This window comes from Salinivibrio sharmensis, from assembly GCF_001995985.1.
GTDB classification, from domain to species: domain Bacteria; phylum Pseudomonadota; class Gammaproteobacteria; order Enterobacterales; family Vibrionaceae; genus Salinivibrio; species Salinivibrio sharmensis.
In genome coordinates, this window is the sequence record NZ_MUFC01000018.1 from 1 (window position 1) to 48,923 (window position 48,923).

Annotated in this window: 44 protein-coding genes and 1 riboswitch; of the genes, 15 read left to right on the plus strand and 29 right to left on the minus strand. The window is 51.5% G+C overall.

What is annotated here, in order from left to right; translation table 11 throughout:
• The first annotated feature begins 770 nt into the window (after window positions 1-770).
• Window positions 771-1,253, plus strand: coding sequence for an RNA recognition motif domain-containing protein (locus BZG74_RS13300; RefSeq protein WP_077773042.1), 483 nt, complete (start codon window positions 771-773; stop codon window positions 1,251-1,253).
• Here BZG74_RS13300 and murI read toward each other — a convergent pair.
• On the minus strand, window positions 1,207-2,028 hold the full coding sequence (murI, locus tag BZG74_RS13305; protein ID WP_077773043.1) for a glutamate racemase: 822 nt from the start codon (window positions 2,026-2,028) through the stop codon (window positions 1,207-1,209). The genes BZG74_RS13300 and murI overlap by 47 nt on opposite strands.
• A 78-nt stretch (window positions 2,029-2,106) precedes the next feature.
• Complete coding sequence (locus BZG74_RS13310; protein ID WP_077773044.1) at window positions 2,107-3,903, minus strand: TonB-dependent receptor domain-containing protein; 1,797 nt, start codon at window positions 3,901-3,903, stop codon at window positions 2,107-2,109.
• Window positions 3,904-3,936: 33 nt separating this feature from the next.
• Window positions 3,937-4,169, minus strand: a riboswitch (cobalamin riboswitch).
• Window positions 4,170-4,291: 122 nt separating this feature from the next.
• Here BZG74_RS13310 and trmA point away from each other — a divergent pair.
• Window positions 4,292-5,395 carry a tRNA (uridine(54)-C5)-methyltransferase TrmA gene (gene trmA / locus BZG74_RS13315; protein WP_077773045.1) on the plus strand — a complete coding sequence of 368 codons (1,104 nt, stop codon included), beginning with the start codon at window positions 4,292-4,294 and terminating at the stop codon, window positions 5,393-5,395.
• A gap of 87 nt (window positions 5,396-5,482) precedes the next feature.
• Here trmA and BZG74_RS13320 read toward each other — a convergent pair whose 3' ends face one another.
• Window positions 5,483-5,866, minus strand: a complete 384-nt coding sequence (locus tag BZG74_RS13320; protein ID WP_046074424.1) for a YijD family membrane protein — start codon at window positions 5,864-5,866, stop codon at window positions 5,483-5,485.
• A 13-nt stretch (window positions 5,867-5,879) separates the two neighbouring features.
• The gene (gene fabR, locus BZG74_RS13325; protein WP_046074425.1) at window positions 5,880-6,515 is read right to left on the minus strand and encodes an HTH-type transcriptional repressor FabR; all 636 of its coding nucleotides are present in this window, start codon (window positions 6,513-6,515) and stop codon (window positions 5,880-5,882) included.
• Window positions 6,516-6,710: 195 nt separating this feature from the next.
• On the opposite strand from fabR, the gene sthA reads away from it, so the two are divergent.
• Entirely contained in the window at window positions 6,711-8,129 is a 1,419-nt protein-coding gene (sthA, locus tag BZG74_RS13330; RefSeq protein ID WP_077773046.1) for a Si-specific NAD(P)(+) transhydrogenase, read from the plus strand.
• 41 nt (window positions 8,130-8,170) lie between these two features.
• Here the strand turns inward: sthA and cysQ are convergent, their stop codons facing one another.
• The 14 genes from cysQ to gspC are packed head-to-tail and all read right to left on the minus strand — an operon-like array spanning window position 8,171 to window position 20,797.
• Entirely contained in the window at window positions 8,171-8,983 is an 813-nt protein-coding gene (gene cysQ, locus BZG74_RS13335) for a 3'(2'),5'-bisphosphate nucleotidase CysQ (protein ID WP_077773047.1), read from the minus strand.
• Window positions 8,984-8,986: 3 nt separating this feature from the next.
• Window positions 8,987-9,541, minus strand: coding sequence for an ADP compounds hydrolase NudE (nudE, locus tag BZG74_RS13340; RefSeq protein WP_077773048.1), 555 nt, complete (start codon window positions 9,539-9,541; stop codon window positions 8,987-8,989).
• A gap of 42 nt (window positions 9,542-9,583) precedes the next feature.
• Window positions 9,584-10,330: a type II secretion system protein N gene (locus tag BZG74_RS13345; protein ID WP_077773049.1), complete on the minus strand. Its 747-nt coding sequence runs from the start codon at window positions 10,328-10,330 to the stop codon at window positions 9,584-9,586.
• 3 nt (window positions 10,331-10,333) lie between these two features.
• Window positions 10,334-10,828, minus strand: coding sequence for a type II secretion system protein GspM (gene gspM, locus BZG74_RS13350; protein ID WP_077773050.1), 495 nt, complete (start codon window positions 10,826-10,828; stop codon window positions 10,334-10,336).
• Complete coding sequence (gene gspL, locus BZG74_RS13355; protein WP_158020661.1) at window positions 10,825-12,069, minus strand: type II secretion system protein GspL; 1,245 nt, start codon at window positions 12,067-12,069, stop codon at window positions 10,825-10,827. Before gspL ends, gspM begins: the two co-directional genes overlap by 4 nt.
• On the minus strand, window positions 12,038-13,042 hold the full coding sequence (gene gspK / locus BZG74_RS13360) for a type II secretion system minor pseudopilin GspK (protein WP_077773052.1): 1,005 nt from the start codon (window positions 13,040-13,042) through the stop codon (window positions 12,038-12,040). Before gspK ends, gspL begins: the two co-directional genes overlap by 32 nt.
• Window positions 13,039-13,677 carry a type II secretion system minor pseudopilin GspJ gene (gene gspJ / locus BZG74_RS13365; protein ID WP_077773053.1) on the minus strand — a complete coding sequence of 213 codons (639 nt, stop codon included), beginning with the start codon at window positions 13,675-13,677 and terminating at the stop codon, window positions 13,039-13,041. Before gspJ ends, gspK begins: the two co-directional genes overlap by 4 nt.
• Entirely contained in the window at window positions 13,661-14,038 is a 378-nt protein-coding gene (gspI, locus tag BZG74_RS13370; protein ID WP_235605765.1) for a type II secretion system minor pseudopilin GspI, read from the minus strand. Before gspI ends, gspJ begins: the two co-directional genes overlap by 17 nt.
• The gene (gspH, locus tag BZG74_RS13375; protein ID WP_158020662.1) at window positions 14,019-14,585 is read right to left on the minus strand and encodes a type II secretion system minor pseudopilin GspH; all 567 of its coding nucleotides are present in this window, start codon (window positions 14,583-14,585) and stop codon (window positions 14,019-14,021) included. The genes gspI and gspH overlap by 20 nt, the downstream gene beginning before the upstream one ends.
• A gap of 1 nt (window position 14,586) precedes the next feature.
• A complete protein-coding gene (gene gspG, locus BZG74_RS13380; protein ID WP_077457367.1) occupies window positions 14,587-15,021 on the minus strand; it encodes a type II secretion system major pseudopilin GspG in 435 nt (144 codons plus the stop codon).
• Window positions 15,022-15,049: 28 nt separating this feature from the next.
• On the minus strand, window positions 15,050-16,285 hold the full coding sequence (gene gspF, locus BZG74_RS13385; protein ID WP_077773055.1) for a type II secretion system inner membrane protein GspF: 1,236 nt from the start codon (window positions 16,283-16,285) through the stop codon (window positions 15,050-15,052).
• Window positions 16,285-17,820 (minus strand): type II secretion system ATPase GspE, encoded by a 1,536-nt coding sequence (gene gspE, locus BZG74_RS13390; protein ID WP_077773056.1) that lies wholly within the window; start codon window positions 17,818-17,820, stop codon window positions 16,285-16,287. The genes gspF and gspE overlap by 1 nt, the downstream gene beginning before the upstream one ends.
• Entirely contained in the window at window positions 17,817-19,814 is a 1,998-nt protein-coding gene (gene gspD, locus BZG74_RS13395; RefSeq protein WP_201247389.1) for a type II secretion system secretin GspD, read from the minus strand. The genes gspE and gspD overlap by 4 nt, the downstream gene beginning before the upstream one ends.
• Before the next feature lie 56 nt (window positions 19,815-19,870).
• Window positions 19,871-20,797, minus strand: a complete 927-nt coding sequence (gene gspC / locus BZG74_RS13400; RefSeq protein WP_077773058.1) for a type II secretion system protein GspC — start codon at window positions 20,795-20,797, stop codon at window positions 19,871-19,873.
• 226 nt (window positions 20,798-21,023) lie between these two features.
• Here gspC and hslR point away from each other — a divergent pair, with 226 nt between their 5' ends.
• The 4 genes from hslR (at window position 21,024) to BZG74_RS13420 (ending at window position 26,260) form a co-directional block, all read left to right on the plus strand.
• Complete coding sequence (gene hslR / locus BZG74_RS13405; protein WP_392397597.1) at window positions 21,024-21,428, plus strand: ribosome-associated heat shock protein Hsp15; 405 nt, start codon at window positions 21,024-21,026, stop codon at window positions 21,426-21,428.
• 34 nt (window positions 21,429-21,462) lie between these two features.
• On the plus strand, window positions 21,463-22,338 hold the full coding sequence (hslO, locus tag BZG74_RS13410; RefSeq protein WP_077773060.1) for an Hsp33 family molecular chaperone HslO: 876 nt from the start codon (window positions 21,463-21,465) through the stop codon (window positions 22,336-22,338).
• A gap of 322 nt (window positions 22,339-22,660) precedes the next feature.
• The gene (gene pckA, locus BZG74_RS13415; RefSeq protein WP_077773061.1) at window positions 22,661-24,289 is read left to right on the plus strand and encodes a phosphoenolpyruvate carboxykinase (ATP); all 1,629 of its coding nucleotides are present in this window, start codon (window positions 22,661-22,663) and stop codon (window positions 24,287-24,289) included.
• Window positions 24,290-24,418: 129 nt separating this feature from the next.
• Entirely contained in the window at window positions 24,419-26,260 is a 1,842-nt protein-coding gene (locus BZG74_RS13420; protein ID WP_077773062.1) for an AsmA family protein, read from the plus strand.
• Here BZG74_RS13420 and BZG74_RS13425 read toward each other — a convergent pair.
• The 3 genes from BZG74_RS13425 to BZG74_RS13435 are packed head-to-tail and all read right to left on the minus strand — an operon-like array spanning window position 26,257 to window position 28,603.
• Window positions 26,257-27,201 carry a bifunctional GNAT family N-acetyltransferase/hotdog fold thioesterase gene (locus BZG74_RS13425; RefSeq protein ID WP_077773063.1) on the minus strand — a complete coding sequence of 315 codons (945 nt, stop codon included), beginning with the start codon at window positions 27,199-27,201 and terminating at the stop codon, window positions 26,257-26,259. The two genes, BZG74_RS13420 and BZG74_RS13425, sit on opposite strands and share 4 nt — an antisense overlap.
• 27 nt (window positions 27,202-27,228) lie before the next feature.
• Window positions 27,229-27,663, minus strand: a complete 435-nt coding sequence (gene dtd / locus BZG74_RS13430) for a D-aminoacyl-tRNA deacylase (RefSeq protein WP_077773064.1) — start codon at window positions 27,661-27,663, stop codon at window positions 27,229-27,231.
• Window positions 27,635-28,603, minus strand: a complete 969-nt coding sequence (locus BZG74_RS13435) for a virulence factor BrkB family protein (protein ID WP_077773065.1) — start codon at window positions 28,601-28,603, stop codon at window positions 27,635-27,637. The genes dtd and BZG74_RS13435 overlap by 29 nt, the downstream gene beginning before the upstream one ends.
• Window positions 28,604-28,673: 70 nt before the next feature.
• On the opposite strand from BZG74_RS13435, the gene BZG74_RS13440 reads away from it, so the two are divergent.
• Window positions 28,674-29,309, plus strand: coding sequence for a DUF2959 domain-containing protein (locus BZG74_RS13440; protein ID WP_392397598.1), 636 nt, complete (start codon window positions 28,674-28,676; stop codon window positions 29,307-29,309).
• Between the two features lie 72 nt (window positions 29,310-29,381).
• Here the strand turns inward: BZG74_RS13440 and typA are convergent, their stop codons facing one another.
• A complete protein-coding gene (typA, locus tag BZG74_RS13445; RefSeq protein WP_077668108.1) occupies window positions 29,382-31,208 on the minus strand; it encodes a translational GTPase TypA in 1,827 nt (608 codons plus the stop codon).
• Between the two features lie 516 nt (window positions 31,209-31,724).
• Here typA and glnA point away from each other — a divergent pair.
• The 6 genes from glnA to add all read left to right on the plus strand — a co-directional run bounded on the left by glnA (window position 31,725) and on the right by add (window position 40,109).
• Window positions 31,725-33,134 (plus strand): glutamate--ammonia ligase, encoded by a 1,410-nt coding sequence (gene glnA / locus BZG74_RS13450; RefSeq protein ID WP_077773067.1) that lies wholly within the window; start codon window positions 31,725-31,727, stop codon window positions 33,132-33,134.
• A gap of 109 nt (window positions 33,135-33,243) precedes the next feature.
• Window positions 33,244-33,783 (plus strand): DUF4124 domain-containing protein, encoded by a 540-nt coding sequence (locus tag BZG74_RS13455; protein ID WP_077773068.1) that lies wholly within the window; start codon window positions 33,244-33,246, stop codon window positions 33,781-33,783.
• 109 nt (window positions 33,784-33,892) lie between these two features.
• Window positions 33,893-34,957, plus strand: coding sequence for a nitrogen regulation protein NR(II) (gene glnL / locus BZG74_RS13460; protein ID WP_077773080.1), 1,065 nt, complete (start codon window positions 33,893-33,895; stop codon window positions 34,955-34,957).
• Complete coding sequence (glnG, locus tag BZG74_RS13465; RefSeq protein WP_077773069.1) at window positions 34,950-36,359, plus strand: nitrogen regulation protein NR(I); 1,410 nt, start codon at window positions 34,950-34,952, stop codon at window positions 36,357-36,359. Before glnL ends, glnG begins: the two co-directional genes overlap by 8 nt.
• A gap of 110 nt (window positions 36,360-36,469) precedes the next feature.
• Window positions 36,470-39,022 (plus strand): bifunctional diguanylate cyclase/phosphodiesterase, encoded by a 2,553-nt coding sequence (locus tag BZG74_RS13470; protein ID WP_131825640.1) that lies wholly within the window; start codon window positions 36,470-36,472, stop codon window positions 39,020-39,022.
• Window positions 39,023-39,107: 85 nt separating this feature from the next.
• On the plus strand, window positions 39,108-40,109 hold the full coding sequence (add, locus tag BZG74_RS13475) for an adenosine deaminase (protein WP_077773071.1): 1,002 nt from the start codon (window positions 39,108-39,110) through the stop codon (window positions 40,107-40,109).
• A 73-nt stretch (window positions 40,110-40,182) separates the two neighbouring features.
• Here the strand turns inward: add and hemN are convergent, their stop codons facing one another.
• From hemN to BZG74_RS13500, 5 genes are all read right to left on the minus strand, one after another.
• Window positions 40,183-41,556: an oxygen-independent coproporphyrinogen III oxidase gene (hemN, locus tag BZG74_RS13480; protein ID WP_077773072.1), complete on the minus strand. Its 1,374-nt coding sequence runs from the start codon at window positions 41,554-41,556 to the stop codon at window positions 40,183-40,185.
• 201 nt (window positions 41,557-41,757) lie between these two features.
• Window positions 41,758-42,252: a DUF2489 domain-containing protein gene (locus BZG74_RS13485; RefSeq protein ID WP_077773073.1), complete on the minus strand. Its 495-nt coding sequence runs from the start codon at window positions 42,250-42,252 to the stop codon at window positions 41,758-41,760.
• 10 nt (window positions 42,253-42,262) lie between these two features.
• Window positions 42,263-42,751, minus strand: coding sequence for a Der GTPase-activating protein YihI (gene yihI / locus BZG74_RS13490; protein WP_077773074.1), 489 nt, complete (start codon window positions 42,749-42,751; stop codon window positions 42,263-42,265).
• Window positions 42,748-43,389, minus strand: coding sequence for a class I SAM-dependent methyltransferase (locus BZG74_RS13495; protein WP_077773075.1), 642 nt, complete (start codon window positions 43,387-43,389; stop codon window positions 42,748-42,750). The genes yihI and BZG74_RS13495 overlap by 4 nt, the downstream gene beginning before the upstream one ends.
• 672 nt (window positions 43,390-44,061) lie before the next feature.
• On the minus strand, window positions 44,062-44,679 hold the full coding sequence (locus BZG74_RS13500) for a c-type cytochrome (RefSeq protein WP_077773076.1): 618 nt from the start codon (window positions 44,677-44,679) through the stop codon (window positions 44,062-44,064).
• 149 nt (window positions 44,680-44,828) lie between these two features.
• Between BZG74_RS13500 and yihA the strand changes: the two genes are divergently transcribed.
• Entirely contained in the window at window positions 44,829-45,473 is a 645-nt protein-coding gene (gene yihA / locus BZG74_RS13505; protein ID WP_077773077.1) for a ribosome biogenesis GTP-binding protein YihA/YsxC, read from the plus strand.
• Between the two features lie 304 nt (window positions 45,474-45,777).
• Here the strand turns inward: yihA and BZG74_RS16000 are convergent, their stop codons facing one another.
• Window positions 45,778-45,825, minus strand: a complete 48-nt coding sequence (locus BZG74_RS16000) for a hypothetical protein (protein ID WP_438616993.1) — start codon at window positions 45,823-45,825, stop codon at window positions 45,778-45,780.
• Between the two features lie 198 nt (window positions 45,826-46,023).
• Window positions 46,024-48,774 (minus strand): DNA polymerase I, encoded by a 2,751-nt coding sequence (gene polA, locus BZG74_RS13510; protein WP_077773078.1) that lies wholly within the window; start codon window positions 48,772-48,774, stop codon window positions 46,024-46,026.
• Window positions 48,775-48,923: the final 149 nt, after the last annotated feature.

Below are 48,923 nucleotides of genomic sequence, written 5' to 3' on the forward strand. Positions count from 1 at the left end.
TCCAGCAAATCCACCGAAGCTTCAATGCTGCCGTTTCCGCTCGACTTGCATGTGTTAGGCCTGCCGCCAGCGTTCAATCTGAGCCATGATCAAACTCTTCAATTTAAGTTTGGTGTTTCCGTAGAAACTGCTCAATGAATACTGATTACTGTTTATCTCCGAAGAGACAAACGAATTGACTGTGCCGAAYAACTAAAAAGTTRTCGTTTGGTCACTCAGTTCATCGAATAAATCTTTTTGTCTATTCTCAACGAGTGYCCACACAGATTGCATAGGTCAAATTGTTAAAGAGCGTTGACTGTGCGAAGCTGYGCTTCGCTCGGTCAGGGCTGCGTATCTTACGCGCCTTGCCGTTAAAGTCAAGAAGAAATTTTATCTTTTATTTTCAACCCTACCGGCTGAAACAAAACCTCTTTTTGACTTCCCTAACGCGTGGCGTTAAGTAGGCCGGCAATGTTAATCATTTAAAAACTGACGTCAAGCGTTTATTTTTATTTGATTTTTACCTCGACATGCTCGCTAAGCGCTTGCCGTGTCGATGTGGGGCGTAGTATAGCGACGCGGATCACACTGACAAGGGATTTTTACGTTTTTTATTTCGACTGAGCAATAATCCACCTAAAATGATGAATAACCAGCGGTTTGAAACATTATTGATACGAGACCTTTACCGCAAGGTAACGCTGGCTTGTTTTCTTGGTCTTTTTCACGACATGCATTGCCGAACTGTTGTCATGTCATCACTTTAATTGTTCTATTTAATGACGCTTATGAAATCACCAGTTAATTTTGCTTTAGTCATCTGCATCGCTGTCCTTGGCGCGATTATCGTCAGCCTCATGGACGTCAGCTCACCCGCTCTTTCGTTTGCTATGGGTGCAATACTTAGTGGTCTAGCTTGCCTATATCTTCCTTTACCTAACTTTATTCAGCCAGAGCAAGGACCCTCTACATCGACTCCGTCGAGTGAAAAAGAAGAAGAGTCTCCGCAAAGCAAAACGCTATACGTCGGAAACTTACCTTATCGTGCAAATGAAAATGATGTGCGCACGCTGTTTAGCGAACATGGAGAAGTGTTTGCCGTTCGTCTAATGAAAGACAAACGGACGGGGAAACGCCGAGGGTTTGGTTTTGTGGTGATGGCCGCAGGACATGCCGACGATGCTATCAATGCGCTCAATAATAATGTTTATGGCGAGCGGACACTTAAAGTCCGTGAAGCGAATGAGCCAAAAAAGCAGGCGAATAGCTGACATCCGTAAAACCTATCGATCGGATAAAGTCCGCCAAAGCATCAGCTTTAATAGGGGTTGCCGTCGCATAAGCATAATGCTTTGACGTCGCAACGGTAGCCCTTGCGTCACTATGTAGACTGACCAGCGAAACCACGCGGCGCGCAATCGCATCTCCCGAATCAATTAAACGGACTGAGTCACCCATCACTGATTGGATGTCATCACGCAGTAAAGGAAAGTGAGTGCAACCCAGTACGAGGGTATCGACGGTTCCTTTAAACGGACGCAATATGGCCGCGAGATCTTGCTGGTTCACCGCCTCACCACGGAGTTTGCGTTCTGCCATATGCACGAGTGCCGTGGTACCGACTGAGACTACCTGACAATCTTTGGCAAAGTCAGCCACCAATTGTTCGGTATACGGACGAGCCACCGTGGCGGGTGTTGCTAGTAAGCCAATCGCCTTTTGCTGACTCATTGCGGCCGCAGGCTTGATCGCGGGTACAACTCCCACGACCGGAAGCGCCAACTGCTGACGGAGCGTGGGTAATACCAGCGTCGAGGCTGTATTGCATGCAATGACGACGATATCAATATCATGATGCGCGCACACCGCTTGTATTTGAGCGGTCACCCGTGTGACCAAGCGCGTGTCATCTAACTCGCCGTATGGAAAAGCTTCGTTATCGAATAAATAGGTGTAGTTAGCGTCAGGAAGCTGCTCTCGCACCGACTGATAAATCGATAAGCCACCCACACCAGAGTCAAAGATCAGAATGTTAGGCTGCGCCATGAGTCACCCATACAATAAAAACGCCCTTATCATAACGATAAGGGCGTGAGAAAAGCTAGTTTCGCCGAGAAGCTATCACTAGTACTGATAGTCCAACGTCATAAAGTAGGCGCGTTCGGCCGCAGGATAACCACCCGCTGTCTCGTACTCTTTATCAAACACATTATCGACTTTGCCTTTCACGGTTAGGTGATCGGTCGCCTGATAAGAGGCAGTGACCGCCCATAAACTATAACTACCTAAACGGCCATTCGGATCAATTCGCTCGCTTTGATATTGCCACTGTGTGCCCAGCAGTATGCGCTCCCATTGGTACGATGCCTGCCATTTCGCCACCCGTTCGGCGCGACGCAGGAGCTGTTCACCGGTGTTATCCTTTTTGGGATCTTTATACTCCAATGAAAGCTGGTTATGGAGTGATGCCACATCAAAGCTCGCAATGAGCTCAATGCCCTTAATCGTTACATCTTCAATATTGCGATATTTCCACGTCTCCGTGTCAAAACCAACCATATTATCAATATGGTTAATGTAGCCGGTAAGCGACCAATCGATATCTGCAGTTAAGCCATGCAGAGCAAGCTCGGTATTTGCGGATTCATCTGGATTTAAGTTTTCATCTCCATACTGACCATAAAGCTCAGTAAAAAGCGGTGCTTTGAAGGCGGTGCTATAACTGGCGACCAATTGATATCCTTCCACTATCGCAAGACCCGCGCTTGTCTGCCACGTCGTATGCTGGCCGTATTGTTCGTTATCATCCAAGCGCACGCTTGCTTCAATAGATAGTGGCTCTACTGGGCTAAATTGCGTTAAAAGGTAAGTGCCAAGGTTATCGCGCGGGTTAATAGCAATTTCATCAATATCTACCCACCCTTTATTGTAGGTATCTTGTCGATAATCCACACCGCCACCAAGCAGCCAGTCATCCGTGGCTTGATACTGGAGTCCCAACGAGGTAGAGACTTGTTCCACATCTGAGGTTTTATTCTCCTTGCGCACGGTACCAGGAAAATAGTCATACTTATCTCGCTGAGAAAATTCCCCGCTCAAGGTTGCACTCCAGCCCCCTGAGCGATAATTCAGATTGCCAGCCAGTGCTTGGCTTTCCAACCAACTGTGCTTTATTTGGTTAGAGTAGTCGTAATCGTATTCATTCTGGTACCAGCGCCCCGTCACATCGGCCGACCAAGATGTATTCCAGCGATGACTGTATCCAAGTTGTGCATTGCGGCCGGTAAAACCATGCTGATCTCCCCGGTTGCTCGCCGATGGATGAACATTGTATCCATCATTGGACTCATACCCAGCGATACCAGAGAAGTGACCCTTATCGCCCAACGTTGTTGACCACGTACCACTAACAGCATGATGATCCAAACTGCCTACGGTCGCGGAAACATTGGCTCGCTCTGTATTGCTTTTGGTGATGATATTGATCACCCCACCAATCGCGCTCGACCCATAAAGTGTGGCGCGTGCGCCGCGAATAATCTCAATCCGCTCGATACTGTTTACTGGGATCTGATTAAAATCCACCGAGCCTGTGATAGACGAGGCCATACGCACCCCATCAATCAAGACTAAAGAGTGGTCTGATTCCGTGCCGCGCATAAAAATAGAGGCAACTTGTCCACGACCACCGCTTTGAGCAATCTCGATGCTCGGCACCGTGCGCAATACATCGACAAGGCTTCGCGCCTGCAAACGCGCAATGTCTTGACGCGTTAAGATAGTTGCCGATTGCAACACTGAAGCATCGGACTGCTCAAACCGACTAGCAGTCACCACCACCGTTTCGGTGTTTTGCTCGGCCCACGTGCTCACAGGGAAAAATGACGCCGCCATCAGGCTCGCCACTATTTGTTTGTTCATTGGTTGTTCCTTCCTATCGCGAGAATGTGCAGCGACGTGCTGCGTCTGTGGGCTGTATTCGGACTTAAGAGCATGGCTTTCGCCGCCTACTGCTAACGACTTCCCATCGCATACTGTTTATCAGCATTGGCGACAGTGTCTGACCTTGGGCCGGGTTAGGGTCGTTCTCTTACACCGCTGCGCGTCAGTTGCGGACTCTCACCGCATTCCTGTGATCCGTCCTCTTGGGTATAGACAGAGCACTGACCCACGCAGGGATATTAGCCGTCTAGATGGATATTGTCCATTGATAACCTTATCGAATAAGGGAGAATCGTGAGCAAGGGTGGACATAGCTGGGGATTTGTCTAAAATCTGCGCTCATTTTCCAATCGCTGAGGCAGCCATCATGACCAAGGCTCACACCGCCGTTGACTACGACACACAGCTTGCTGAGAAAGTCCAACGACTCAATGCACAACTCGCGCCGTTTCACGCACCTGAGCTAGAAATCTTTCGTTCACCGGAAACCCACTATCGGATGCGCGCAGAGTTTCGGGTATGGCATGAAGGTGACGACCTGTATTACATCATGTTTGACCCTGCAACCAAGCAGAAGTACCGCGTCGATACCTTTCCCGCTGCGAGCCGCCTGATCAATGATTTGATGCCACTGTTGATGGAGGCCATCAAGCCCAACGACGCGTTGCGACGTAAGCTATTCCAAGTTGATTTCCTATCTACCTTGAGCGGTGAGATCTTGGTGTCTTTGCTTTATCATCGTCAGTTAGATGAAGAGTGGGAAAAGGCCGCGCAAGCGCTTAAACAACGTTTGAACGATGAGGGCTTTAACCTCAACCTGATTGGCCGTGCGCGCAAGCAAAAGAAAGTGCTAGACCGCGACTACGTTTTGGAAAAGCTCAATGCCGATGGTCAGACGCTAATCTACCAGCAAATTGAAAACAGCTTTACCCAACCTAACGGGCCGATGGCGGAGAAAATGCTGGAATGGGCCATCGATTGCACCCGCGATAGCCAAGGCGATTTGCTGGAGCTGTATTGCGGGAATGGCAACTTCTCACTGGCATTAGCGAAAAACTTTCGCCGCGTCCTCGCCACCGAGTTGGCGAAACCCTCGGTGCAATCGGCGCAATACAATATTGCCGCCAACAATATCGACAATGTGCAGATTATTCGTATGTCTGCCGAAGAGTTCACTCAAGCGATCAATGGCGAGCGCGAGTTTCGCCGCTTAAAAGATCAAGGGGTGACACTGAGTGACTATCAGTGCAATACCATTTTTGTCGATCCACCCCGTTCGGGCATGGATGATGACACCTGCAAAATGGTGCAAGGTTACGATCGGGTTTTATATATCTCCTGTAATCCAGAAACCTTGGTCGAGAACCTAGAACGCTTGAGCCAAACTCACCGCATTAGTCGCTGTGCGCTGTTCGATCAATTCCCGTTCACCCACCATACCGAAGCGGGTGTGTGGTTAGAGCGAAAGTAGTCATACTAAGCGAGTTCGTCACAACGTAAAAAGGCGTCTCTCGACGCCTTTTTTGTTTGTTTTGGAGTGCGATTCGTCGTGCGAGGCTTAAACGTCAGACGCAGTATCGTTTTTCGCTTTACGGCTGAAAAAGCCCAGCTTGTGGCCGACCCAGAACGCTAATGCCATGGCAACCAAAATCGAGAAGAAGTTACCGCCCAGCTCTGGCATTTGCATACGGATAAATGCTGAATAGCCAAAGGCCCCCACCAAGAAACAGGCAAACGCAATCAGCGGCGTACCTTCAGTCAGCGGCTGGCGTTCATGAAGTTGGTAGCAAGCATGCACGGCCAGTACAAACGCGAGAATGGGAAAAATAGAAAATGCCACACCACTGACGAACAGTGTCGCGAGAGTTGCACTTCCACAAATGCCGGTAACCAGTGCCAGCAGCAAAAATTTACGTTCTGATTTCACTTGCTCGTGTTCCATGTCTTCACCTGTTTTATGACAGTTTTTCCTGTAAGGCTCGCCGCTCCCGGTCTTTTCGGTACCAGTAAGCTCCCTTGGCTATCATGCGTAATTGTAACACCATTCGCTCGGCCAATTCTGCGCGGGCGTGAGGATCGAGATCAAGCGCTTCCGCGCCCATATTAAAGACCAAGATCACACATGCTTCCGACTGATTGTACGCTTCTTCATAGGTGAGCTGCGTGCGAGATTGTAAATACTCGGTCAACTCAGCAACAAAATGTTGGATTTCTCGAGCCACGGCAGCACGGAAGGCCGAAGAGGTGCCTGACCGCTCGCGCAACAGCAACCGAAACACATTTGGGCTGCTCTCGATAAACTCCATAAAGGTTTCTACCGAGGTGCGTACCACACTGCCTTCCGCGGCGATCCGCTGACGCGCCTGACGCATCAGTTGTCGGAGCAATAGTCCGCCCTCGTCGACCATGGTCAACCCCAGCTCATCCATATCTTTAAAGTGACGATAGAAAGAGGTAGGCGCTATTCCCGCCTCGCGTGCGACTTCGCGCAGGCTGAGACTGGAAAAACTGCGTTCAGCACTGAGCTGGCTGAACGCCGCATCAATGACAGAACGGCGCGTTTTTTCTTTTTGTTGTGCTCGAATACCCATCGCACTCTACTCATGGTCACCATGCTGTCACTATACGCAATTTTAGTGTTTAAATCAGCCAATCCAGGCAGTGCTTCCCATCGCTATCACGCGGATTTGAACACAGATTTGGCTGCGAAAGTTAACCTTACGGATAATAAGCGTTAAACTGGTCATAAACAGATGTTGCAATAATGAAAATAAGGTCTGACCCCTATGAGCAAGTCGAGCCCTCGCCCGCAAGATCATTTTGACGCCATCGTGATAGGCAGTGGCCCCGGAGGAGAAGGGGCCGCCATGGGCTTATCCAAAGCCGGTAAGCGGGTGGCCGTGATTGAGCGAGAAAGCACCGTCGGAGGTGGCTGTACCCATTGGGGCACCATCCCGTCTAAAGCACTGCGCCACACCGTTAGCCGGATCATTGAATTTAATCAAAGCCCTATCTACACCCAAAACAGCAAGAGTATCCACAGTACCTTTTCTCAAATACTCAGCCATGCTGAATCGGTAATCGGTAAACAAACCCGCATGCGCCAGGGCTTCTATGACCGCAACCAATGTACCTTACTCCATGGCAACGCCGAGTTTGTCGATGCGCATACCCTAACGGTGCATCATAGTGACGGCAGTGCTGATACCTACACCGCCGATCACTTTGTGATTGCCACCGGCTCTCGCCCTTATCAGCCTGCCGATGTGGATTTTTCTCACCCTCGGATTTATGACAGTGACTCCATTTTATCGTTAGCCCATGACCCGCGGCATGTGATCATTTATGGAGCCGGCGTGATAGGTAGCGAGTATGCTTCTATTTTTCGTGGGCTCGGGGTCAAAGTGGATTTAATCAATACCCGCGATCGCTTGCTGTCATTTTTGGATAATGAAATCTCTGATGCTTTGTCTTATCACTTTGGCAGTAGCGGTGTCATGATCCGCAATGATGAGACCTATGAGCGCATTGAGGGCACTGATGATGGCGTGATTGTGCATCTGGAGTCAGGCAAAAAAATGAAAGCAGATTGTCTGCTGTATGCCAATGGTCGCGCAGGCAATACCGACAAACTCAATTTGTCCTCGGTCGGCCTTACGCCAAATTCACGTGGGCAGCTCGACGTTGATAGCGAAAGCTACGCAACAGAAGTGGGCCATATTTATGCCGTCGGTGATGTGATTGGCTACCCAAGCCTTGCCAGCGCTGCGTATGATCAAGGCCGCGTGGTGGCCGAAGCCATTTGCCAAGGCAATACTAACGTACGTTTGATTGAGCACATCCCCACCGGCATTTATACCATTCCTGAAATCAGTTCAGTGGGCAAAACGGAGCAGGAGCTCACCGCGGAAAAAGTGCCCTATGAGGTCGGACGGTCTTTGTTCAAACATCTCGCACGGGCACAAATTGCAGGCATGGATGTCGGCAGTTTGAAGATCCTTTTCCACCGCGAAACCCGCGAGATATTAGGTATTCACTGCTTTGGTGAACGCGCATCGGAAATCATTCATATCGGCCAAGCGATCTTTGAGCAAAAAGGCGACGGCAACACCATCGATTACTTTGTGAATACCACCTTCAACTACCCGACCATGGCCGAAGCGTACCGGGTCGCGGCGCTCAATGGCTTAAACCGTCTGTTCTAAATAGCCGAAAAGAAAACGGCACCGTCAGGTGCCGTCAACTGTTATGATGCCTGCAGTATTGAAGACCACGCGAGTGACTCATCCCCTAACACAATAAAATTGGGGTTTTGTAGCGAGTCCCGCTCATTGTATGACAAGGCATTGAGCGCGGTACTCAGTATGCGCCCACCGGCTTGCTCAACAATGCACTGCGTCGCCGCCGTATCCCATTCACCCGTGGGGCCTAAGCGTAGATAGCAGTCCACGGCACCCTCGGCCACCAAGCAAGCTTTCAGCGCCGCCGAGCCTAATGGCACCAAATCGTAGTTGATTTCAGGTGCCAGCTTTTCGGTGACCGCATGAATGTCTTGGCGACGACTAATCGCAATTGAGAGTGATGTGATCGCCTCTTCTCGCTTCATTGTCGAAATGCGATGCATTTCGCCATCTGGGGTGATTTTCCACGCCCCTTTATCCTGACAAGCATAATAAGTCACCCCCGATACAGGCGCATAGACTACCCCCATCACCGGGTGGTTATCCTCCACCAGCGCGATAATGGTGGCGAAATCACCACTGCCCGCAATAAATTCTTGAGTACCGTCGAGCGGGTCAATCAACCAATAGCGCTGCCATTGCTGACGGTCGCTTAATGGCACACCACAGTCTTCTTCCGATAACACGGGGATGTCTGGCGTCAACGCGGTGAGCTTTTCCGTGATCAGCTTATGTGCCGCCAAATCAGCACTGGTCACTGGCGTTTGGTCACTTTTAGTGATCTCTTCAAAATCACCGTCTTGGTAAATATCTAGGATAACCTGACCCGCAGAGCGAGTTATCTCAATCACCTCGGGCAACAACTCAGGCAATGCCATGCCTCACCTCTCAGATTGTAAATACTTCAGCGCCATCATCAGTGCGGTAATACTGCGCGCTTCACAGAAATCACCGTGGGTGAGTAACTCTTCCGCTTGGGCTAGTGGCCAGCGAATGATCTCAAGCGGTTCGGGCTCATCCCCCTCCAAGCTTTCTGGATACAAATCACGTGCCAACATCAGTGTCATCCGGCTGGAAAAGTAAGAGGGCGCCAACACAACCTCTTTCAATGGCACTAACTCGCGCGCGCCTTGACCGATTTCTTCTTTTAACTCTCTTACCGCGGCTTGCTCCGGTGCCTCACCGGGGTCAATTAATCCTTTGGGAAAGCCCAGCTCATAACGCTCTGTGCCTGCGGCATATTCGCGTACCAGTAAGAGGTCTCCTGATTCGGTCACCGGCACCATCATCACGGCATTACGTCCCGACGGTTTCATCCGCTCATAGGTACGCTCGACGCCATTGCTAAAAATCAGCTCTAGCGACTCCACTTTAAACAAGCGAGAAGCGGCGACGACCTGTTTAGACTGAATGTGAGGAAGTTTACGCTGCGTCATATCGTGATTTGCCACCCTTTTTGATAAGCCTATCAGGCCTTGTTAGCCGCGAAAAGAAAAGCGATAGCGTCCTTGGTTATCCGGCGACCCCAGCCAAGACAGTGGTGCTTTCATCGACTCAGGGTAGGCCGGCCCCGGCTTCAGCCATCCTGACACAGAGTATCGCCCAGATGGCGTGATTGACAATGAAAACTTATTGCTCAAAGAGGGCGCCTCACCTTGGCCCTGCGCGGTGACGCCTTGACCGTCACAAGCGAGAGAGGCGTGCAATGGAATAGCGTTGAGCTGCCCCGAGGGAAGCGTAAGCCCCGCCTGCTGCCATTGGAACTGCCCGGCTAATCGCTGACATCCTGACTCCGCCAATACTGCCTCGCGGACAATCACATCAAGCCGCCCTTCAATCGCCACACTCGGCGGTAACGCCACCGAGCGGGTAAGCAAGCTTGCGGGAGCCGAAATCAAGGTGCGAGAAAGCTGCAGCTCAGTGCCATTAAAGCCCACCACACCCTTTCCGCTGATGCCTTGCGGGCCTTTTATCTTTATCGCCGCTTCCAGCGTGGCGCTGGTCAATAACCGGTGCCAATGAAGATCCCATTGTATTGGGCCGACAGCCTGGTCTTGCCAACGCAGTTGCCTGACTTGCCCCTGCCACACAGTGCCGTTGACCCCGCTCAGCTTTAACTCTGTTGGCAAAGGCGCGAGGTGCAATAATGTTGCTGGGGCATGCACAATGACACTGACGGCAAATACCAGCGCGCATCCAAGCCCAATCAGCGCTTTTCTCCCCATCTGCTATCGCTCCAGCTCTAGTCGATTGACCTTCACCACACCCGCGGTCTCAGTCGCTTCGGTACTCAGCCGAGCGGCTTGAATCCCGTGCAACTGTGCCAGTTGCTCTAGCCATCGCAACAATTGGTTAAAAGGGAGAGGCTCAAGGCCCAGCTGTACACTGTCCTCTCCTGGCTGTAACCGTGTGATAGTGACATTGAATTCGCCAGCACTAGCGGCAATGACTTGATTAAGCGGCTGATTTCGACTCGCCAACGCATGGCGAGTGCCCCCTGATTGGGCACGCAGTTGCATGATTTGGGTGCGTTTATTTTGTAGCTCATTGAAAACGCGTCGCTCACTGATCACGGCAGTACGTGCCTGCTCTGCTTGTGTCTGAATCGGCACCACGATGCCCCAATAAAGAAAACTTATCAGCAGCACACCGCCGGCGACCCCGATAAGGCGCTGTTCGCGAGCGCTTATTGATTGCCATTGGGCCTGGATGCGCGCAATCATGATTGACTCCTTAGGGTAAATTCACCACTGACTGTTTCACCATCGCGGTTAAGTTGCCCCAGGTCGGTTGTATAGTGCTCGTTTAATGCGCCACGCAAGCGCTCAAACTGAGCGAAGTCACTGCCGGTTGCCCGTAATATCAAGGCTTCGCGATTGGCTTGATAACGTAATGCTTGAAGCTCAATACCGGGTACCTCACTCAGTAGGGGCGCCAGCTGAGCCAGCCAAGGTAAGAGTGCCGCATCATGTTGTTGGCTTTCCAACCGCGCGATCTCCGCATCCATTTGACGAACCATGTATGAGCGAGTGGGAATGCGCTCATACTGCGGCAAGGTTTGACGAAACAGGGCTTCGCTTTGCGCCCGTAAAGCCTGCGCTTGCTGCTGGGTATCACGAATCGATAGCCATTGCTCAACCCCTAGCAACCCACTGATAGCTACCAGTAGACAAGCCGCTGGCAAAAAGGGTTTGAACGTCTGCTTGGTTTGACTTTGCGGTCGATACTCTCCGGTCAATATATTGGCCGTCACCGAGTGGCTGTGCGTGGCCAACACATGCAGCGCTTCCTCTGCATGCCACTCGAGTTGAAACGGTAAGGCATGAAGGGGGTTGGCGGCTTGCAGGCCACCTTCACCATAACCGTTAATACTGAGAGCGCCAGTCTGCTCAGGTGTGTTGATGTCCGCATGCTCCTGTTGCTGCCGCCACCAAGCCTGCCCCCAAAAGGCCAGCCACGCCGCCGTGCCCGTCACGCCTTGGTTAGACCCATAACGGCACAACCACTGCTCACCCAATGCCAAGAGTGAAAGCGAATCAGACGACCAAGGTATACAAAGTACATCGGGGATCCACTGCCGCGCACTGATCTCGGCCTCATCCAACGCTTGTTGCCAAGCTTGCATTTGCTGATGGGCAACCACGGCCACATGTGCGGTATCCGCCTGAGTATCGATAAGGCTAACATGTACCGCTTCCACCTCTTCCGCTAGCGACTCCTCGAGTAAGTAAGGCACTACCTTGTCGCGCTGGCGCCGAGAGCCGGGAGGGAGTGTCACCGAGGTCAATGTCAGCCACGTGCTATCCACCAGCACCACCACTCGCCGCGTTTGTGCTTGCTCGGTTAACGCTGACAGGTGCTGACAACTGCCGCTCTCAACCACTTGGTTATCACTGGCACGAACCTGCGCCCAATAAATGGGCTGGCTGGCATCACTGATCCTTATTATCAGTCGCTCGCTCACGCATTCCTCCGAACCGACGGCGCAAAATAGAAACTTCGCCCTCGTCTTTATAGTGCAATAGTGCCTGGATGTGACGTTGGGCAGAGGCCACCTGCACATCGGCTTGTAATAAAAAGAACTCGCTGGTCACACCTAAGTGCGGCGCAATTCGCTCGCGATCAGCATCCTCAAATTCCGAGAGGCTCAGGGTATCAAGAAATGCTGCGACACTTTTCCACCCTGCCTCAGGCCGCTGCGCAATCACCTGCTGTGCTTGCTCCACCGGTAACGCCGAGGCAAACAACGCTGAAAGCAAAGGCGCTTGCTTCTCGCTTAAGGTGTTCACATTGACTTTAAGCTCAGCGCTGGGCAGCGCGCAAAGTTGGGGTGAGGCACGCCGAAACACGTCACCATTAACGCCGCGCACCGCGCGCCATTCGCTGACATCGGCGAGCAAGGCATCCGCCGTCACATACGCAGGCTGCACACTTTCATAATGCGCGTCTTCTGCCCCGAGAGACTGATCCAGCTGATTGTTTTCATCAATAAAATCTCGGCTCGCCTGAGCAATCACATCCGCTTGATAACCCTCTTCCACATACTGTCCCACCAGCGCCCGTAACACCGTGACCTCATAAGGTGTTGCCCCACCCACTTTGGCGCCGCGCAGCTGTAAACTATTGAGGTTAAAACAGGCGCTCGCATCTTGTAAGCGACCACTTACTTTTCCACCATCCAGCGGAAAGGTACGAGCCGGCTCCGCCCAGGCTTGACTTAAATTCACCGTCTCACTCCCTGATAGGCTCTCGCGCAGTACCGATGCCGCCAAGCCCTCTACCGCATTGCCATACCAATACGCTTGCTGAAAATGCAGCTGATTTTCGGCGCGGTGATAGTTGGTGTATAGCCGCGACGCCATGCTCCCGGCAATCGCGGTCATCAATGCCATAATCATCATCACCACCAAAAGGGCCGCCCCTTGCTGCCGCCTCATTGCGCCTCCCGCTGCAGTGATGCTGGCAAGGTTTGCCCAGCCACAAGGTAAGTGCGCACTAACTTGCCATAGCGTGGGTGGGTAAAGCGCACTTGAACCGCTTTCGGTAAGGCGTGCTTGGTATCGAAACTGTCTTGCCAGCCTTGCTTGACGTAAAAACGAAAGCTCAAATCATCAATATCACTGAGCAGGGTCGCCACCGCGGGCTCGTCACTCGCCGCTTGGTCTGGGTAACGCCAGCGTAAGCGTTCAAGCTTGCCGTCTCGCTGACGGTATCCGACCGCCACCACTTCACCACGCGGAAAGCGTATTTGTGGGTTAATCCAGCCAGTGCGGGTAAAGCGCACGCCCATCCCATCACTTTGTAATACCTCTGAACCCGCGATGAGTAGCCGCTCTGTCGGCACTTGTCCTGTGATGCGTTGACGACGCGCAGCCATCTGGCGAAAGTCACTGTCCATGATCACCAATGCGCGCTGCAGTCGCTGTAACGTCTCACCCACCTGCTGAGACTGCTCATCGCTGCGCTGCACGGTTTGCAGCACCTGGTATGCAGTCAGGCTAATGCTGGCGAAAACCACCAACGCCAACAGCACTTCCAGTAAGGTAAATCCTCGTTCAGCGCGTGGCGACATAGGTCCTCACGGTGACTAACGGGTTATCAGTCTCTTCGGCGGCAGCCACCGACATATCAACCGCACGCAACTGCCCGGTTTCTGTTGCCACAGGGGTTAATTGCCATTGCCATTGTTGCCCGGCCATATCTGTTGAGCCTTGCGTCGCTTTATCAGGCACCTTGGCATTAAGCACCACCTCGGCGAGCTGATTGTCTGCCACCATAGAGGCTAAGGTTTTTTGTTCTAAGCGGCTCAGTGAGCGGGTGTGTTGCCCAGTGGCTTTCATCACACTCAGCGCCGCAACGGCAAAGATCGCCACCGCGACTAAGACCTCAAGCAAGGTCATTCCCTGCTGCGAGTTAACGCGCATTAACATCATCACCCTCTCCTGCACGCTGCCAGGTAAACCGCGCCAACTCATTGGCTTTGAGCTGCCAGACCGCACTGCCATTTGTTTCAATCACCAGGGTAAATGGTGTCAATTCACCATTGGGCAGTAGCCAGATTTGCGGTGGTGCCACCGCCTGCTCATCGTCTTCGTCAAACAAATCCTCAAACAGCGGCTTATCCTCGAACAACCTGTCTTGTTGCTGCCAACCAAAGCCATCCATGGTTAAGACAAAGCGGCTTTGCTCCGGTAAACGTCCTTGGGTCGCCCAGCGGTCACTGCTGACAAGTTGCCATTGTTCCTGCCCCATCACTAAAAGCTGATAGCGCTGTGGGTCGATACGCACGCCGTAGGTGCGACCTTCCAACCAGCTTTGCTCTGCCCACAGTTTCATCCTCTGATACAAGGCTTGCCCGGCCTCTTGTGTGCGGGTGTCAGCCGGCTCAGGCATCACCATTATCACGCCCGAGGCGCTCACCGCGACGATGACGACCACTAGCAAGATCTCGAGTAAGGTAAAGCCGGCCGCTTGACGCATATTACTGCAGCTCGTTGAGGTTCCAGTTACCAATGTCTTGATTGACCCCTTCTCCCCCTTCTTGGCCATCGGCGCCTAACGAGAAGATATCGACAACACCATGCTCGCCTGGGCTGACATAGCGATAATCGTTGTTCCACGGATCTTGCGGTAAACGCTTGATGTAGCCTTGCGCAGGATAGTTGCGGGGTACCGGCTCACTTTGCGGCTGGGTCACTAGCGCGTCTAAGCCTTGATCGGTGGTGGGGTACTGATTGTTATCCAATTTGTACATATCCAGCGCATTTTCAAGCGCACTGACATCCGCCACCGCTTTTTTGACCGCGGCTTTGTCTTTGTTCCCCAGCAAGTTAGGAGCCACGAAGCTGGCAAGTAGACCAATAATGACCACCACTACCATGACCTCGAGCAGGGTGAAACCTTGTTGACGACGCATCGCTTTCTCCTTGTTTAAATTATTCAAATCACAAACCGACCATGTCATTCATGGCAATAATTGGCATTAAGGTGGCAACCACAATAAAAAGCACTAATCCGGCCATTAGTACAATCATTAACGGGCCAAACACTCCTAGGGCAACATTGACTTGCGCCTCAAAATCTTTGTCTTGGTTATCCGCTGCACGTGAGAGCATCGGCTCCAGTTCACCACTGCGCTCACCACTGGCAATCATATGCAGCATCATGGGAGGAAACAGACCAGACTGGTCGAGCGCAACACGCAAACTGGCCCCCTCACGCACTTTATCGGCCGCTTCAAGCACGCGCTTACGTACATATTGGTTAGTGATCACTTGCGCGGCAACTTTCATCCCATCCAATAACGGGATCGCACTGGCGGTACAAATCGCCAATGTTCGCGCAAAGCGTGATGTGTTCAATCCGCGCGCCACCCGACCCAGTATCGGTAACGCGAGCTTTTTTTTATCCCAGGCAAGACGCCGTTGTGTGTCTTTCAGTAACAGACGAATCCCCATACTAAAAAGCACCACACCACTGACCACCCATACGCCCCACTGGGTGATAAAGTCACTGGCGTTTAAAAGAAATTGGGTTGATGCGGGCAGTGATTGCCCGGTTTGGACAAATTGACCAACGATATCAGGCACGACCGTTGCCAACAGGAAGGCGACAATCAGTACCGAGAAAAATGTCAAAATCGCCGGATACAGCATGGCTTGTAACAAGGTCGATTGGATGCGTTGACGGTTTTCCACATAGTCAGCAAGCCGCTCAAGCACAGTGCCCAAATGGCCCGCTTTTTCACCGGCTGAAATCATCGCCCGGTAGAGCTCGTCAAACACATGGGGGTAATCCGCCAACGCATCGGCCAGTGTGTATCCTTCCATCACCCGTGCACGCACACTGGTCATCATGCTACCAATTCGCGGCTTCTCGGCTTGCTCTGCCACCGCTTTTAAGCACTCCTCCAGAGGCATAGCCGCCTCAATCAAGGTCGCCAACTGACGGGTGATCAGCGACAGCTCCTGGGTGCTAATACCGCGTCCGCGCTGACGAAAAAGTGGCTGAGAAGCCGTGCTTTTTTGTGTCGCACGCTTACGGGTAGTGGCCTGAACATCGAGAGGAGTAAAGCCCTTGTCGCGCAATTGTTGCCGTGCTTGGCGTGCTGTATCGGCTTCAATCACGCCCTTGCGTTTGCGTCCTCGCGCATCCAGTGCTTGGTAGTCAAAGGCAGCCATTAACTCTCCTTGGTCACTCGCATTACTTCTTCCAGGGTGGTTTCCCCGTTCAGCACTTTGGCCAAGCCGTCATAGCGGATACTGGGGCTTTGCGCCCGCACCGCTTCCTCGATGGCATGCTCACCGGCATCATGATGAATCAACGCTTGTACATTCTCATCCACGGTCAACAACTCATGGATCCCGGTGCGGCCGCGGTAGCCTTTTTGGTGGCAATGCTCGCAACCGCTTGGTTTATATAACGTAATGGCATCGCCTTGGTTAGCAAGTCCCACATCCACAAACAATTGTTGCTGCGTCTCGTCGGCTTGATAGGGCACTCGGCAATGTTCACACAGGGTACGAACCAAGCGCTGTGCTAATACCCCGAGCAACGATGATGAAAGTAAGAAAGGTTCAATGCCCATATCGCGCAAGCGCGTCACCGCGCCAATGGCAGTGTTGGTGTGCAGCGTTGACATCACCAAGTGGCCGGTCAGCGATGCTTGAACCGCAATTTGCGCAGTTTCTAAATCGCGAATTTCCCCCACCATCACCACGTCAGGATCTTGACGCAACATCGCGCGCAAGCCGCGAGCAAAAGTCATATCGACTTTGGGGTTTACCTGTGTTTGCCCTATCCCAGCCAGATCGAACTCGATCGGATCCTCAACCGTGAGAATATTGCGATCCTCACTGTTAATGGTTTGTAATCCAGCATATAGGGTGGTGGACTTTCCCGACCCGGTTGGCCCGGTCACCAGCAAAATACCATGAGGCTTGTGAATGAGGGTGCGGAAACCTTGGTGAAGGTCAGGCGCCATACCCAGCTGGGCGAGGTCGAGCTGCACTGCATTCTTATCAAGTAGACGCATCACTACGCGCTCACCATGGGATGAGGGCATGGTCGACACTCGTACATCAACCGCACGGCCGCCAATCCGGACTGAAATACGGCCATCTTGCGGCACCCGCTTTTCGGCAATATCCAGCTTGGCCATCACTTTAACCCGGGAGACCAACAGCGGCGCCAGCTTACGACTCGGCGAGAGCACTTCACGTAACACGCCATCGACGCGGAAGCGAATTGATAAAGCATGCTCAAAGGTTTCAATGTGGATGTCTGAGGCACTCTCTTTGATGGCCTCCCCCAACATCGCGTTGATCAGTTTGATGATTGGCGCATCGTCCTCTGATTCCAGCAAATCTTCGCTTTGTGGCAATTCCTCCGCGAGAGAGAAGAAATCATCACTGTCGGCATCGGCGCCAATATCCGCCATTAGCTGCTGAGCATCTGCGCTATCACGCTGATAAAGGCGCGTGAGGTGTTGGTCAAACTCACTGTCTGAAACGATTTCAGGTGCCAAGTTATCGCCTAACACCCGTTGCACTTCCGCTAAGGTCTCTGGCGTCACCGAGGGCAAGCACAGTAAGCGCGTACGCTCGCTACCCTCAGTGTCATTGAGTAGTATCACACCATGACGGCGAGCAAAGCCAAACGGCAATTGCCAGCGAGCACCTGCGTCTCGGCTAAGCTCTGTCGCACGCTCGCTCATCCAGCTAACTCCGCTTGCAGTGCACGGACTTCAGCAGGCATCACCGCCTCGCTATTGTAATCAGGCAGCACCGGTTTTTCGGCATCCGGCATCAATTTCACACCGTCTTGTGCCCGCAATAGCTGCTCCGCACGAATGTAGTTATATTTACGTTGCGTCACACCATCGGCCGTTAAGCCCGTACGAATAATGGTCGGCTTGATAAACAGCATCAGGTTCTTCTTTTCAGTCTGAGTCGAGGTGGACTTAAACAAATGCCCTAACACCGGAATATCTCCCAGCACAGGCACCTTAGATTCGCTCTCTACTGTGCGCTCATCAATCAAACCACTTAACACAATCATTTGTTGGTCACCCACCATCACAGAGGTAGTGAGCTGGCGCTTACCAAAACGCACATCGACCGCGCCACTGGCACCCAACACATTGGACACTTCCTGCTCAATATCCAATAGCACCGCTGAGCCTTCATTGATTTGCGGGGTCACTTTCAGTTTGATCCCGACATCTTTCCGCTCAACGGTTTGGAACGGATTGTCATTGTTGGAACCGGTTTGCGATCCGGTGATTACCGGCACCTCTTCCCCCACCACAAACGAGGCTTCTTGGTTATCCAGTACCATCAGATTGGGCGAAGACAGAATATTCGATTCATTGTTCGACGCCACTGCCGTCACCAAGGCGGTCCAATCGCCCATGATCACCCCAGCCGCGAGACCATTCAAACCACCCAAGACTTCATTGAGTGCTGAATAATCACCCGACTCTGTAATGGGAACATTGTAGGACGTTCCATCATCCCGATAACGAACTTCAGTTCGAGTCGTGTCTTCAGTCGCTTTTTGTCCGGTCAGATAGTTGGTCACACCAACGCCAGTGTTATTAAACTGAATCCCGCCGTTTTCCAGCGAGCCCCACTGGATACCAAGGTTGGCACCATCCGATTCGGACATTTCCACAATCAATGCTTCAATCAACACTTGCGCGCGGCGAATATCAAGCTGAGAGATCACGCTCTCTAAGGTTTTCAAAATGTCCGGTGGCGCGGTGATCACCAGTGCATTGGTGCCTTGGTGAGCAGAGATCTGCACCGCCTGCTGCGTTGCGCCTGGCTTGCTCTTTTTCTCTTTTTCATCGAGCAGGTTATCCGAGACCCCTTTAAGCACATCAACCACATCATCGGCTTTGGCATAGCGCAAATAAATCACTCGGCTATTACCGGTAGTGGCCATCTCTTTATCCAACTGTCGGATCAGTTTTTTCACTCGCGCACGTACCTTGGGCTCGCCCGACACCAATACCGCGTTTAAACGTTCATCGGCAACAATACGAGGTTCCAGCAATTCAGGGCGTGTGTTGGGGTTGTCCCGTTCATTAAGTGCCTCAACGATTCGCACCATCTCAGCGGCCGAGGCATGCTCAAGGCGCACCACCTCGACTTCTTTGTCACCGGCTTGGTCAACGCGCTGAATAATGTCGGTCAAACGGTTCACCACCGCCGCACGCCCCGTAATCATGATCACATTGGCCGGATCGTAGTGCACTACGTTACCTGCACCAGCATTGTTGATAAGTTGACGCAGCAGCGGCGACAACTCACGCACTGACACATTTTTCACCGCCACCACACGCGTGACGACCTCATCGCCCACCACGTTGTCAGCTTCACCGACCACAGGCACAGGGGAGGTTTTGGCATCTTTGTCACGTACCACCTTGACGACGCCGTTATCCATTTCCACTACCGCAAAGCCATACACTTCTAGGACATTGAGGAAAAACTGGTAATACTGCTCTTCGGTTAAGGTGTCATAGCTGCGCACGTTAACCGTGCCTCGAACAGAAGGATCGACAATGATGGTTTTTTCCAAATTGCGGCCAACAATTTCGATAAACTCTTGAATATCCGTTCCTTTGAACGATGCACTAAATTCCGCCGCACTCGCTGACAGCCCAGAGAAAAGAAAGGTCACAGCGATAAAATAGGGGATCAGTCGTTGCCTTAAATTCACGTCACGCTCCTACTGCCGCGCGCGGCGGTTGTTGTAATTTATAATTGAATAGAGATGTCATGTTGCTGTCCTTGCCGCTCGACCACCAGATCGAGCGCGCCCTGTTGTTGAATGCGACTGAGAATATCGGGAAGCGCCACAGAACGACTCAGCTTGAGGCCATTAATCGCAATCGCGATATCCCCAGGCTGCAACCCTGATTGCTCAAACAGTATCGGGTTTTTGCCAGGTGTGAGGCGAAATCCTTTGAGCTGCTTTGCATCCCCAACTTGCGCAAGCTGCACATAGTCAAGTAGGCGCTGAGGGTTTTGGTTAAGTTGCTGCGCAAGATTAGCAGGCCAGTTACCACTGGCCGTCTCACGGGGCGTAGGCTTTGGGGGCGAAGCCTCTCCGTTGGATGGCGAAAAGACGGTTTGTGGCGTGCTATCAGCCTCTACGCCTGGCATCAATAATGCCTCTCGGCGTGTTCTCTGACGCAAGATCACCCGATCTGACAACACCTGGTCAATACTGACTTGGGTGCCGTTCACCTGCTCACCCACACCATAGGTGGCTTGCTGCCCGCGATTGGCGATCACCGCCAACGCACGGGATGGTTGGTCACTGGCGACCACCCCTACCAAGGTTAATTGCAACCGCGTTTCCGGTACCTCGCTCACGGCTTGTCGGCGCTGTGCCTTCGACGCTTGATAACGTCCGAAAAGCTGGGCATCTATCACAGGTGCGAGAGACAGCGTGTTTCCGGTGGGTTGAGAAGCGGTTGCTTCGTGCACCATAGGCGCAGGTGTAGATGGCGCAGGCTGATAAAAAGCCCACACCAGACGACCTGCCAACCATGCGAGTACGCAGACTAAGCCGATATTGAGCCAAGGGGCTGCGCGACGCAGAGTTTGTGGCGACAAAGAGAAGCGATTATGTTGGCGTCCTGCCTGAGATATCATTCCTTTTAAACCAATTGGGGTCACCGTTTATCCATTGATGGCTTTTTTTGCCAGCAAATTCCATCATTAGATTACGAAAAGCTGGGCATGCTAGCAAAAACGCATTGTGATAGTGAGACTTTTTCAGTCATAGACCGGTATTTTATCGAAGTCATCGGTTGGACGGGCAGTGGAACCGCTATGCTGTGATACTGCTCTAAAGTAAATTTTGTGCTAATGTCGCCGATCCAGATTGCGCAGGAGTTGAATGATGAAAAACAACGCATCAACGCCTTTGACGGCGGTCAGGTTAGACAAGTGGCTGTGGGCTGCCCGCTTTTACAAGACGCGCTCCGTTGCGCGCAATATGATTGATGGCGGCAAAGTGCAGTATAATGGCCAACGCGCTAAACCGAGTAAAATGGTAGAAGTTGGGGCAGAGATCCGCCTTCGCCAAGGCCATGATGAAAAAACCGTCACGGTTATGGCTCTTTCAGAGCAGCGTCAGGGGGCGCCAATCGCGCAAACCCTGTACCAAGAAACCGAGAGCAGTCTCGCCAAGCGCGAGCACGAGTCAGAAATGCGTCGCTTAAATGCACACAATCCTCGCCCCGATGGACGACCGGATAAAAAGCAACGCCGAGATATTCGTAAGTTTAAACAAGGCATAGACTAAGGCCGCGATCGCGCCATTGCCGGAGAGAAATTGCATGTCAAACGATCAACTACACCGTTACCTATTTGAAGATGTGTCTGTTCGTGGTGAGCTGGTCAAGCTCGATGACACCTATCAGCGCATACTGGAAAACCAAGATTTCCCGGCACCGGTCAATGCCTTGCTGGGAGAGATGCTTGCCGCGACTAGCTTATTGACCGCTACCCTCAAGTTTAACGGCTCAATCACCGTGCAACTGCAAGGCGATGGCCCCGTCTCTCTTGCGGTGATTAATGGGGATCATCATCAACAACTGCGTGGTACCGCACGTGTCAAAGGTGAGGTGAAAGACGGTGCTACCTTGCCCGAGATGATGGGTAAAGGTCAGCTTATTATTACCATTGAACCGGTGGACGGTGAGCGCTATCAGGGCATTGTCGGCCTTGAATCTGACAACTTACAAGCCTGTCTTGAAGATTACTTTGCCCGTTCCGAGCAACTGATGACCCGCCTTTGGTTACGCACCGGCGAGCATGCAGGTAAACCGCATGCTGCAGGGATGATGCTGCAGGTTCTCCCCGACGGCAAAGGTGAAGACGGCGATTTTGAACACCTCGCTCAGCTTACCGAAACCATTAAAAACGAAGAGCTATTTAGCTTATCTGCTAAAGATGTGCTGTATCGTTTGTACCACCAAGAAAAAGTCACGCTGTATCCCGCACAAGAGGTGGTATTTAAATGCAGCTGCTCACGCGAGCGCAGCGCCAGCGCCATCGCGGCTATCGAGCGTAGCGAGGTGGATAAAATGGTGGCTGAAATGGGAACGATTCATTTGCATTGTGATTATTGTGGCACAGACTACGCTTTCGATAGTGTTGATGTTGCAGCTATTTTCGAGCAAAACGCGGATTCTTCCTCACAAATGCAGTAACAACGTGCTACATTTTTAGCGCTCCGAAGCAAATCCCCCTGACGGAGTTCAAAAGCCAGCATTATGCTGGCTTTTTTCTTATTCCTACCCGACTTAACTCACATTTTTTCTCGCATTATTTTTGTACAAACAATAATAGGTCTTTGGGTAGCGCAAACGATTAACTAAGCGTTACCATGTCTATGACATGGCACCTGGTGGTCCGTACCCTACAATCAAAATAGCCCCAGTGTGCAGTCTTATATAGAGTCAGCCCCTGAAGTCACATTTTCAGGTTGCTAGCACAAAGACAGTTAACAACATCTTACCCCAAGGAGCACCTATGACTGTCCTGAACGTCGAACCCGAGGTCGCTGACATCGATCTTTCCCGTCATGGTCTGGAAAATGTCAAAGAAGTCATCCGTAATCCCTCTTATGAGCAGCTGTTCGAGGAAGAAACCAAACCTGGGCTGGAAGGCTATGAAAAAGGCGTGGTGACCGAGCTCGGCGCGGTGGCGGTAGACACTGGTATTTTCACCGGCCGTTCACCAAAAGATAAGTACATTGTCCGCGATGACACCACCCGCGACACCATTTGGTGGTCTGATCAAGGCAAAAACGATAACAAGCCTATCGACCAAGCGGTCTGGAAAGATCTCAAAGCGCTGGTGACAGACCAGCTATCAGGCAAACGCCTGTTTGTGATTGATGGCTATTGTGGTGCTAACCCCAATACCCGACTACGTATTCGCGTGATCACGGAAGTGGCGTGGCAAGCACACTTCGTTAAAAACATGTTTATCCGTCCAACGGAGGAAGAGCTAAAAGACTTTGAGCCCGACTTTGTGGTGATGAACGGTGCCAAGTGTGTTAATACCAAATGGCGTGAACATGGTTTGAACTCAGAAAACTTCACCGTCTTCAACCTCACCGAACGTATGCAGCTCATCGGCGGTACTTGGTACGGCGGCGAGATGAAAAAAGGCATGTTCGCGATGATGAATTATTTCTTGCCACTGCAAGACATCGCATCGATGCACTGCTCGGCGAACATGGGTAAAGACGGTGATGTCGCCATCTTCTTTGGTTTATCCGGCACCGGCAAAACCACCCTCTCTACCGACCCCAAACGCCAGCTGATTGGTGATGATGAACACGGCTGGGACGACCACGGCGTGTTTAACTTCGAGGGCGGTTGCTACGCGAAAACCATCAAGCTCTCGAAAGAGGCTGAACCGGATATCTATAACGCCATTCGTCGTGATGCGCTACTAGAGAACGTCACCGTCCGCGGCAATGGCACCATCGACTTTGACGATAACACCAAAACTGAGAACACCCGTGTCTCGTACCCGATTTATCACATCGACAACATTGTTAAGCCCGTATCAAAAGGCGGCCATGCCAACAAGGTGATTTTCTTGTCAGCGGATGCGTTTGGTGTGCTGCCCCCCGTGTCTAAGCTGACCCCAGAGCAAACCAAGTACCATTTCTTGTCAGGCTTTACGGCGAAGCTTGCAGGCACAGAGCGTGGGATCACCGAGCCGACACCTGCGTTTTCTGCCGCATTCGGTGCCGCCTTCTTGACCTTGCACCCCACTAAGTATGCAGAGGTGTTGGTCAAACGCATGGAAGCGGCAGGCGCCGAGGCCTATTTGGTCAACACTGGCTGGAATGGCTCGGGCGAGCGGATTTCAATTAAAGATACCCGCGCGATCATTGACGCGATTTTAGATGGCTCCATCGAAAAAGCGGAGACTAAGCCAATTCCAATTTTTAATTTGCAAGTACCCACCTCACTCGACGAAGTGAGCGACGGTATTCTTGACCCGCGTGACACCTATGTCGACCCCCTTCAGTGGGAAAGCAAAGCCAAAGATCTGGCACAACGCTTTATCGATAACTTTGAAAAGTACACCGACACCCCTGAAGGTGCCGCTCTGGTCTCAGCTGGCCCTCAGCTAGACTAATTTGCGCCTCCCCCCATACTGCATGTGCGGTATGGGGGCACTTCCCCGCCGCGATATGGGCTAATAGTTGAAGTTACGACACTTTTGCGCCAGTCTTATTGCTACTGATTGCCTTGATAGGGTTGGTTCATGCGCATCCTGGCCAAACTGATCGCCAGCTTTTTCATTCTATGTGTCACCACGTTACTTGTGCTCGCGGTTCTGTTTCATACGCGCTACAGCACCGAGGTGTTTCATCACTTGGTGACGCCGCTTCTGCCTGGCGAGCTGACCGCAAAGCAAGTTAAATATCATTGGCGTCAGCCGCTTAGTTTGACCCTCACCCAGCCCAACTATCACGCTGGCTCTCAACACTGGCAAGCCGACCGGTTGCGCGTACAACTTGATACTAGGCGTTTGCCGCACATTCACTGGCTACGGATTGATGGCTTATCCATTGATCTCACCCAGAGTGAACCACCTAGCCTTGCAATCTTGCCCGCATCCATGGAAATCGGCCGCGTGTTATTCAACGACGTCAATATCATTGGGCAAGGCTGGCAAGCGCGCCAAGTGAGTGCCCAGCTTGATCAGTGGCAAAAAGGCAACTCGCCATGGGGCTCGGTCCGTGGTCGCGCGCAATGGGAAGCTAAGCGTATAAATTGGCACGGCATTGAGCTCTCTGATGCCCTACTAGACGCCGAACCAAGCGATGAGGGGTGGCAACTGAACGGCGTCTCATTTCAATGGCAACGGGCAAGTTTGAGCGCGCAGGGACGGTGGCAACCCAAAGCACTTGCCCTCAGCCAGCTAACCATTAGCAATGCTATTATCGATAGTGAACACACCCACCAGCAACTGCGTAAAGCCTTATCTCACTGGCCGAACGATACCACGCTCTCTATCGACCGAGCAGACATTCGCCAACTCAGTGCCGAAACCAATAAGATTTCGGTAAATGGCCTGACCCTGTCGGCTGAGCAGTTAACGTTTTCTCCCCATTCCGCTTGGTGGGATCACCCCCAGCTGCGCGCCTCGTTTAATGCCGACTATCTGCGCTGGCAAGGACAGACCTGGGAACAACCTTTAGGCGAGGTAGAACGCCGTGATGAAAGCTGGATAGTCAACCAACTCACCAGCCAGTGGCAAGAAGGATTTATCAGCATTTCCGGCCAATTCTCCCCCAAAAGTTGGCAGATAGATAGGTTACGCGCCAATGGCCTCACCCTCAGCCGCGAACGGCTTAGGCCGCTGATAAGCGCATTGCCAGATTGGCCGCAACAAATAGCGGTGACGGATCTGTCACTCAAGCACAATGAGTGGTTGGCGTTATCGCCACAGTTCCCGGTCAAGGTAGATGGCATTGATATTGACGGTCGCGACCTACATTTACACCGCCACCCACAGTGGCAACTACATAATGGTACGCTCACCGCCAGCGCAAGCTATGCCAGCATCAATCAACAGTGGCTAGCTGAGCCTTATTTGCGGTTAGAGGCGAGCGACGGTCACGTCAACTTACGTCAGTTACTATTGGGCTTTCCCGATGGGCAACTGGCCGCCTCAGGGCAGTGGAACCTCAATACACCGAGCCAGCCTTGGTCAGTACAGATTGACGGCTTACAAGTGCCGTTATCGCTTTACCAAGCGTGGTTCGACTGGCCGCTGCCTTTGACGGGTTATCACGATCTACAAGGGCAATGGTCTGGGCTCGCTGCCGATGTAAACAGCTTCAAGGTCGGTTTAAATGGCCACCTCGCGGTCACGCTGCTCGATGCTCACGCCGCTGTTGCACCGGACAACGGTTGGCCAGCGCGCATTGCTGGGTGGTTTCAAGGCAGGCGAGTCAAGCAGCGGCAATCGCAGTCGTTCCCATTTGAACAACTCTCTCTAAAAGCCGACCGTGGCCATATCACGGGTATTCTTCAGGGGGACAAATCCGTGTCGATTGATTGGCCGATTTATCAAACCGCCACCCCAAGCGTACGTTAGCGCAGTAGTGCCAACTGAGGCGCAGGCTGTGCGGTAGCGCCATCGTCCGATGGCAGCAACACATACGTGCCGGTGAACACGCCGGCCTTGTCGTCACCACTGAAAAACTCCACTTCTAGCGTGACACGCGCGCGGCGACCATTTTCCAGCCTATCCAGCTCACCGCTCAAGTTATCCAGCGATACACTTGCTCTTGGCCGTTCAGCCACAGGGCGGCGATAGCGAATATGGCTATCTGCGAGGACAATATCTGCACTGAGTTGACGTTCTTTCATCAACAGCCATACCATTCCCCACCCCGCAAGCGTGGCAAGGCTAAAAATACTGCCAGCAAACATGGTATGACGCGGATTCAGGTTGGCATTTAAGTTCGCGCACACTTCAAAGTGATAGCCGGTGAATTGGCTGATCTGTACACCCATTTTATCACTGATCGGGATTTGTTCTTGCCAGCGCTGCTGTAGCTCGGTACACCACTCAGGGTGGCGTACCACATCAGACAACGGGTCTAAAGGTTTTACCATTTGCTGGTGACGAATCGGCCCACGTTCGTCACTTAAATCCCCCTGACGCATAAAATCATGCTGGGCATAAAAGCTTACGGCTTCTTCACGGGCACGACACACCAAACGCTTGGCGCCTTCTTGTCGTGCTAGCGATTCCAACGCCATCAGAATCAAAGCCCCAAGGCCACGATTGCGAAAGTCGGGAGAGACCGCCATGTAACGAATTTGTCCATCGTTGTCAGGCGTCAAGTAAAGGCGACCAATGGCAACAGGGGCATCATCACTGTCGACGATCATACGATGGCAGGCATTCACGTCATAGGCATCACGCTCTGAGCCGCGCGGCGCATGCCAAGGCTCGCGCAACATGCGATAGCGAAAGTCGTAATAACGTGCAAGCTCTTGCTCTGTGCGTGGTGTGACGATTTTAAACATGCCTGTCTCTCCCTGTTAGGCGCGCATTTATACCTGAAGCCAGAAAGTCACCGGCCCATCGTTAACCAAACTCACCTTCATGTCTGCAGCAAACTGACCCGTTTGCGTCTCGACTCCGGCTTGCTGGCAGTCTTGGCAAAACACCTCATACAAGCGCTCCGCGTCGGCGGGTGACGCGCCAGAAAAGCTGGGGCGCATCCCCTTTTTGGTATCAGCTGCCAAGGTAAACTGAGAGACCGCCAGGAGCTCGCCTCCTACTTGTGAGACATTAAGGTTCATTTTTCCCGCATCGTCTTCAAACACACGGTAACCACGAACTTTATGTGCCAGCTTGGTCGCTTGGGTCTCAGTGTCGCCTTTTTCGACACCTAGTAGCACCACCAGTCCTTTGCCTATCGACCCCAATGTGAAGCCATCTACCGTTACACTGGCTTCACTCACGCGTTGAATGAGGGCTATCATCGGTTTCCTCTTTTTGAGTGGTTAAAGAATGCGTCGCTGCCACTGGCGTGGTCGATGCGGGTTGAGCCATTTGCCCCATTGTACCTGGCCACCAGGCTGTCGACTCTCTCAGCGTCGCCGTCACTTGCGCGCCAAACAGCACAATGCACCAACTGAAATACACCCAGACAAAGAGAATAGGGATCACCGCCAGTGCCCCATAAATCAATTGATATGACGGAAAATGGGTGACGTACAAGGCGAACACTTTCTTACTCAGTTCAAACAAAATACTCGCGACCGCCGCCCCCACAAAGGCATGGCGCAATCGTACACGCGTATTGGGTACCTGGGTATAAAGCCCCATGAAGGTCAACGTCGTCAGGATAAAGGGCAAAACACGCAGTAACGTCGTGAATAAGTCATTGGCAATCCCACTTTGTAGTAAGGACAGCGAGGTTAAATACGAGCTCAGTGCAATGCTGGTGCCAATCAAAATAGGCCCCAAGGTGAGCACCATCCAGTAGATAGAAAAGGCGATCATCGTTGGCCGTTTGGTCTGAATTTTAAAGGTGTGATTCAAACTTTTGTCGATCGCCGAAATGAGCATGATGGCGACCACAAACAAGAAACTCACCCCAACCGCTGTCATTTTACCCGCATTGGCAACAAACTCATTCAGATAGCGTGCCACCACTTCGCCGGCGGCGGGCACAAAGTTGTTAATCACAAACTGCTGTAAGGTGTTTCCCACCTCGGAAAAGCCGGGAAAGCTTGAAAAAGCAGATAGCACCACTGTCACCAACGGCACAAGGGATAGCAGCGTGACATACGCCATATGACCCGCACTGACCGTGAGCCTGTCTTCACCCATCCGCCGCCACAAATGCGTGAGCATTGCCATCAACCAATCACGGTGATGACGCCATGTCTTCTCGTCTAGGATCCCCACTTTGCGCATCCTTCCACCTTAACCTTGTGTTAGCCTTAAGCGTAATGAGTGTACATGATTTATGATTAAGGAGTTGCCTGTGCGGGCTATCTTTGTTTTTGTTATCGGCTTCACCCTACTCACTGGCTGTCAGTCTGCCTACTACTCGGCCATGGAGCAAGTGGGCATCCATAAGCGCGATATCATGGTTGATCGCGTGGAAGACGCCGCTGATGCGCAGCAAGAAGCGCAATCTCAGTTTAAAGATGCACGGCAAGCTTTAAGCCAACTTACCCAGTTTGACGGCGGTGAGTTACAAGCTGCGTATGAGGCAGTGGATAGCCAGTATCAACAAAGTCATGATGCGGTCACCCGCGTGCGCGAGCGGATTGATGCGCTTGAGTCCGTCTCTGAAGCGCTGTTTGATGAGTGGGAAGAAGAATTAGACTTGTACACCAATCGACGCCTACAGCGTGATAGTGAACAACGTTTGCGTCAAACCCGCAAGGAGTACGAGCGATTACGTGATGCGATGCGTCGTGCGGAAAAAACCATGACGCCGGTACTAAACACGCTGCAAGATAACCGCCTTTATCTCAAACACAACCTCAATGCCCGCGCGATTGGCGCATTACAAGGCGAGTTAGATGCGCTCTCTGGCGAGATAGACCGTGCCGTTGCCGATATGCAACGCGCGATTCAAGCCTCAGATCGTTTTATTCAGACCCTCAATTAAACGAAACGCCACCGACTAAAAAAGGCACCCGAGGGTGCCTTTTGTCAACGTTGCGCTAAGGTATCCGCGAGATTAGCCTTTGCGGCCTGCACGCTTACGCTCGGTTTCCGTCAATAGCTTCTTACGAATACGGATGCTCTCCGGCGTGGCTTCAACCAGTTCATCATCATCGATAAACTCAAGCGCTTGCTCCAAGGTGTACTTGATCGCTGGGCTCAATACCTGCGCATCATCGGTCCCTGAGGCACGAACGTTGGTCAGCTGCTTACCTTTCAAGCAGTTCACGGTCAGATCGTTGGCACGGTTATGAATACCGATCACCTGCCCCTCGTACACTTCGTCACCATGCTCAGCAAACAGACGACCACGGTCTTGCAAGTTAAACAGTGCGTAAGTCAGTGCTTTGCCCGCTGCGTTTGAGATCAACACACCATTAATACGTTGGCCAATATCACCGCCTTTATACTTACCGTAGTGGTCAAAGGTATGATAAATCAGCCCCGAGCCAGAGGTCAGTGTTAAGAACTCTGTTTGGAAACCAATCAGACCACGTGATGGCATCACAAAGTCCATGCGCACACGGCCTTTGCCGTCTGGCAGCATGTTCGTCAGCTCACCTTTACGCAGGCCGATGCTTTCCATCACGCCACCTTGGTGCTCTTCAAGCACATCGATGGTAACCGTCTCAAACGGTTCGAATTTTTCACCGTTTTCTTCTTTGATGATCACTTCTGGGCGAGACACGGCAAGCTCAAAGCCTTCACGACGCATGTTCTCGATCAAAATCGACAAGTGCAATTCACCACGGCCAGAGACGCGGAATTTATCCGGGTTATCTGTCTCTTCTACGCGCAGGGCCACGTTGTGAACCAGCTCTTTTTGCAGACGCTCAAGGATATTACGTGACGTAACGTATTTACCTTCGAGACCTGCAAACGGTGAGGTATTGACCTGGAAGGTCATGGTCACGGTTGGCTCATCCACAGTCAGTGCTGGCAGCGCTTCGACATTGCTTGGATCGCAAATCGTGTCTGAGATTTTCAGCTCACCCAAACCAGTAATCGCAATAATGTCGCCAGCAGAGGCTTCGCTAACATCGTGACGCTCAAGGCCCATATAGCCTAAGACACTGCCTACTTTACCATTACGCTTGCTACCATCGGCGCTTACAATCGTCACTTGCTGATTCGGTTTAACCGAACCTCGGGTGATACGACCCACACCAATAACCCCGACATAGGAGTTGTAGTCCAGCTGAGACACCTGCATTTGCAGCGGCGTCGTGATATCAACGTCAGGCGCGTCAACGTTATCGACGATGGCGTTGAACAACGGCTCCATGTCCTCGCCTTCTGTAGTTTCTTCTAGGCTCGCCCAGCCGTTCAGGGCTGACGCATAAACCACTTGGAAATCCAACTGCTCATCCGATGCACCTAAGGTGTCAAACAAATCAAATACTTGATCCATCACCCAATCCGGGCGCGCACCTGGGCGGTCAATCTTGTTGATAACGACAATCGGCTTTAGGCCATGAGAGAAGGCTTTTTGGGTCACAAAACGGGTTTGCGGCATCGGGCCGTCTACCGCGTCCACCACCAGCAATACCGAATCCACCATCGACATGATACGCTCAACCTCACCACCAAAGTCGGCGTGTCCAGGGGTATCAACGATGTTAATGCGGTAGTCATTCCAGTTAATGGCCGTGTTCTTGGCCAAGATGGTAATGCCACGCTCTTTCTCAATGTCGTTTGAGTCCATGACACGCTCTTCCACCTCACCGCGGGAAGCCAGCGTACCGGATTGCTGCAGCAGCTTATCCACTAGCGTGGTTTTACCGTGGTCAACGTGGGCAATAATGGCGATATTTCTTAGTTTATCTGTCTGTATGTTGGTCATGGACTCTCTTTTTCACTCGATAGACGGGGCGCGCGCCGAAATTGGCGAGCTATGCTAACACGACGGCACCGCCACCTGATTAAAAAAACGGCCGTAATGTACCAGATTTTGTCGCAAAACCCACCTTATTATGTGAATTAGCTCACCGTCACTCCGGGCTAACCCCGTTGCAGTTGGTCATTTATTGTGCAAATACAAGGATTCACCGCCGTTAGAGAAAAATGAATTTTTAAAGACGGCTCTCACTCTTCACCACCATTGTCTGCTACAAAGAGGTAGAGCGAGGCTGCACGCATCTCGTGCAACGACATGCACCCTTTTTGCCTGTTGCACCATTTGCGGTCAATGGCGCACCATTATGGTGCACACTATGCGCATTTGAACCACGCTGCACACGTTTTTTTCGCGTCAAACCCGGTTTGGCGCGGTTTTAAATTGTTGGCACAGTTTTCGCTTTGTCATGCAGCAAGGAGCCAACTCGCTATTTATTCAATTTGACACCGGAGGTTATTTCACATGTCAGTAGAAAACGTGCTCGCACTGATCCAAGAAAACGAGGTGAAATTCATCGACCTGCGCTTTACCGATACCAAAGGTAAAGAGCAGCATGTTTCTATCCCCTCGCATCAAATTGATGATGACTTCTTTGAAGAAGGCAAAATGTTTGATGGTTCATCGGTTGCGGGCTGGAAAGGCATCAATGAATCAGACATGGTGATGATGCCAGACGCCAGTTCCGCCGTGCTTGACCCGTTTACCGAGGAAAGCACCCTGAATATCCGTTGTGACATTCTTGAGCCTTCAACCATGCAAGGCTACGACCGTGACCCTCGCTCGATTGCTAAACGCGCCGAAGATTACATGCGCGGAACCGGCATCGCCGACACTGTTCTGATCGGCCCTGAGCCAGAGTTCTTCCTATTTGATGACGTTAAGTTTGCCACTGATATGGCCGGCTCGTTCTATAAAATTGACGACGTCGAAGCAAGCTGGAACTCAGGCACCGCCTTAGAGGGGGGTAACAAAGGTCACCGTCCAGGCGTGAAAGGCGGCTACTTCCCGGTTGCACCGGTTGACTCATCACAAGACATTCGCTCAGCCATGTCCTTGGTCATGGAAGAAATGGGCCTTGTGGTTGAAGCACACCACCACGAGGTGGCGACGGCGGGTCAGAACGAGATTGCCACACGCTTCAACACACTTACCACCAAAGCGGATGAGATTCAGATCTATAAGTACGTCGTCCACAATGTGGCACACGCGTTTGGTAAAACCGCGACCTTTATGCCAAAACCACTGGTTGGCGATAATGGTTCAGGGATGCACGTCCACCAGTCGCTCGCCAAAGATGGTCAAAACCTGTTTGCCGGTGACAAATACGGTGGCCTGTCTGAAACCGCACTGTACTACATTGGCGGTGTTATCAAGCATGCGCGTGCAATTAACGCATTCGCCAACGCCTCAACCAACTCGTACAAGCGTCTGGTTCCAGGCTTTGAAGCCCCTGTCATGCTGGCCTACTCGGCACGTAACCGTTCGGCATCAATTCGTATCCCTGTGGTACCAAGCCCGAAAGCACGCCGTATTGAGCTTCGCTTTGGCGATCCATCCGCCAACCCTTATCTCTGTTTCGCCGCGATGCTAATGGCTGGCCTCGACGGGATTAAGAACAAGATCCATCCTGGCGATGCCATGGACAAAGACTTGTACGACTTACCAGCGGAAGAAGCAGCGGAAATCCCAACCGTTGCTGAGTCACTGAAAGAAGCACTGCAAGCGCTTGACGCGGATCGTGAATTCTTGACGACAGGTGGCGTATTCTCGGATGACTTCATCGATTCTTATATCACGCTGAAAGGCGAAGACGTTGAGCGCATCCAAATGACTACCCACCCCGTGGAGTTCGAGCTTTACTACTCAGTGTAAAGGCCCATACGCCACAAATTGCAGCCCACCTCGCAGGTGGGCTTTTTTGTGCTTTTTACCCGCGTGACATGGCTTATCATTGCCCATATTTGCAGGAAAAAGGTAAGCAATGCGCTGGCTAACCATCATCTTGTTCAGCCTCACTGTCACCTGCCAGGCTGGCACGATTTACCAATGGCGGGATCAAAACGGACAATGGCATATCAGTGATCAGCCTCCCAACACGCCCCACCAAGTGCGTCATTATGCTCCCTCGTCGCCGTCGCCACCGTTAACCCAACCCTCGCAGACAACCACCCAGCCCACAAGTCAAGCAAACGTGGCGATCACACTGGTTCACCCCAGTGATGGCGCGACGTTGCGTAGTAATCCCGGAAAGGTTTCAGTAAAAGCCATCCTTGCACCGGCTGTTTCCCCAAGCGACCATGTGCAGCTGTTGATGGATGGTAAGCCCGTTCAAGTTCACCCTGAACAGACGCTCAGCGCCTTACAGCTGACACTACAATGGCACCTCGGCCCGGTAGACAGAGGCACTCATCGCTTTCAAGTACGCTATTTAGAAAGCGGCAAGGTAATTGCATCGTCCTCTGAACACCAGGTGTATTTGCATCGCGCCCATGTGAATCAGCCACATCGAACGCATGATTAACCGGCGACAACACCGATGCATTCACAAACCCAGCAGTGCAAGCTGCATCAAACAAGGAAGTCGATTACACTCAATGCACCAAGTTAGTGCAAACAAGGACGCAACGCTGATGACGCCCGCTCAACTGTTCGACCATCTCCTCACAGCGATTATTGTGGTGGATAGCCAATGGCGTATTCAGTACGTCAACGCGGCCGCCGAGCAGCTGATGCATCAAAGTGCTAGGCGCTTGCTGACGCAGCCGCTCACCGAGCAAATTCAGCACGCCAGTGTCGATTGGGCGCAAATAGCCAATACCACACGCGCCGGACAAAGCCTCACCGACAGCGACGTAACCTGGGTGGTGGATGGCCAACCACAAAAAGTGCAGCTCAGTGCTAGCCCGTTATTTGACTCTGAAGATGAGGGTCGACTGCTGCTAGAAGTCAATGTGGTCAGCCAACAACAGCGGATCAGTAAAGAGCTGACCCAAAAAGCACAACAACAAGCGGCAAAAGAGTTGGTACGTGGTTTAGCGCATGAAATCAAAAACCCCCTTGGCGGGCTGCGCGGCGCTGCACAGCTATTAGAAAAAATGCTGCCTGATGCGAGCTTGGCCGAATATACCCAGATTATTATCGAGCAAGCCGACCGATTGCGAAACTTGGTCGACCGTTTACTGGGGCCACAGCGTCCTGGGTTGCGCCAACGACAAAACATTCACGTTGTGCTGGAAAAAGTCCGCCAATTGGTTAGCCTCGATAACCACGAGGGCATCCAAATCATTCGCGACTATGACCCCAGCTTGCCAGACTTTGAGATGGATCCTGAGCAGCTTGAGCAAGCGATTCTCAACGTCGCCACCAATGCGGCGGATGCGATAAGTGGTCAGCCAAACGCGCGGCTCACCTTGCGCACGCGTACCGGCTTTCAAACCGTGATCCATGGCGAGCGTCACCGAGTGGTCGCGCAAATCGAGATCATCGACAATGGGCCCGGGATCGCGCCACACCTGCAAGACACCTTGTTCTACCCCATGGTCACCAGCAAGGCTGACGGCAATGGACTCGGACTCGCCATCACCCATCATTTAATCGATCAGCATCAAGGCAAAATTGACGTGAATAGCTGGCCAGGCCATACCTGCTTCACCATCCAATTACCAATCATTGAAAAGGACACGCCACATGAGTAAAGGGACCATTTGGATTGTTGATGATGACAGCTCCATTCGTTGGGTGATGGAACGCACCCTCAGTGCTGCCGGCCTCACCTGCGATACGTTTAGCAATGCTGAAAATGTACTCAGTGCCCTGCATGAACGTCGCCCTGATGTGTTGGTCTCCGATATTCGTATGCCAGGTAGCGATGGGCTGGCGCTGTTAAAAGCGGTACAAGAGCAGCACCCGGACTTACCGGTAATTATCATGACCGCGCACTCAGACTTGGATGCGGCGGTCAATGCCTACCAAAAAGGTGCATTTGAATACCTGCCTAAGCCGTTTGACATTGACGAAGCACTGGCGTTAGTTGAGCGCGCCCTGGCCCACTATAAAGAGCAGCAAAAGCAACAAACATCACAACAGCCGCAAGCGCAAACACCAGAGATCATCGGCGAGGCTCCGGCTATGCAAGAAGTGTTTCGCGCCATTGGTCGGCTGTCACGTTCATCGATTTCGGTGCTCATCAATGGCGAGTCAGGCACCGGTAAAGAACTGGTCGCCCAAGCATTGCATCGTCACAGCCCGCGCGCCGATCAAGCCTTTATCGCCTTAAATATGGCCGCGATTCCGAAAGATTTGATTGAGTCTGAGTTATTTGGTCATGAAAAAGGGGCGTTCACGGGTGCCAATGCCGTCAGGCAAGGACGCTTTGAGCAAGCCAATGGGGGGACCTTATTTCTCGATGAAATTGGCGATATGCCATTGGATGTGCAAACGCGTTTGTTGCGTGTGCTGGCAGATGGTCAATTCTATCGGGTCGGCGGTCATGCTGCGGTCGATGTGGATGTGCGCATTATCGCTGCTACCCACCAAGATCTCGAACGCTTGGTCACAGAAGGCAGTTTCCGGGAAGATTTGTTTCACCGCTTGAATGTGATACGTGTTCATCTACCCTCACTCAAAGATAGGCGCCAAGATATTCCCCAGCTGTGTCAGCATTTTCTTGCCCGCGCCGCCAAAGAGCTGGATGTCGAAGCCAAGCAACTCCACCCAGACACAGAAACCATGATGAGCCAGTTACCTTGGCCGGGTAACGTCCGCCAGTTGGAAAATACCTGTCGCTGGCTGACCGTGATGGCAAGCAGCAAAGAAGTACTCCCTGCCGATCTACCGAGGGAGCTGCTTAACCAGCCCAGCACCGTGACCGACAGTGAAGCACATGATTGGCAGCAAGCCCTCACCCAATGGGCCCAGGATGCGATAACACAAGGACAACACGGCATCTTGCAACAAGCGCTCCCCAGCGTCGAACGCATCTTGTTGCAGTCGGCGCTCAAGCACACTCATGGCCACAAACAAGAGGCGGCTAAAATCCTAGGCTGGGGACGTAATACCCTGACACGCAAACTTAAAGAGTTAAATATTGAGTCATAACTCATTATTGAAACTGACACTCTTTGAACCTCTGCTAAATTTAAGTAGAGAGATTGAGGTAAAATCCAACAATCGTGTTATTTTTTTATAAGAGTGAAGTTGCTGTACTGATGAGAAACTTAAGCCCATTGTCTATACGCACTGCCGTTATGCTCCCCGTGTTTCTCGTCCTAACACTGACGCTGATAGTGATCATTATTACCATCAACAACCACTATCGCTCCAGCTCGCAATTTGTCGGCAAGTTATTACTCGAAGATTACTCCGTCGGTATTGAGCGAGACTTGCGCCAGTATCTTGCTCATCCATTCAATGCCAACATTTTTGTTGCTGACAGCCTGGCCGCCCGACTTGGCGATGCGCCAATCACTGACTCAGGTCTGCGTGATTACCTGTTAAACAGCTACACCTCTCTCTATCAAGCCATGCCTTACATGCAGGTATTAAGCATTGGCGTCGATGCCGAGGGCGAATATTTCGGCTACCGTAAAAGCCAAGCGGGTCAGTATATTTTGATGGAGCAGAGTGAGGCGACCCAAGGTACGCTGCGTATTTTTGATGGCCGCACCCCCAATGCTAATGTCATTTACCAAGACAGCAATTACGACCCGCGTGTCCGCCCTTGGTATATTCCTGCCTTTAACCGTGAACAACCACGCTGGACAGATATTTACCGTGATGCCGATGAAGTCGGTGACGTCTCCTTATCGGCCATCGCCCCGGTGATGGTCAATGATAATGTGTGGGGCGTGGTCGCCAGCGACATCAAGCTCAATGCGTTTAACCGCTTCCTCAGCGAGCGTCAACAAAAGCTCGGGGGGGCATTATTTATTGTCGACGATGAGGGTCGGATGGTCGCCCACAGTGGCCAAGAGAGTCCCAGCAATATCTTGCATTTTCCTGATATTACCCATAATCCCGTCCTCGACAGCACGATTAGCCAGGTCGCAAATACGTGGCCGCCCAACCCCAGCCGTTTAGGCAAGCCCTTTAGTTTCAATATTGCCGATAAGGGCCACTTTTATGGCACCATTAAAAAAGTGGCGATGCCTGCTCCCTTTCAGCATCAATGGTATGTGGTGGTCGCACTGCCCGACCAGCTACTGCTAAAAAACCTTCTTAGCCAGCAAGAAATCAGTATTTATCTGGTGATGGCCATGGCACTAATAGGGCTTGCGGTGGTGTATTTCATTATACGCCAACTGACTCGCCCATTGAGAGACACCGCTGAAGCGGCAGCCAAACTGGCATCCGGCAACTTGACTTACCGCATCAATACCCCCGCGAGCCTACGGGAAATCGCGATACTCAAAGAAGCGTTTAATAATATGTCGGTCAAATTGCAGCACTCTTTCAATGCGCTGCGCCAACAAGTCCGCCAAGACAACCTCACGCAACTCTATACGCGGGAAGGCTTGATTGAACAGGCCGCAGGCTTGCGCTATCACGCCCCCAATACCTTGGTGATTTTGGGGATCAATGGCTTTCGTAATATTAATGATAGCCTTGGACAAGAGGGCGGGGACACGCTTTTGTGCGCGATTGCCAATCGACTCAGCGCCCTCTCCGATGGCTCTGGGATGCTACTTGCACGTGTGCGTGGCGATGAGTTTGCCGTTCTCGCGCCCAACACCACTAACCGTACACAATCTGAAGCATTGGTCGATCAGTTACTGAGTTTGTTTAAGCGCCCCGTCACCATTGGTAACGATGACGTCCTGGTCGACGCATGTGCTGGCGTAGTCTTTGGCTACACCTTTGGCGATGCCATCTATGAAGGCCTCGATCACGCAGGGCTTGCGTTAAGTGAAGCCAAACGCAGTGAAACCGACATGTATGTGTACTTCGAAGCCAACATGCAAGCACGGATTCAAGAGCAATCAAGGCTTCTCCTCGAGCTTCATCACGCCGTTCAGCATCACCAATTTGAGGTGTATTACCAACCCTTTGTTCGCTTGCTTGATGGCCGGTTCTGCGGCGCGGAAGCCTTAGTGCGCTGGCGCCACCCTACACGCGGCATGGTCTCCCCGGCTGAATTCATTCCCGTCGCCGAACAAAGTGGCTTGATTAATCAAATCGGCATGCAGGTACTTGAGCAAGCCGCGTATGACACCGTGGCGCAGATTCAAAAGGGCTTATGGCCAGCCAATTATCAGCTACACGTGAACTTATCCGCTCGTCAGCTACTGTCGGCCGACTTTATCGACAAACTGCAAAGCGTGCTGGATCGTACTCAACTGCCAGCGGATAATTTAACCTTGGAGATCACTGAGTCACAGCTGATGAGCCACGAACACTTGGCAACCTCAGGATTAACCAAAATCCGTGCGCTGGGAATTAAAATTGCTATCGATGACTTTGGCACCGGCTATTCATCGCTGGCATACCTTCACCAAATGGCATTTGATAGCCTTAAGATTGATCGCAGCTTCGTTCACTCGATGACTGAAAACAGCACCAACCAACGCATCATTGAAGCCGTGGTTGCCATGACACGTGGCATGGATGTGCACCTAGTGGCTGAAGGGATAGAAACCCAGGAAGAAGCCGAACGACTGCGCGACATCGGTTGCCATTTTGCACAAGGTTTCTTGTTTGCCAAACCTCTGCCCCTCACCGAGCAACCAACAGAACGGGTAACGGACAAGCTCCCCACGCGATAGCTGTCACGCCATCGACACACTGACTACTGACGATGAGTAGGTCACTCGCTATACTGAGCCCCAACTCACCTGCTGGGAACCGATGATGATAATAAAAGATTTACCCGTGACGGATTTACACCGCCACCTAGACGGCAATATTCGTATCGAAACCATTTTGGCATTAGGGCAAAAATTTGCGATGCCGCTGCCCGCCACTGATATCGAGTCATTGCGCCCACATGTGCAAGTAGTTGAGACCGAACCCGATTTGGTCGCATTCCTGTCTAAGCTCGATTGGGGCGTAGCCGTATTGGGGGATTTGGATGCCGTTCGCCGCGTCGCCTACGAAAACGTAGAAGATGCCTTAAACGCTCAAATTGATTATGCCGAGTTGCGCTTTTCGCCCTACTACATGGCGCTGAAGCACCAGCTCCCCCTCGAAGGCGTGGTAGAAGCCGTGGTCGATGGTGTGCAGGCGGGTAGCCGTGACTTTGGTGTGAAAACCAACCTAATTGGCATCATGAGCCGTACCTTTGGCCCTCAAGCTTGTATGGCTGAGCTAGATGCCTTGCTGACCCAAAAACATCAATTGGTCGCCATCGATCTCGCTGGCGATGAGCTCGGCCAACCGGGTGACCAATTTACCGAACACTTTGCCAAAGTGCGCGCCAGTGACCTGCAAGTTACCGTGCACGCAGGCGAAGCGGCAGGCGCTGCCAGCATGTGGCAGGCCATCAATGAACTCGGTGCCACCCGCATTGGTCACGGTGTGAAAGCGATTGAGGATCCAGCGCTGATGGATTATTTGGCTAAACACCAGATTGGTATCGAAACCTGCCTGACCTCCAACATCCAAACCAGCACCATTGCCGACTTAGCACAACACCCTGTACGTCAATTCCTCGACCATGGCATTTTGGCCTCGTTAAATACTGACGATCCGGCTGTCGAAGGCATTGAACTGCCCTATGAGTATGAAGTGGCTGCTCCTACCGCGGGCTTAAGCCCTGCGCAGATCAGCACACTGCAAGAAAATGGTCTTTCGATTGCTTTCTTGTCTGATAGCGAGAAAGCCGCGTTGAAAACCCACGCGGCAACACGCTAGGTCGTCGTAGAGTCTCTTCTCCCGGCGAACCTCAATCCACAAAAAAACCGCCAATGGGCGGTTTTTTTTGTGCTTATATCACACGAGAGAACTGCTGCTGGCGGGCTCTATCTCGCAAATAAACATCAAAGCTCATGCAGATATTGCGGATTAACATCCGCCCCGTTTTGGTAACAGAAATTGTTTCATCAGTTACCCGGACCAAATCATCATCGATAAAGCACTGCAGTAACGCCAGATCTTCAGCAAAATACTGATCAAAGTCGAGCTGATAGCGTGTTGCTATCTCCGCTTTCTCTAGGGTGAAATTACACATCAGTGCTTTAATCACATCACGACGAATTCGGTCGTCCGGCTCAAGCATCACGCCTTTAAACAGAGCATGTCGCTCAGCATCCACTTGCTGATAATACGCTTTCATCTCTTTTTGATTCTGCGCATAACAATCACCAATCATCGAAATCGCCGACACGCCAAGTCCGAGCAGATCACAGTCACCTTGGGTGGTATAGCCTTGGAAGTTGCGATGTAAACGCCCTTTTCGCTGCGCCACCGCCAGCTCATCATCAGGCAAAGCAAAATGATCCATGCCGATAAACTGATAGCCTGCGCCCGTTAACGTATTGATGGTGTCTTGCAACATGTTGAGCTTAGCGTCCGGTGACGGTAAATCCTCTTCTTTGATTTTGCGCTGCGCCGCGAACAAGTTGGGCAAGTGGGCATAATTAAACACCGACAGCCGCCCTGGACGCATGGTAAGGACTTGCTCAAGGGTGTTGGCAAATCCGTCAGGCGTTTGACTGGGCAAACCATAGATCAAATCAAGGTTAGTAGAACGAAAACCTAGATCACGCGCGCGTTCAACCAAGGCGTGAATAAAGTCTTCATCTTGCTCTCGGTTGACTAGCTTTTGCACTTTTTTATCAAAGTCTTGCACGCCAATACTGATACGATTGAAGCCTTCCCCACGTAGGTGGTCGAGCATGTCTAACGGAATTTCTCGCGGATCGACCTCGATACTGATTTCAGCCCCGTCTTCAAAGTCAAACTCTTGGCGTAGCAGATGCGTCAAGCGAGAGATTTGCGCTTTGGTGAGAAACGTCGGGGTGCCACCGCCCCAATGCAGTTGCGTCACGCGACGTGAACCCAGCAAAAATGCACGCTGCCGGATCTCATGCTCAAGCGCATCCAGATACTCATCCGCCTTATGTTGATGCCGTGTCACCACTTTATTGCAGCCACAGTAATAGCAAAGCTTGTGGCAAAACGGGATATGCACGTACAAGGATAAAGGACGCTCGGGGTACTGGCTGCACGCCATATCAAATTCCGCAGGCGTAAACGCCTCATGAAATTCGAGCGCCGTCGGGTACGAGGTATAACGGGGCCCTGAGTAGTTATACTTATTAATAAGGGCTTGATCCCAAATGATTTGTGGTGATGACATGGCTTACATTCCGCAAAAGCGCTTAGGAAAGGAATAACAGCGTCTAGTGTGCCACAGCCTTGAGTAAGGTGTTTAGCACTAACCGATGCTGGTGTTGCGAAAGTGTCGGCGAGATCGATTTTCGCCCAATAATTATAAGGGTATTGAGGCAAAATGACAGAGGAAAGCAGCCACGATAGGCTGCATTCCAGGCGGTCATACTCAGTGCGTGAGAATATGATCAGGGATGTGACGACCCCCGGTAAAGGCAAGGATTTCCGCGAGCTCCACTTTTATCGCCTCTTCAAGACGCGCCTCGTGTTTGGCTCGGTCTAAGTCGAGTCGCATGCGCTCATTCTTTTTCAATCCCTTTCTTGCCTCACCGCGAGGGGTGTCTTTTACTGCCTCATACAGTTCAAACAAGGCAGGATAGCGGCTATCAAACTCAACCCGTTTATCGCCTTGTAGGTGATCCATGATCATGTAAAGACGGATCGCGGCCTCCGATAAATCGCATTGATTCTGTAGTGCGGCAAACGCAATCACATCAACACTCTCAATGATTTTGTCATTGCGTTGGTTGATCGCTGCCTCTTTCATCTCGGCTTGCCACTTGGTTTGTCGCTTTAACTTCGCCAGCAATACGCCTGCGTAAACCGATAGCGCTAAAATAATGAGCGCCCCAAGTCCTGCCAATATCCAGATCCACTCCTGCACCGATTACTCCTTATTGATCGTCCTGTTGCTCAAATTTAGCCAGCAGGTCGTCCTCATCATCCAACGCGTCATCGTCGGCAAGCAGGCCCAATTTATCCATCAGCACCTCAATCCGATCCAGCTTCTCATCCACATAAGCTTGCAAGCCCGCACCTAACTTCTCGCCATTTTCGATGCGATCCAGCAGCACATTAAGTTGTGGATCTTGTTCAAGCTTCGCAAGCTCTTGCTCTGGCGTGAGCTTGGGTTGCTTAGGTTTTTCTGCATCCGTACCCAATGGGATCGGCTTTTTACTGCCAATGCGCGGGTCTTTTTTGCCACCGCTGCGACGCACTTGCTTATTGTCTTCTTCTGAATGACGCGAGCCGGCTTTTTTGCCTTTACGCTTTTTTTGCTTTTTCAGCATTCGCGCAATGCGGTCTTGCTCGTTCTGATTCTTATCTACGTATTGCGCCGGGCCTTCCGATCCTACGCGGCGCGTTTTCTTTTTACGCGTCATGACTCTGGTTTCCTCATTAAAATTACGTCGTTGCCGATAAACGTCAGTTCCAATCCCGCTTGGTGAGCTAAAAACTGGAAGGTATATCGGCTAAAAAAGCTGACATGCGTCAGATCATTCTTATAGTGCCAGCGTGAAAAAGCGTCTGGATCTTTAACCAGCTTGGTCATGATGCCCAAGTAACCACCCGGCTTAAGCATCGACAACCACTGCTGCCATTGCATCTTTGGCCAATAGAAGTGCTCGATGGCTTCGGTACAGGTGATAAAGTCATAGGTATCGTCCAGTACATCTGTTTGCGGCGCATAAAAAGGATCATAGCAGGCGACATCATGCCCCGCGTGGCTTAGCATGCTGGCCAACACGGGTCCCGGACCACAACCAAAATCCAGTCCCTTTGCTGGCACCGGTAAACGGTCAAGTAAAGGGTTGATCACGCGCGATAAAAAACGCTGATAACCGTCATCCTCAGGGTGATTTTGGTGTAAGTCATAGATAGCTTTCTCATCTTCAGGCGCGAGCAATGCCTGGCGCTCAACAAACACCAACGCGCACGCCGAGCACTGAAGGTACGCTCTGCGTTTGTCGGTGTGATAAAGATGGGTTGTTGTGTGCTCACATAAAGGGCAGTGCTGCATATCATTCATCTATGCCAAAAGCTGGCGCGAATGTAGCAGAAAGTGGGTCAATAAAAAAGCGACAGGCATAAAGCCTGTCGCGTATCGCGCTTGCGATAATAAGCGGATAGTGTCCGTCCTGGTACTTTATTCATCCCTGAGAATGGCGCTTTGCGCCTTAGTATCAACGTCCTGTCATTGTGGGTAGCATGCCTGCCTGTCAGTCGCTTCCTGCGTCCTTGTCGTTCGACACCCACCACACATCCTGTGTCACGTCGTCCTTGTCGGCCAACCCTGGCGCATCCACATCCTATGGCAGACCGTCCTGGTCGTCGCGCCCCTTCTTGGCGCATTAATGTGTCCCTAACCCTAACATCAACGTCCTGTTGATGTTGATAGCATATCGCAATGAGCGAGAATGCCTAGAATGTCAGCCAATAAAAATAAGAATGGAAATAAGCAAAGGTATATAATTGACTGATTTTAAATAATTTAAAAAAATGTCTTTCAAGAAGTGATGTATTTTTCTTGCTAGCAAATAGCCAATCTCTCACACAGAAGGTCGCTGTTGTCGCTATCGGTGTGATGTGATGCTAGAGCGCGAGCCAATTGTCATGGGGAGGTGAGTAAATGGGAGGGATAAAAAAACGGTGGCGTTTATCACACCACCGTTTTCGCACAACAGCTCGGTGATTAGTGTAGTCCGCCTAAGTAGTTAGACAGAGCATCAATTTCCTTATCCGTCAGTTTCGCCGCCACCGATCGCATCATTTTGTTCATATCGTTATGACGCTCTCCGGCGCGGAACATTTTCAGCTGACTGGCCAAATAGTTCGCGGGCTGGCCAGAAATTTTCGGGAAACCAGAAGAGGGGGTACCGTTACCGCGAGGACCATGACAGGCTGTACAGGCTGCAATACCGCGCTCCGGATCACCCGCCATGTAAAGCTGACGGCCTACTTCGATGGCCGTTTCAGGCGTGGTGCCAGGCTTGGGTGTTAAGGTTGCATAGTACGCCGCTAAGTCTGCCATGTCCTGCTCAGAGAGCGGAGCCACCATACCAGCCATTACAGCGTTATATCGCCCTTGCTCACCGCCGCTTTGCGCGCCAAGCTTAAATTCTTTCAGTTGTTTCTCTAGGTAGTTGGCGTGCTGACCCGCCAAGTTTGGGTAATCAGGCAAAACACTGTTACCGTCAGCACCGTGACAGGCGACACAGGTATTGGATTTTGCTTTGCCCGCTTCAGCATCTCCTTGGGCCCAGACTGAAGTGCTGGCGAGGAGAGTCAATATTAGCGCTAATTTCTTCATGACATTCCGTTTATAATTATCAAGCTTCCAGTACCACTACTTAGTTACCGTCATGGTACAATTACCGATCAAAAACCGAGCACGGTTATTTTACACAAATTCACACAAAAGTAATCAGTCTACTACACCAAGACGAGACGGAGTTAACAGTGGAGCAATCACTTAATTACCGTAACACCCAATTTGTTACCAGCGCACCCGACATTCGCCATCTTCCTGATAATACGGGGATAGAGATCGCTTTTGCTGGCCGCTCCAACGCCGGTAAGTCTAGCTCCCTTAACCGTCTATGTGACCAAAAGAGCCTAGCCAAGACCAGTAAAACGCCTGGGCGCACACAATTGATTAACCTCTTTAAGGTGGACGAAGGGTGCCATATTGTCGACCTGCCAGGTTATGGTTATGCCCAAGTCCCTCTGGAAATGAAAGAGAAGTGGCAGCGCTCTCTGGGAGAATATTTACAAAAACGTGATCAACTTGGCGGATTAGTGGTCTTAATGGATATCCGTCACCCGATGAAGGATTTGGATCAGCAGCTGATTTACTGGGCGGTTGAATCTAACTTACCGGTTTTAGTGCTGCTAACCAAAGCCGACAAGCTCAAATCAGGGGCACGTAAGCAGCAACTGATGAAAATACGCGAAGCATCACTGGCCTTTTGCGGCGATGTAGAGGTCGAGTTGTACTCATCGCTTAAAGGGATGGGCGTCGATAAACTGCGCCGTAAGCTAGACGGCTGGTATCAACAAACACCCCCAGTCATCGCAGACGACGACGCACAACCAACCGAGTAACTCTCTTTAACGGGGAGAACCTACCTGTCACTCACGCAGATAAAAAAAGCCGACCCTCAATACGAGGGCCGGCGAATCTTTGTGCTTAAGCGATCTAACGTAGACCCTGTAGACACATAAAGAACAAGAAGCTGTGCGTATTATAACCAAGCCTTTATGCAAAATTAAAGTAATTACTCTAATTTTAAATAATGAAAATGGATACGACAGCGGAAAAGCATCAAGGCAGTGGCAGGGGTCGTGCCACGTTCTGGTGCTTAGGCATAAAAAAACCCCAGTCAGTATCCTGACTGGGGCTGCTGAATCAGCCAAATCCAATAACGTGAAACAAAAGGTCTGAAAGATAGAACATCTTACCTCTGTACCCTACGCTGTTAACTGTATATCAATCACTCAGTATTGAAAAGTATCTTACGTAATTTTTTTTCATAAAAATAAGTCATTTTAGAGTAAAAACGCCAAAGATCAGGTGGATAGTGTACAAAAAAAGCCGATATCGAATATCGGCTTTTAGTATAAAACGACAGAAAGGGCAATAAAAACCCTTAACTTAGTGGGCTTCTCCCCAGTTATCCCCGAATCCAGCTTCGGCAATCAAAGGAACATCCAGGTCAGCCGCCGACTCCATCAAATTCCGTACTTTGCTTTCAACTTTGGACATTGATGACGTTTTGACTTCCAACACCAGTTCATCGTGAACTTGCATCACCAGACGGGCGTCATCCGCGGCATTGGCTTGAATCCATTGATCAACCAATATCATCGCACGCTTAATAATATCGGCCGCCGTTCCTTGCATCGGCGCATTGATTGCCGCACGCTCGGCCCCTTTACGACGCATCCCATTGCGTGATTTTATTTCAGGCAGATAAAGGCGACGGCCAAAAATGGTTTCTACATAGCCTTTTTCCGCCGCTTGCTCACGGGTGCGATCCATGTAGGCCTTGACGCCAGGGTAGCGCTCAAAGTAGGTATCCATGTAGCTTTGTGCTTCTTGACGGCCAATCCCTAACTGACGGGACAGACCAAAAGCACTCATGCCATAAATCAAACCAAAGTTGATCGCTTTAGCGCGGCGGCGCTGCTCGCTGGTAACCTCGTCGAGGCTCACACCCATCACTTCCGCGGCGGTGGCGGCGTGAATATCTTTGCCGTCACGGAATGCTTCTAGCAAGGCTTTATCGCCGGATAGGTGTGCCATAATTCGCAATTCGATTTGCGAGTAATCGACCGCCAAAATCGTATGATCCGGTTCCGCGGTGAAGGCTTCACGAATACGACGACCCTGTTCGTTACGAATGGGGATATTTTGTAAGTTCGGATCGGTGGACGATAAGCGCCCCGTCGCTGTGACGGCTTGATGATACGAGGTGTGCACACGGCCGGTTTGCGCATTGATCATGCGCGGCAATTTGTCCGTGTAGGTCGATTTGAGCTTTGCCAGCCCACGGTATTCCAAAATCCGTGCTGGCAGCGGGTAATCGAGTGAGAGCTCTTGCAGCACTTCTTCATTGGTTGAAGGGCTACCTGATGGGGTTTTCTTCACCACCGGCAGGCCCATTTTCTCAAACAAAATTGCTTGCAGTTGCTTGGGCGAGCTTAAGTTGAACTCTTCGCCGGCAATCTCAAACGCTTCACGCTCAAGCTCAATCAAACGGGTATGTAACGCTTCTGATTGGGTCGCCAACTTGTCTTTGTCAATTAGCACACCATGACGTTCCATACGCGACAACACGCTGACTAGCGGCATCTCATAGAACTCAAAAATGGTTTTCAGTTTCTCGTCACTGGTGACTTTACCAATCAGGTATTGGTGCAAACGCAGCGTAATGTCGGCATCTTCCGCCGCATAAGGTGCCGCTTGCTCAAGAGGGATTTGGTTAAAGGTCAGTTGTTTCTTGCCTTTCCCCGCAATCTCTTCAAAACTGATGCAGGTGTGCTGCAAGTAGCGCTCAGCGAGGCTGTCCATGTCATGGCGTCCCGCCACACTGTTATAGACATACGATTCCAGCATGGTGTCGTAGGCGATCCCTTTTAAGGTGATCCCGTGACGCGCAAACACACTGGCATCATATTTCAGATTTTGGCCGACTTTCGCCGCTGAGGGATCTTCCAACCAAGGGCGTAATACCTCCAGCACCTCATCCAGCGATAATTGAGCAGGCGCTTCCAGATAATCATGAGCCACCGGTACATACGCCGCTTCACCTGGCGCCACGGCAAATGAAATCCCAACCAGGTTGGCTTCCATATAGTTGAGGCTATCGGTTTCGGTATCGACCGCGACCACCTCAGCATCACGGATTTTCTTCAGCCACGTGTCTAGCGCTTCTCGTGTCAGCAGGGTCTGATAACCGCTTCGGTCAATTGTGGCCGTTTGCGAAATAGGCTCATCCGATACCGCCTCTTCCGGCGCATCACCTTCATCCAGCTCTTTGAGCCAGCGGCGGAATTGCAAGTCACGATACATGGCCACCAAGGTGTCATTATCAGGCTCTTGCTTAACCAACTCTTCAGGAGTGAAATCAAGCACTACATCCAATTTAATCGTGGCGAGTTGATATGACAGGTAGGCCGCGTCTTGATGCTCAGTCAGTTTTTTCGCCATGCTTTTCGCGCCGCGGAAGCTGAGCTCAGCAATCTTATCGAGGTTGGCGTAAATATCGTCCAAGCCACCTAGATTGGCAATCAACGCGGTGGCGGTTTTATCACCGACGCCCGGTACGCCAGGAATGTTATCGACTTTATCGCCCATCAGGGCAAGGTAATCAATAATATGCTCAGGGCCAAAGCCATACTTCTCACGCACCGCCTCAGGATCCATCACCACATTAGTCATGGTGTTGATTAAGGTGACATGCTCATCCACCAGCTGCGCCATGTCTTTATCACCCGTGCTGATCAGTACCGGCATTCCCGCTTTTGAGGCTTGCGTAGCGAGTGTGCCAATCACATCATCGGCCTCCACGCCCTCTACCGCCAGTAAAGGCAGACCCATCGCTTTGATAATCTTGTGCAAAGGTTCAATTTGCCCACGTAGATCATCTGGCATGGGTGGACGGTTGGCTTTGTACTGCTCGTACATATCGTCACGAAACGTCTTCCCTTTGGCATCAAAAATCACCGCCACATGCGAATGCGGGTACTGGCGCAACAGGCTGCGCAGCATATTCACCACCCCAAACACCGCGCCAGTGGGTTCGCCTTGGCTATTAGTAAGATTGGGAGACGCATGGTATGCCCGGTAAAGATACGAAGAGCCATCCACAAGGATTAACGGATTGTCGGGAAGAGTTGCCATATCAGAATCTTGATCGCCAGTTAAACACGTTAGCCGTTAAGCATGCCACGAGTCTCGACCCCTGTTAACCATGGTTTTTCCCACAAGGTCGCCAATCTGTGGATAACTTTGTTGGTAATTATTTTATAGGATTTTGATTTTGTCTAAAC

What these genes read in the sequence shown, in the direction of transcription:
- BZG74_RS13300 (WP_077773042.1), top strand. Translation starts at nt 771, where the DNA reads ATGAAATCACCAGTTAATTTTGCTTTAGTCATCTGCATCGCTGTCCTT.
- murI (WP_077773043.1), bottom strand. Translation starts at nt 2,028, where the DNA reads ATGGCGCAGCCTAACATTCTGATCTTTGACTCTGGTGTGGGTGGCTTA.
- BZG74_RS13310 (WP_077773044.1), bottom strand. Translation starts at nt 3,903, where the DNA reads ATGAACAAACAAATAGTGGCGAGCCTGATGGCGGCGTCATTTTTCCCT.
- trmA (WP_077773045.1), top strand. Translation starts at nt 4,292, where the DNA reads ATGACCAAGGCTCACACCGCCGTTGACTACGACACACAGCTTGCTGAG.
- BZG74_RS13320 (WP_046074424.1), bottom strand. Translation starts at nt 5,866, where the DNA reads ATGGAACACGAGCAAGTGAAATCAGAACGTAAATTTTTGCTGCTGGCA.
- fabR (WP_046074425.1), bottom strand. Translation starts at nt 6,515, where the DNA reads ATGGGTATTCGAGCACAACAAAAAGAAAAAACGCGCCGTTCTGTCATT.
- sthA (WP_077773046.1), top strand. Translation starts at nt 6,711, where the DNA reads ATGAGCAAGTCGAGCCCTCGCCCGCAAGATCATTTTGACGCCATCGTG.
- cysQ (WP_077773047.1), bottom strand. Translation starts at nt 8,983, where the DNA reads ATGGCATTGCCTGAGTTGTTGCCCGAGGTGATTGAGATAACTCGCTCT.
- nudE (WP_077773048.1), bottom strand. Translation starts at nt 9,541, where the DNA reads ATGACGCAGCGTAAACTTCCTCACATTCAGTCTAAACAGGTCGTCGCC.
- BZG74_RS13345 (WP_077773049.1), bottom strand. Translation starts at nt 10,330, where the DNA reads ATGGGGAGAAAAGCGCTGATTGGGCTTGGATGCGCGCTGGTATTTGCC.
- gspM (WP_077773050.1), bottom strand. Translation starts at nt 10,828, where the DNA reads ATGATTGCGCGCATCCAGGCCCAATGGCAATCAATAAGCGCTCGCGAA.
- gspK (WP_077773052.1), bottom strand. Translation starts at nt 13,042, where the DNA reads ATGAGGCGGCAGCAAGGGGCGGCCCTTTTGGTGGTGATGATGATTATG.
- gspJ (WP_077773053.1), bottom strand. Translation starts at nt 13,677, where the DNA reads ATGTCGCCACGCGCTGAACGAGGATTTACCTTACTGGAAGTGCTGTTG.
- gspI (WP_235605765.1), bottom strand. Translation starts at nt 14,038, where the DNA reads ATGATGTTAATGCGCGTTAACTCGCAGCAGGGAATGACCTTGCTTGAG.
- gspH (WP_158020662.1), bottom strand. Translation starts at nt 14,585, where the DNA reads ATGCGTCAAGCGGCCGGCTTTACCTTACTCGAGATCTTGCTAGTGGTC.
- gspG (WP_077457367.1), bottom strand. Translation starts at nt 15,021, where the DNA reads ATGCGTCGTCAACAAGGTTTCACCCTGCTCGAGGTCATGGTAGTGGTG.
- gspF (WP_077773055.1), bottom strand. Translation starts at nt 16,285, where the DNA reads ATGGCTGCCTTTGACTACCAAGCACTGGATGCGCGAGGACGCAAACGC.
- gspE (WP_077773056.1), bottom strand. Translation starts at nt 17,820, where the DNA reads ATGAGCGAGCGTGCGACAGAGCTTAGCCGAGACGCAGGTGCTCGCTGG.
- hslR (WP_392397597.1), top strand. Translation starts at nt 21,024, where the DNA reads ATGAAAAACAACGCATCAACGCCTTTGACGGCGGTCAGGTTAGACAAG.
- hslO (WP_077773060.1), top strand. Translation starts at nt 21,463, where the DNA reads ATGTCAAACGATCAACTACACCGTTACCTATTTGAAGATGTGTCTGTT.
- pckA (WP_077773061.1), top strand. Translation starts at nt 22,661, where the DNA reads ATGACTGTCCTGAACGTCGAACCCGAGGTCGCTGACATCGATCTTTCC.
- BZG74_RS13420 (WP_077773062.1), top strand. Translation starts at nt 24,419, where the DNA reads ATGCGCATCCTGGCCAAACTGATCGCCAGCTTTTTCATTCTATGTGTC.
- BZG74_RS13425 (WP_077773063.1), bottom strand. Translation starts at nt 27,201, where the DNA reads ATGTTTAAAATCGTCACACCACGCACAGAGCAAGAGCTTGCACGTTAT.
- dtd (WP_077773064.1), bottom strand. Translation starts at nt 27,663, where the DNA reads ATGATAGCCCTCATTCAACGCGTGAGTGAAGCCAGTGTAACGGTAGAT.
- BZG74_RS13435 (WP_077773065.1), bottom strand. Translation starts at nt 28,603, where the DNA reads ATGCGCAAAGTGGGGATCCTAGACGAGAAGACATGGCGTCATCACCGT.
- typA (WP_077668108.1), bottom strand. Translation starts at nt 31,208, where the DNA reads ATGACCAACATACAGACAGATAAACTAAGAAATATCGCCATTATTGCC.
- glnA (WP_077773067.1), top strand. Translation starts at nt 31,725, where the DNA reads ATGTCAGTAGAAAACGTGCTCGCACTGATCCAAGAAAACGAGGTGAAA.
- BZG74_RS13455 (WP_077773068.1), top strand. Translation starts at nt 33,244, where the DNA reads ATGCGCTGGCTAACCATCATCTTGTTCAGCCTCACTGTCACCTGCCAG.
- glnL (WP_077773080.1), top strand. Translation starts at nt 33,893, where the DNA reads ATGACGCCCGCTCAACTGTTCGACCATCTCCTCACAGCGATTATTGTG.
- glnG (WP_077773069.1), top strand. Translation starts at nt 34,950, where the DNA reads ATGAGTAAAGGGACCATTTGGATTGTTGATGATGACAGCTCCATTCGT.
- BZG74_RS13470 (WP_131825640.1), top strand. Translation starts at nt 36,470, where the DNA reads ATGAGAAACTTAAGCCCATTGTCTATACGCACTGCCGTTATGCTCCCC.
- add (WP_077773071.1), top strand. Translation starts at nt 39,108, where the DNA reads ATGATAATAAAAGATTTACCCGTGACGGATTTACACCGCCACCTAGAC.
- hemN (WP_077773072.1), bottom strand. Translation starts at nt 41,556, where the DNA reads ATGTCATCACCACAAATCATTTGGGATCAAGCCCTTATTAATAAGTAT.
- yihI (WP_077773074.1), bottom strand. Translation starts at nt 42,751, where the DNA reads ATGACGCGTAAAAAGAAAACGCGCCGCGTAGGATCGGAAGGCCCGGCG.
- BZG74_RS13495 (WP_077773075.1), bottom strand. Translation starts at nt 43,389, where the DNA reads ATGCAGCACTGCCCTTTATGTGAGCACACAACAACCCATCTTTATCAC.
- BZG74_RS13500 (WP_077773076.1), bottom strand. Translation starts at nt 44,679, where the DNA reads ATGAAGAAATTAGCGCTAATATTGACTCTCCTCGCCAGCACTTCAGTC.
- polA (WP_077773078.1), bottom strand. Translation starts at nt 48,774, where the DNA reads ATGGCAACTCTTCCCGACAATCCGTTAATCCTTGTGGATGGCTCTTCG.